The 43,775-nt window shown below is 67.4% G+C and carries 38 protein-coding genes and 1 pseudogene (1 of these 39 only partly in view); 22 read left to right on the top strand and 17 right to left on the bottom strand.

Annotation, left to right across the window (positions count from 1 at the left end):
* Positions 1 to 750 precede the first annotated feature (750 nt).
* From ACM26Y_RS26100 to ACM26Y_RS26085, 4 genes are all read left to right on the top strand, one after another.
* Entirely contained in the window at positions 751 to 1,467 is a 717-nt protein-coding gene (locus tag ACM26Y_RS26100; protein ID WP_003934798.1) for a ParA family protein, read from the top strand.
* On the top strand, positions 1,460 to 1,978 hold the full coding sequence (locus ACM26Y_RS26095) for a hypothetical protein (protein ID WP_416063820.1): 519 nt from the start codon (positions 1,460 to 1,462) through the stop codon (positions 1,976 to 1,978). Before ACM26Y_RS26100 ends, ACM26Y_RS26095 begins: the two co-directional genes overlap by 8 nt.
* A gap of 209 nt (positions 1,979 to 2,187) precedes the next feature.
* Complete coding sequence (locus ACM26Y_RS26090) at positions 2,188 to 3,183, top strand: DUF2637 domain-containing protein (RefSeq protein ID WP_416063819.1); 996 nt, start codon at positions 2,188 to 2,190, stop codon at positions 3,181 to 3,183.
* 574 nt (positions 3,184 to 3,757) lie between these two features.
* Positions 3,758 to 4,492: a hypothetical protein gene (locus tag ACM26Y_RS26085; RefSeq protein WP_416063818.1), complete on the top strand. Its 735-nt coding sequence runs from the start codon at positions 3,758 to 3,760 to the stop codon at positions 4,490 to 4,492.
* Between the two features lie 649 nt (positions 4,493 to 5,141).
* Here ACM26Y_RS26085 and ACM26Y_RS26080 read toward each other — a convergent pair.
* Positions 5,142 to 5,501, bottom strand: a complete 360-nt coding sequence (locus ACM26Y_RS26080; protein WP_416063817.1) for a hypothetical protein — start codon at positions 5,499 to 5,501, stop codon at positions 5,142 to 5,144.
* A 475-nt stretch (positions 5,502 to 5,976) separates the two neighbouring features.
* On the opposite strand from ACM26Y_RS26080, the gene ACM26Y_RS26075 reads away from it, so the two are divergent.
* Positions 5,977 to 6,159, top strand: a complete 183-nt coding sequence (locus tag ACM26Y_RS26075; protein WP_416063816.1) for a hypothetical protein — start codon at positions 5,977 to 5,979, stop codon at positions 6,157 to 6,159.
* A 953-nt stretch (positions 6,160 to 7,112) separates the two neighbouring features.
* A complete protein-coding gene (locus tag ACM26Y_RS26070; protein WP_416063815.1) occupies positions 7,113 to 7,238 on the top strand; it encodes a hypothetical protein in 126 nt (41 codons plus the stop codon).
* A gap of 38 nt (positions 7,239 to 7,276) precedes the next feature.
* Here ACM26Y_RS26070 and ACM26Y_RS26065 read toward each other — a convergent pair whose 3' ends face one another.
* A complete protein-coding gene (locus ACM26Y_RS26065) occupies positions 7,277 to 9,043 on the bottom strand; it encodes an ABC transporter ATP-binding protein (RefSeq protein ID WP_416063814.1) in 1,767 nt (588 codons plus the stop codon).
* Between the two features lie 259 nt (positions 9,044 to 9,302).
* Between ACM26Y_RS26065 and ACM26Y_RS26060 the strand changes: the two genes are divergently transcribed.
* Entirely contained in the window at positions 9,303 to 9,995 is a 693-nt protein-coding gene (locus ACM26Y_RS26060) for a hypothetical protein (protein WP_416063813.1), read from the top strand.
* A 20-nt stretch (positions 9,996 to 10,015) separates the two neighbouring features.
* Here the strand turns inward: ACM26Y_RS26060 and ACM26Y_RS26055 are convergent, their stop codons facing one another.
* The 3 genes and pseudogenes from ACM26Y_RS26055 to ACM26Y_RS26045 form a co-directional block, all read right to left on the bottom strand.
* On the bottom strand, positions 10,016 to 10,600 hold the full coding sequence (locus tag ACM26Y_RS26055) for a hypothetical protein (RefSeq protein ID WP_140189225.1): 585 nt from the start codon (positions 10,598 to 10,600) through the stop codon (positions 10,016 to 10,018).
* A gap of 118 nt (positions 10,601 to 10,718) precedes the next feature.
* Positions 10,719 to 11,066 carry a hypothetical protein gene (locus ACM26Y_RS26050; RefSeq protein ID WP_416063812.1) on the bottom strand — a complete coding sequence of 116 codons (348 nt, stop codon included), beginning with the start codon at positions 11,064 to 11,066 and terminating at the stop codon, positions 10,719 to 10,721.
* A 146-nt stretch (positions 11,067 to 11,212) separates the two neighbouring features.
* Positions 11,213 to 11,581: pseudogene (locus ACM26Y_RS26045) on the bottom strand (TnsA-like heteromeric transposase endonuclease subunit); the annotation flags it as partial.
* A gap of 424 nt (positions 11,582 to 12,005) precedes the next feature.
* On the opposite strand from ACM26Y_RS26045, the gene ACM26Y_RS26040 reads away from it, so the two are divergent.
* The 3 genes from ACM26Y_RS26040 (at position 12,006) to ACM26Y_RS26030 (ending at position 14,031) form a co-directional block, all read left to right on the top strand.
* Positions 12,006 to 12,527, top strand: a complete 522-nt coding sequence (locus ACM26Y_RS26040) for a hypothetical protein (RefSeq protein WP_416063811.1) — start codon at positions 12,006 to 12,008, stop codon at positions 12,525 to 12,527.
* Positions 12,528 to 12,668: 141 nt separating this feature from the next.
* A complete protein-coding gene (locus ACM26Y_RS26035) occupies positions 12,669 to 12,974 on the top strand; it encodes a hypothetical protein (protein WP_416063810.1) in 306 nt (101 codons plus the stop codon).
* A 196-nt stretch (positions 12,975 to 13,170) separates the two neighbouring features.
* Entirely contained in the window at positions 13,171 to 14,031 is an 861-nt protein-coding gene (locus ACM26Y_RS26030; RefSeq protein WP_416063809.1) for a hypothetical protein, read from the top strand.
* Positions 14,032 to 14,226: 195 nt separating this feature from the next.
* Here ACM26Y_RS26030 and ACM26Y_RS26025 read toward each other — a convergent pair whose 3' ends face one another.
* Positions 14,227 to 15,582 (bottom strand): MFS transporter, encoded by a 1,356-nt coding sequence (locus ACM26Y_RS26025; RefSeq protein ID WP_416063808.1) that lies wholly within the window; start codon positions 15,580 to 15,582, stop codon positions 14,227 to 14,229.
* Between the two features lie 126 nt (positions 15,583 to 15,708).
* Entirely contained in the window at positions 15,709 to 16,779 is a 1,071-nt protein-coding gene (locus ACM26Y_RS26020) for an AraC family transcriptional regulator (protein ID WP_416063807.1), read from the bottom strand.
* Between the two features lie 136 nt (positions 16,780 to 16,915).
* On the opposite strand from ACM26Y_RS26020, the gene ACM26Y_RS26015 reads away from it, so the two are divergent.
* On the top strand, positions 16,916 to 19,255 hold the full coding sequence (locus ACM26Y_RS26015) for an arylsulfatase (RefSeq protein WP_416063806.1): 2,340 nt from the start codon (positions 16,916 to 16,918) through the stop codon (positions 19,253 to 19,255).
* Positions 19,256 to 19,347: 92 nt separating this feature from the next.
* On the opposite strand, the gene ACM26Y_RS26010 is transcribed toward ACM26Y_RS26015, so the two are convergent.
* On the bottom strand, positions 19,348 to 20,316 hold the full coding sequence (locus tag ACM26Y_RS26010) for a formylglycine-generating enzyme family protein (protein WP_416063805.1): 969 nt from the start codon (positions 20,314 to 20,316) through the stop codon (positions 19,348 to 19,350).
* 515 nt (positions 20,317 to 20,831) lie between these two features.
* Here ACM26Y_RS26010 and ACM26Y_RS26005 point away from each other — a divergent pair.
* From ACM26Y_RS26005 to ACM26Y_RS25985, 5 genes are all read left to right on the top strand, one after another.
* Positions 20,832 to 21,875, top strand: a complete 1,044-nt coding sequence (locus ACM26Y_RS26005) for an AraC family transcriptional regulator (RefSeq protein WP_416063804.1) — start codon at positions 20,832 to 20,834, stop codon at positions 21,873 to 21,875.
* Between the two features lie 116 nt (positions 21,876 to 21,991).
* Positions 21,992 to 22,552: a 2,4'-dihydroxyacetophenone dioxygenase family protein gene (locus ACM26Y_RS26000; RefSeq protein WP_416063803.1), complete on the top strand. Its 561-nt coding sequence runs from the start codon at positions 21,992 to 21,994 to the stop codon at positions 22,550 to 22,552.
* Complete coding sequence (locus ACM26Y_RS25995) at positions 22,552 to 23,658, top strand: zinc-binding dehydrogenase (RefSeq protein WP_416063802.1); 1,107 nt, start codon at positions 22,552 to 22,554, stop codon at positions 23,656 to 23,658. Before ACM26Y_RS26000 ends, ACM26Y_RS25995 begins: the two co-directional genes overlap by 1 nt.
* Before the next feature lie 148 nt (positions 23,659 to 23,806).
* Positions 23,807 to 24,922: an NAD-dependent epimerase/dehydratase family protein gene (locus tag ACM26Y_RS25990; RefSeq protein WP_416063801.1), complete on the top strand. Its 1,116-nt coding sequence runs from the start codon at positions 23,807 to 23,809 to the stop codon at positions 24,920 to 24,922.
* Positions 24,923 to 24,989: 67 nt separating this feature from the next.
* Entirely contained in the window at positions 24,990 to 26,528 is a 1,539-nt protein-coding gene (locus ACM26Y_RS25985) for a long-chain-fatty-acid--CoA ligase (RefSeq protein ID WP_416063800.1), read from the top strand.
* Between the two features lie 406 nt (positions 26,529 to 26,934).
* Here the strand turns inward: ACM26Y_RS25985 and ACM26Y_RS25980 are convergent, their stop codons facing one another.
* Complete coding sequence (locus tag ACM26Y_RS25980) at positions 26,935 to 27,174, bottom strand: toxin (protein WP_416063799.1); 240 nt, start codon at positions 27,172 to 27,174, stop codon at positions 26,935 to 26,937.
* The gene (locus ACM26Y_RS25975; protein ID WP_416063798.1) at positions 27,171 to 27,431 is read right to left on the bottom strand and encodes a ribbon-helix-helix domain-containing protein; all 261 of its coding nucleotides are present in this window, start codon (positions 27,429 to 27,431) and stop codon (positions 27,171 to 27,173) included. The genes ACM26Y_RS25980 and ACM26Y_RS25975 overlap by 4 nt, the downstream gene beginning before the upstream one ends.
* Positions 27,432 to 28,304: 873 nt before the next feature.
* Here ACM26Y_RS25975 and ACM26Y_RS25970 point away from each other — a divergent pair.
* Entirely contained in the window at positions 28,305 to 28,787 is a 483-nt protein-coding gene (locus ACM26Y_RS25970; protein WP_416063797.1) for a zinc-ribbon domain-containing protein, read from the top strand.
* Here the strand turns inward: ACM26Y_RS25970 and ACM26Y_RS25965 are convergent.
* Genes ACM26Y_RS25965 through ACM26Y_RS25950 form a run of 4 tightly spaced genes read right to left on the bottom strand, consistent with a single transcriptional unit; the run spans position 28,672 to position 33,392 of the window.
* Positions 28,672 to 29,550 (bottom strand): hypothetical protein, encoded by an 879-nt coding sequence (locus ACM26Y_RS25965; RefSeq protein WP_416063796.1) that lies wholly within the window; start codon positions 29,548 to 29,550, stop codon positions 28,672 to 28,674. The two genes, ACM26Y_RS25970 and ACM26Y_RS25965, sit on opposite strands and share 116 nt — an antisense overlap.
* A 26-nt stretch (positions 29,551 to 29,576) precedes the next feature.
* Positions 29,577 to 30,605, bottom strand: a complete 1,029-nt coding sequence (locus ACM26Y_RS25960; RefSeq protein WP_416063795.1) for an AAA family ATPase — start codon at positions 30,603 to 30,605, stop codon at positions 29,577 to 29,579.
* The gene (locus tag ACM26Y_RS25955) at positions 30,595 to 32,598 is read right to left on the bottom strand and encodes a hypothetical protein (protein ID WP_416063794.1); all 2,004 of its coding nucleotides are present in this window, start codon (positions 32,596 to 32,598) and stop codon (positions 30,595 to 30,597) included. The genes ACM26Y_RS25960 and ACM26Y_RS25955 overlap by 11 nt, the downstream gene beginning before the upstream one ends.
* On the bottom strand, positions 32,586 to 33,392 hold the full coding sequence (locus ACM26Y_RS25950; RefSeq protein ID WP_416063793.1) for a TnsA-like heteromeric transposase endonuclease subunit: 807 nt from the start codon (positions 33,390 to 33,392) through the stop codon (positions 32,586 to 32,588). The genes ACM26Y_RS25955 and ACM26Y_RS25950 overlap by 13 nt, the downstream gene beginning before the upstream one ends.
* Before the next feature lie 334 nt (positions 33,393 to 33,726).
* Here ACM26Y_RS25950 and ACM26Y_RS25945 point away from each other — a divergent pair, with 334 nt between their 5' ends.
* The 4 genes from ACM26Y_RS25945 to ACM26Y_RS25930 all read left to right on the top strand — a co-directional run bounded on the left by ACM26Y_RS25945 (position 33,727) and on the right by ACM26Y_RS25930 (position 39,014).
* Entirely contained in the window at positions 33,727 to 34,893 is a 1,167-nt protein-coding gene (locus ACM26Y_RS25945) for a site-specific integrase (protein ID WP_416063792.1), read from the top strand.
* A 3-nt stretch (positions 34,894 to 34,896) separates the two neighbouring features.
* Positions 34,897 to 35,910 (top strand): hypothetical protein, encoded by a 1,014-nt coding sequence (locus ACM26Y_RS25940; protein WP_416063791.1) that lies wholly within the window; start codon positions 34,897 to 34,899, stop codon positions 35,908 to 35,910.
* A gap of 127 nt (positions 35,911 to 36,037) precedes the next feature.
* Positions 36,038 to 37,492, top strand: coding sequence for a plasmid pRiA4b ORF-3 family protein (locus ACM26Y_RS25935; RefSeq protein WP_416063790.1), 1,455 nt, complete (start codon positions 36,038 to 36,040; stop codon positions 37,490 to 37,492).
* Positions 37,493 to 37,997: 505 nt separating this feature from the next.
* Positions 37,998 to 39,014 (top strand): Abi family protein, encoded by a 1,017-nt coding sequence (locus ACM26Y_RS25930; protein WP_416063789.1) that lies wholly within the window; start codon positions 37,998 to 38,000, stop codon positions 39,012 to 39,014.
* 44 nt (positions 39,015 to 39,058) lie between these two features.
* On the opposite strand, the gene ACM26Y_RS25925 is transcribed toward ACM26Y_RS25930, so the two are convergent.
* Together ACM26Y_RS25925 and ACM26Y_RS25920 are read right to left on the bottom strand one after the other, a co-directional pair.
* Positions 39,059 to 39,205 (bottom strand): hypothetical protein, encoded by a 147-nt coding sequence (locus ACM26Y_RS25925; protein ID WP_416063788.1) that lies wholly within the window; start codon positions 39,203 to 39,205, stop codon positions 39,059 to 39,061.
* Positions 39,206 to 39,285: 80 nt separating this feature from the next.
* Complete coding sequence (locus tag ACM26Y_RS25920; RefSeq protein ID WP_416063787.1) at positions 39,286 to 40,119, bottom strand: hypothetical protein; 834 nt, start codon at positions 40,117 to 40,119, stop codon at positions 39,286 to 39,288.
* Between the two features lie 96 nt (positions 40,120 to 40,215).
* Between ACM26Y_RS25920 and ACM26Y_RS25915 the strand changes: the two genes are divergently transcribed.
* A complete protein-coding gene (locus ACM26Y_RS25915; protein WP_106201846.1) occupies positions 40,216 to 41,499 on the top strand; it encodes an IS256 family transposase in 1,284 nt (427 codons plus the stop codon).
* A gap of 61 nt (positions 41,500 to 41,560) precedes the next feature.
* Here the strand turns inward: ACM26Y_RS25915 and ACM26Y_RS25910 are convergent, their stop codons facing one another.
* A protein-coding gene (locus ACM26Y_RS25910) for a Swt1 family HEPN domain-containing protein (RefSeq protein ID WP_416063786.1) crosses the window boundary here: on the bottom strand, positions 41,561 to 43,775 show its 3' portion. It continues 1,205 nt past the right edge of the window; only the last 2,215 of its 3,420 coding nucleotides appear in the window; its start codon lies beyond the right edge, outside the window; its stop codon occupies positions 41,561 to 41,563.

Genomic DNA, 43,775 nt, shown 5'->3' with positions numbered 1-43,775 from the left:
ACTGGTTGGGCAGAGCCGCTATAGCGCTTGAACGTCGGAGCGTAACGCCGGCAATGCGCCTCGATGGGGCGGACGTCCTAGTTATAGCGCCATAACGGCTAAACGTTAGAACGTTGTCACGTCATGCCGTTACCATGTCTGAGCGTCAGAGCGCTACGATCTTGAAGCGTTGCAGAGCTACAACGCTCTAGCGACGGAACGTTGCAGCGACGGAACGTTGCAGCGACGGAACGTTGCAGGGCGTTGGAACGGTGCAGGAGCCCCCCGGGCAGTGGACTGCTGCGAGGGAGTTCTCGGCCGAGACTTGGAAAACTGCTGGTCATTCAATGCGTTAAGCAAGCTATGAGTTATAGCGCTACAACGTCGTTGCGCAAGGCACTGGTTGGGCAGAGCCGCTATAGCGCTTGAACGTCGGAGCGTAACGCCGGCAATGCGCCTCGATGGGGCGGACGTCCTAGTTATAGCGCCATAACGGCTAAACGTTAGAACGTTGTCACGTCATGCCGTTACCATGTCTGAGCGTCAGAGCGCTACGATCTTGAAGCGTTGCAGAGCTACAACGCTCTAGCGACGGAACGTTGCAGCGTTGGAACGTTGCTCCGCTAGAACGGTGCAACGCTGCAACGGCGTGGCGCTACGACGTTGCAGCGTTCCGACGCTTAGCGTTCAGGGCGTGGTAGCGGTGCACGCTGCCGCGCCTCAATGCACCGACTCATTGCACCCAGTGCAACCGACGAAAGGCTCCATGCAATGGCCAAAATCATCGTTTGCCACTCCCGGAAGGGAGGGGTGGGAAAGACCACGATGGCGTACGAGTTGGCTTACGAGCTGGACGCAGTCCTGGTGGACTTGGAGTACGACGGAGGCGGAGCCACCGGTAAGTGGGGGGATCGCCCTCTCGACCGCGCCCGCATTCCGATCCTCGATGCAATCCGCACCGGCAAGACTCCCAAGCCGTTGAACGGCTTCAAGAAGCCACGTCTGGTACCTGGACATCCTGATCTGTACGACCAAGCGCCCAGCGAAGATGCAATGGCGGATGCCCTGGTGCAGTGGGCGGGGGAGTGGGACACGGAATGGGTCGTCGTAGACACGCATCCAGGTGCAACGACCCAGGCTCATGGTGCACTCTCCGTTGCAAATGTCGTTCTTGCTCCGACTCCGTTGCGCAAGTTGGATCTGGATGCAACTGAGCAGCTCGTCGATGAACTCGCCGACTATCCCCTAGTCATTTCGCCGACAATGGTGCCGGCGGCACCTCCGGGAACGATGATCGACCGCCTTGCACGGATGGTTGAGGGCACGCCGGTGCAGGTTGCACCTCCGGTTCCCCATGCCGCACGGGTTGGCACTCGAACGAAGCGCATTGCAATCACCGCCGAGGAACCACCGGCCAAGCCGTTGCGGGCTTTCGCGGCTGCAATCACCGACACCGCAAAGTTCCTCCAGGAGTATGTCAATGACTAACGGACTCGATGCCTTGCGGCAAAAGAACAAGCGTGCCGGTGGGCGCACCATGCCGCCACCGCGGCACAAGCCCCGGTCGGTTCCGGTGGAGATTCCCACCGATTCCGAGGAGCCGACCAAGCCCATTGCGCCCGCCGTGCAAGCGGACCAACCGTCTACTTCGGCCACTGCGGCGCCCCACGTGGAGCAAGCGGCCGCGCAGATCGTGAACGGCCGCGACCCGTCATCAGCGATGCCTGCCTCCGAGTTGCCGAAGGCGGCGCCTCCAGCGCCTTCGACAGAAGTGGACGAACTGACAAAGTCGACGATCTATCTGGACGCCGAGACCGACCAGTTCCTAGAGGAAGCGATCTATCTCGGGCGGAAGCAAAAACCACGCATCGATTCGCGTAGTGCGATCGTTCGTTTTGCACTTCGAGAGTTGGCCGCTCGCATGTCCACCGACCAGGTGATCACCGCGATCCGGGCATCGGCGCCTGAAACTGGCAATCAAGGCAGGCCCCGCCTCTAGCTGCATAGCGTTTCAACGTTCTAGCGCCATAAAGAGGGGGAGTCCCGCTCGACCTGCAATCCAACGGGACTCCGTGACCGGCTACCTCAGCAAAGGAAATACCGATCATGCATGACCTTAACGTTCGCGCTGCGCAACGTCAGCCACAGTCCGCAGGTGCACGCCGACGATTGCACTCGAAGACCACGGCCCTCGGTGCTGTTGCAGCGATGACGCTGGTGCTTGCAGCGCTGGCGTTCACCCTGTCGTTCGACGCGTTGCGTCAGCTCACCCTGGAAATCGGTGTGCGTCCGGAACTGGCCTGGATGGCGCCGGTGGCACTCGACGTGGCACAGGCGGCCGCCGCCCTGGCTCTGGTTGCGTTGGGGACCGACGACGAGTTCCGCGGTGCCCGCCGGTACTGCAAGGCCCTGGCCACGGGCACGGTCCTGCTGAGTGTGGCCGGCAACGGCTACCACGCCTTCCGGCTGGCCGGGCAGCGGCACGCGCAGGCCGCGGCCGGTGTCGATGTCGGGTACCAGCCGCAACCGGCTGCCATTGCCGCCTGCATTGCGATGATCGTGCCGTTGTTGTTTTTGGCGCTGTTGCATCTGTTCACCACGATCGTGCGGGCGCTGGCCGTCGAACGCGGCCGCTACAACGAGGCGGTGCACGACGCGCACCTGATGACCCACGGGGAGCAGCCGGCGAGCACACCCGGGGCATCGGAGGTGCACGAGGCCGCGGTGGATACACTCGTCGGGCACGACGTGCAGTACCCCGGTGCACGCGTGCACACCGATGTCTCCGCCGTTGCCGCCGAGCCTGCAACGGTGCAGCCGCAAGGCACCGGGCGCCGCGGCGAGGATGCACCGGGGGAGGCCGTCGTGCAGGGCATGGCCCCGCTCGAGACATCGCCCGAGCCGAACCTGGCGCCGACGTCCGGTGGCTATTCGCAGACGGTCGACGGCCTGCGCGAGTTCCTGGCCGGGTGCACGCTGCGCAGTGAGGAGAAGGAGGTCGCGGCGATCCTGCTGGACCGCCCGCAGCTGACCTATGCGCAGGTGGCCGTCGAGCTGGAGGACACGCCGTCCCCGTCCACGGTGTGTCGGCGCTGGCAGCGTTTCAAGAACGCCGCCTACGCCGAAGGCTTCGAGATCCCGCCGGTGGTGCCGCTTCCGCTCGACGTGATCAACGCACGTGAGGAGCAGCTGGTGTCGGTGTGACCAGACCTCACCCGGGCCACGCGTTGTGCCGTGCGGGTAGGCGCTTGCCGCCGAACGAACCGGGGGCCGCAACACAGGAAGGGCAGGGCGCAGAAAACAGTGACGCCGGGACTGTGCTTCCCCCACAGTCCCGGCGTCGAGCCCCATCGTAACAGGCGCTTTCGAACAAGTGTGCGATCATGGGGGTGTGGCACGGTACGAGCGAGCGCCTAAAGCGTGCCCGGCGGGGCACCGGCTCACGCGGAACACGGTTCTGGTGGGATGGATCCCGTGCGACTGCACACCCGGCGCCGGGGGTCACCGTACCTGGACGTGCCGCGAGCGCGCAGTCGAGATCCTGGAGCCCTCGCACACCGGCCCGGTGCAGGTCGGGGTGCAATGGCCCGCGAAAGAGGATCCGGAGGGATCTGGATCCGCAAGCGTGTAAAAGAACTCGTCAACGTCCACCTGTGTTTCACGTTCGGCCAGTAGCTCCTCGCTCCCACCTCGGGGTTCCCGGCACAGGACCGTGACAGCAACAAGCGGGGTCAAGATTCGCCTGCGGTCCCGGCGAGATCTTGGCAGGCTACGGTTCGTGTGGACCGCGGACAGCTTCGAGCAGGATGTATCGGCCGGCGCCTGGGTGCACGAGGGGCTGTCGCGATTCGCAGACGGCCATCGCGGCACCTTGGTCGGCGATGTGGTGCCGCCGGTGTTCGAGGCATACGCCCGCGTCTTCCCTCCGGCTCATCGACGGACCGGTCCTGCAGCCGATGAGGTTGAGCCGATCACCTGGCACGAGGTGGCGGAGGCGAACGGACGTACCGCGCATCCACTGATGGAATGGGACTTCATCACTACCGCCACGAGCCTGGGCCGAGGGCAGCCGGGCCTATGGGACGAAAGCCCGGAGACCGGAAAGCTGGACGGCCCTACTGCCCGCGCCCTGATCGCCGTGCTCACCCCCCTCACCACGACCCCGGACCAGTGCTGGTTCGCGATATGGGAAGGAAACACCATCCTCGACGATGTCCGTGAACACGCCGGACGCATGCAGGCAGGGTGGATGGGAATGTTCTTGATCGCCGATGCGATCACCGCAGCAGAGAACTGGTTCCGCACTCTGCTCGCACCGAACCTGTGGTGGCCGCAGGACCGCGCGTGGTGCGTGGCGACGAATATCGACCTGATGGCCAGCTACGTGGGCGGGTCTAGACAGTGTGTCGAGGCGATCCTCGCATCTTCCGAGCTGGAAGCGTTCGAGGTCGGGCCCGAGATGAGCGTGCAGTGGGACAGCGACACCATCAACCCCCGCCCGAAACGTTCCTGACTCCGCACGCTCGTCGACCTGGCCGTCGCTGCAGGGGTGCGTACCGAGTGGCTCTGCCACTAGCCTTGACTCGACCGGAATCAGCGCACGCCAGGCTGTGTCCCTACCGCCAGCCACCTGCGAGATCACCATCGGCTCCCCGCCCCATGTCGGGCCGCCGCGGCCGGGGGTGCGGTGGCCCTGAGAGAAAGCGAACGCCCCGGTGCGTGGGGTGCCGGAGCGCTCACCGGGCCGCGTGCGGCGCCCGGTCCGACATCCCGCCGACAAGCATGAGGCGGCGGTGGTTCTGTGTAGTGTTGCCCTCGGTCGCGCACGGTCCCCTCGGACGTGCGGGGCCCGCGTGCCCCGGCGCTACACCCCCCGCCGCCGGGGCACCGGCCTACCTGGAGGCTGCAGCGCCCCCGGGGCGGATGGCGGCGACCGGGACGGTCGTGCTTCGCCGTGTCGAGCATCCCTGGGGTCCGTGTGGTGCGGAAGCCGGTGTCACGGTGACGGTCCGGTCCGGGATGTTGTGGTCGCAGTTGAAGGTGTGGTGCGGGGCGGCGAGGGGAGTGGCCCGCTATCGTCGAGGGTGTCCTGGCGAAGAGCCAAAGGAAAGTGAGGCCGGGAGCCCGCACATTGTGCGTGGTCGCCCGGCCTGTGCGCTTGTCTACCGCACCCGAGCCGCGGTGACCAGCGAGTCGATCGCGCGCCGCAGCTGCCCGCCCGCGGTGTCGGCGTAGGCGATCAGGTCCGCGGCCCACAGCACCTCGTGCGCGTGTCCGCGGTCCACCCTCGCCCGGACCGTCGTGGGCGCCCCGATGTGGGGGAGGGCGCCGGTGAGCGCCGCGAGATCCTGCGTGTCCGGGGCACAGGATTCGACCAGGATGCGGCGCGCTCCCAGCTCGGCGCTGTGCACCGCCACCGCGGCCAGCAACCGGTCGCGGACCTGCCGGTGCGGGCGACCGGCGATCGGCGCGGTGAACAGGTGGGCCTGCCGGATCGGTGGTGTGCGGGCGAAGGCGGCCACGATCCGCCGCCGGTTCTTTCGGGCGCTCGTCGCGGCGGTGCAACCGGCCTCGGCCGTTCGGCCTCGACGCCCGCATCGTCGTGCGGGCCGGGAGTCGGATCCTCGGAGGGCGCCACCACCGCGCAGATCAGGTAGTGCGTGGTCTTCGTCTCGTCGACGGAGATCTCCACGATTGCCCGTAGCACCTTCTCCTCCGGGTTCGGCCTACGGCATTGTCGCCGATCACCGCGGCCCTTCCGCCCCGAATCCGCCGGTGGTCCGCGGCCTGCCTGGTCTAGACCGGCTTTCCGTCGACGCTGTCGCGGGCTCGCTGCGCGCCGTGGCCGGTCCTGCCGGCACGGGCCACGCACGGCTCCCAACCTGGCCTGAGCCTGCTCGGCGCGCCTCCCGGGGAGCCCGTGCTGCCTCGGTTACGGTCGCGGCAGCTCACGAGTCAAGGGGCGAGAGGCCCCGGGTCATCGAGGGGGCGCCCGGCATGGAGATGGACGAACAGCTGCACCAGTGGGCGTGGCAGCTGCGCCACGACGGCCACGACTGGAGCGAGGTCGCCACCGAACTCGGCTGCACCGAAGACCTCGCCCGCGCCATGGCCGACCGGCACCGCCGCGACACCGAAACCGGCGCCCAGGCCGCCCAATTCTCCCTGTTCGACCTGTAACCCCGACCGGAGCAACACCCCCGGCACAGCCTCCAGTGCCGCCCACGACGTCGGTACGCGCACTGCCGGCGCGCGCCCGAAGGTCGGATTCACGTCGATCAGGAGAACGCACGCGTACCGCCATCCGCCGCGCCCACGGCGAACCTCACCCGCTGCGGGGGCGGTGGCAGTGGCGGTGTCCTCCCCAGGAACTACCTTTGCAATGGTGGCGCCCGGCGGGAACGGGGACGTCTCTCGGCACCAATTCGGGCGTTGTAGCGCTATAACGTGCGGAGCGGGTGCCTCCCAGGCTCCGTGCGCCGCGGTCCGTCCGGAAACACCCTCTCGCTGGGGCCTTTCCGGACGGCAACGGCCTGGCAGACCGGCCTCGGTCGGCTACAGCCTTCCCGTCCCGTGAGAGGCTCTGCCGTCGGGCCGTCACCCGGTCGACATGCCCCAGCGACACCGGCGCAGGGGAGAGGGACGAGCACGCTGCGCCGCCGGCACGACGGCTGCTGCCTCGCTCCAGAGGAAGGGGGGCTCCGCCCTGGTGGGTGTGCAGGAGCCTTCGCGGCCGTGATCTCATGGCGCGCACCGCCGGTCGCCGCGGACAGGGGCGTTGTCGACCCTGGTCCGTGGTCCGTGGTCCGTGGTCCGTGGTCCGTGGTCCGTGGTGCGCCTGCGGCGCACACCGAATCGATGTAGGGTCTCGGCCGCTGGCATTTTGAGTAGCTGAGACCGGCGCGTGTGTCGAGTGTCTCGCGGTGAGGCCCCGTGTTCTGTCTCAATTTCCCGGCACTTCTTCAGTTTGGCGCTACCGTTTCACGGGGCGAGCCGGTGCTGGGAACGGCGAGCCGGGCGCACTCTTCGGCAGCGGCCCGACACGACGTAGCCCGTAAAGATTGTTCCGAGATCGCGGGAGGTCGTGGTGTACGACCATCTATGACCGAATCCGGCCAGACTCCGGTGACTGCGTGGTCTCAGCCGCCGCCACTGCGGTCACCACCTGGCGCGTTCAGAACGGGTCGGCTGCGGCGGGGTTCGACCTGTGTGCGGTGGCACTGGAATTGGCGCGCCTGACCGTCAACCTCGGCCCGTGACCCCCGGTTCTGTATGGAGGTGGGATACCACGGATGGTTCAGTTGGGGGTACCGATCAGTTGGTGGTGCGCGAGTTCGCGGTAGAGCTCACTGGTGCCGAGCAGTTCGTTGTGGGTACCCACCGCCCGGACCTTCCCCTGGTCGAGGACGATGATCTGGTCGGCGTTCTTCACCGTCGCGAGCCGGTGCGCGACGATGACGACGGTCTGGTCGGGGGCGATGGCTTCGAGTGCGGTCTGGAAGATCTCCTCGTTGCGGCTGTCGAGACTGGAAGTCGGCTCGTCCAAGAGCAGCAGCGGTGGTCGGGCGAGCAGTGCGCGTGCGATCGCCAACCGTTGCCGTTCACCCCCGGACAGGCGGATGCCGTGCTCGCCGATCTGCGTGTTCAACCCTTCGGCCTCGGTGGCGACCCGGTCGCGCAGGTTGACTGTGGCCAGGGCTGTCCAGCACTGCTCGTCCGTCACCGCGGGTGCGGCGAGGGTGAGGTTGTCGCGGACGGTGCCCGAGACCGCGGGGGCGTTCTGTTCCACATACCCGAGATGCGAGCGCAGCACGGACCGCGGGAGGTCGGTGATGTCTGCCCCGGCAACGTCGATGCGGCCGTCATCGACCTCGTAGAACCGCTCGACCAGGGCCAGAATGGTGGATTTGCCGGCACCGGACAGCCCGACGATCGCGGTCCGGGAGCCGCGGACGACGGCGAAGCTGACCGAGTCGAGGACCAGCTGGTCCGGACGGTACTCGAACCGGACACGATCGAACCGCAGCATCGGTGCTTGCGACGGTGCCGGGAGTTGCCGGTGCCGGATGGTGTCGGTGGCGTCCTCGGCGGAGATCTGCTGAATGTCGGTGATGCGCTGCAGGGCGCCGAGGGCGGCGGCGACGGACTGCACCGCGGTGAAGGCGGTATTCACCGGGCCCATGAACAACAACATGAACAGGATGAACGTGACCAGTTCGGCGACAGTCAGATGACCGGTGGCCACCCGGTAACCACCGACGCCGAGGACGACGAGCAATGAGGCGTGCCCGGTGATCTGCCGGAGTGGTTGGATCGCTGCGCCGGATCGAGCTGCGCGGATGCCGGCATCGAACGCGGATCGGACCCGGTCGCCGAGCCGGGCCTGGGCGCGGTCGGTGGCACCCGTGGCGCGGACGACGCTGATCGCCGAGAGGGTTTGGTTCAGGTCGCCGGTCAGGTCCCCGAGCCGGGACTGGGTCTCGAACGTCAACGCTCTCAGTCGCCGGGTGACCTGAAGTGACGCGGCGACCACGATCGCCACGACGAGGACGGTGACCACGGCCAGGACCGGGTCGAGCAGCATCATCGCGATCAGGGATCCGACCAGGACGAGGATCCCGCCGAGGGGTTCGACCAGGCCATCGGTGAGTGCGGCGCGCAGCAGAGTGGTGTCCGAGGCAACCCGGGAGACCAAGTCGCCGACATGGCGGCTGCGGTACTCGCTCATCGGCAACCGCAGCAGGTGGCTGATCAGCTCGGTGCGGGCAGTGAGCACCACGCTTTCCGCGGTCCGTTGCAGCAGGTAGTACTCGACGGTGCCGAGGACAGCGCCGACGGCGAGCAGTCCGACCAGTGCCCACACCAGACCGTCGAGAGGGGCGCCGTCACCCACCGCGGTGATGATCCGGCCCACCAGCACCGGTTGCACCAGACTCAGTCCGCCGGCGGCCATGGACAACACCACCGCCGCTCCGAGCAACCGGCGATGCTCACGCACATACGGCCACAACACACGCACCCCGCCCCGCCCCTCGGTTCCGCGTCGTCCGCGCTGCAGATCCATACGTCCCCCAATCCCGGAAACCGGTCCCGCCATCCTATTTCGGCGCGGGCGGGGAAACGCCGCAAAGGAAAAGGCCACCCCCAGGCCGTCCTCGCCCCGGCCGGACGCAGATCGAACGTGTTGTGGGCGATGCTGCGCGGTCACCCGGTCTGCCGACCACCGTCATCGGCCGTTGCCGCCGCGTGACGTCGGCGCCCGGCGGGACCGAGGCCGTTCCGGGCGTGTCACATTTCGTGGCGATCGGCCGATACTGGAGATCATGAAGGGCGGACCACGCGGGCTGCTGCCGTTCGCGGCGGTCGCCTGTTTCCTCCTGGCTGCAGGCTGTCAGTCCACCGACGAACCGGGCGGTAGCCCCGACGCCGCCTCGATCCCCTGGGACCGGGTCCCGTCGGCCCAGTCCGGCGCCGGTGCCCTGTCTCCGCAGGTCCCACCCCCATTTCCGGCGCCTACCGCCGAACCCACCATCCCCGTGCCCACCGTCCCGACCACCACCCCGGGGCCGTCCGAGGTTCCTACCAGTGCGAACGGACCGACGACGGTGACGCCGACACTCGCCGGGGTGACGGCCAGCGGTGTGCACATCGAACGGCACGACGGCTTCGACCGCATCGTCTACGTCTTCGGCGGCACCTACGCACCGCTGTGGCGGGCCGAGTACGTGGCCGAGGCAACCGAACGGGGCAAACACACCTCGCGGCGCATCAACGGACGATCGATTCTGCAGGTTTCCTTCCTGGACACGGTCTCCTCGGCCGAGAGCGGGATCGCCGCGTACAGCGGACCGAATCCGTTGGCCGAGTCCACCGCCCACAGCGTGGTCGAGGTGTACCTGACACCGAACTACGAGCGAGCCACCCAATCCTTCGTCGGGCTGCGCACCGAGTACCCCCGGTTCCGCGTCACGCCCCTTCCGGACCCGGCAAGAATCGCCGTCGACATTTTCGACTAGCAGGGCCAGATGTCGTCGGATCACATGCACTCGGCGCGGTTGGCCACCTCGACGAACTGCGACCAGTACGGCACCCGCTGCCTGAACGTCCACTCCTGCCGTGGCATCGCCCCAACCTTCAGCTCGTTTCGCAGGTACTCGACAAGATCCGGGCCGTAGTAGATGACATCGGTCTGATACACCGAGAAGACCGGACACCCCGGTGGTGCCGGCGCCGCCGGTAGATATCGATGTCCGTAGATCGGCACCAGCGCCGGCCACTGGGCGAGATTCGTGCGAGCCGTCCGCTCGACCTCGACCGCATCTGTCGGACGTGGGCCCCACGACGCCGGCCAGAAGAGTACGGACTGATGGAGCACGTCCCACACGAAGCCGTCGACCGGCCAGTCCAGCATGCGCTTGAGCTCGGCGTCGTCGCCATCACGCCAATTCGGCCACCTTTTTCCGACGGGCATCGCCGTTGTCAGCAGATCCAGATGATCAGGGGCGAAACCCACCCCGAAACGAGCATGAACAGAATCGATCTCGGAATCGGTGAGCCCCGCCGTCAGTGTCACGCCCGCCGCTTGGAGCACCGATACTGCGACATCGCCGACCGCGCCCATGAGGTCAGTGTGTCACCGAGCCACAGCAGGGGCGAGCACGATTTCGCTGGCCTTGGGCGGTGCCGGGAGGACGCCCGCTGTCGTCGGTGATCGATCTCGCTGCGGGACAGCGGGACAGTCATGTCCGCCATACCGATACGAATTCGTACCAGGGCCCGCCGAGATGGGTCGCGGTGAAATCGTCGAAACCGGGAGGGACACCATGGGGGGAATACGCCCACCCGCTGCTCACGGTCAGTCCCAATCCGCCGTCCTCGATGAAGTAGACGACGCCGTCGTCGCCCGACATGGCGGTGCGGATGTCGAACCGGCCGATCTCGAGGTAGCTGTGGAGCGGCTCGGGATCGGCCAACAACTCGCGCGCCACCTGCTCGAACTCTGCACGTGTGTCGTCGAACGACGGTCGCGGCGCCAGCATCACCGCGGCGGCGGTGGCGAGTAGACCGCCGGTGCCGACAGGATCCACCACGACCACCGCCGGTCCGCGCCGATGACATACAAGGTCCGCACCGCCCACACCACCCCTACGACGGCGAGGATCAGCAATGCCGCGGCGCCGAACAACAACGGGTCGGCCCACCTCGAGTTTCCGTAGCGCGAGGGCCACCAGTCGTAGTCCGGAATGTGCCGGCGTTCCTTGCCGTCGACCGGGCACCTCAGCAGAAACGGCTGCGCGGCAATGCGCTGCACCCCCACATCGAAGTCCGCGAAAAGTAGCCGTGCCAGCTCCAGCCGTGATTCGTAGATCACATGATCGGACTCGGTCGCAGCCCAATAGGTGCCCGAATAATGCTGCTGACCTCCATACCAGCGAAAAGTCCGCCACGGCGCGGAGGTAACGACATCATCGACCGCGACCTCATCCAGCGGTCGGATTTCCTCGGCGCCGTCCCCTACGTGTTGGCGCGACAGCTGCGCCGCACCCAGATTCGATGACTCGGCACGCGTTCTCGCCGATCCAGCGACCGTAGCGTTCCCCATCGCGGTATCTCCCCGCATCGGAAGTACTCGGTTGGATCATCCACCCGCAATCCGCTCCCACCACGCAGCCACGCCGAGACAATCTCACCCAGATGGCCAGCTGGCCATCGAGTGGCCATCTTCCGTGAGATCTGGCCAAGGTTCTCGAGACCCTACAATCGAGCTCCGCTGCGCTCCGCCCTGCCCAAGAGCCTGATTTGCCCTTCTGGCCTCCGATTTTGACCGGCGGTCCGCTGCGCGCAACCCCTGGGCGCTGCGCGGCCTGACGGCCCGGAAAATTCTCTCCTCCGCTGCGCTCCGGCGAGATTTTTCCGTCCCAGAGGTTGCACTCCACGGCCCTCATGCCGGTCCAAATGCTCCCTGCCAGAAGGGCAAAAGAACAGGCGGACCCGCGCCGGTTCTCACCTCGAGCAGGAAGGTCGCCATGACCGCGCCGCAGACCCCGAGCTTTCCGAGTGTGACCACCCGCACCACAATCATGATCGCAGGAGCGTCGCAGCAGGTGCGGCTGGATGTGACCAGCGCACTGACCGCGAGCGCGGCGGTGTTCGCCACCGTCGGCGCGGTGCGGATGGTCTTCACCGACCTCGCCGTCGTCCGCGCTCTGGTGGCGGTGCTGCGCCGCCCGGTCGCCGACGGGGTGACGACGGTGCTGCCCGAGCAGTTCCTGCTGCGCCCGGAGCGCTTCGCCGCCGACGAGCACGTGGTGACGGTGCACTGGTCGACGGTGCCGCAGTCGAAGATCACCCCCGGCGGGGCGTTCGATCCGCAGCGTCGCCGCCACATCCACTGGGTCGACGTCGAGGCCGGACCGCTGACCTTCCGGTTCTTCGACCGCGCCGGGCACCGCGCCTTCACCGCCGAACTCGCCCGCACCGTCCAGGTGGCCCGGTCGGTGCTGCTCCCGGCCGACGACAAGGCCCTCGCCCTCGACGGACGGCGCTGACTCCCCGGTGAGTTGTCCACAGCGGGCCCGGTTCTCCACAGGACCGGGCCCGCTGCCCGTCTGCGCCCCGGTCGGGGCCGGGCGGCCGGACACACTGGCATCCACCGAAACGCTGCACCGACCAGAAGAAGGGAACCGCTCGTGCACACCTGGACCGTCACCTGTGATCCGGCCGTCGCGCAGGAATCCGGCACCGCCGCCACCGAAGTCGACGCCGTGCTCGCCGGCGCCGCCGCGTTGCGCCGCCTCACGGCCGCCACCCACCGGACCGGGCACCCGTCGCCGTACCTGCGGTTGCACATCGACACCCGCTTCCGGATCGGCCTCAGCGCCGGCCACGACAGCCCGGACGGAGTCCTCGAGTGGATCGACGACTACGAACACCAGGCCACCATCGCGGCCGCCGTCGACGACTGCCTCCTGGGCGGTCTTGACCCGGCGTGCTGACTGACCCATCCCCGCGAACCGCCCCACGGTGGCGGCCACCGCCGGGAGCCCCGCGAGAAGGAACAGGGCGGTCTCGCCCACCGGCCGCGTATCGGACTGTTCGGCGCGATCGTTTCGTACGTATCATGTTACGTACGAAACGATACGTACGGTAGCATCGATCGTGACTCAGGCGCGAGCGGGAAAGGGCGGGGCGATGACCGAGGGCAGTAGGGGAGGGCGGCGCCGCGAGTACGCCTCGGACGCGGATCGGGTCCGGGCCTGGCGGCAACGACAGAAGCAGGCGGCCCGCGCCGAGCGGCTCGCCGCGGCCACCCCCACCGATCCGGCGGCGGCCATAACCACACTGGCCGAGGCGGTGCCGCTGCTGCGGCAGGAAACCCAGGCCGCTCTCGAACGCCTGAGCGAGGTGGCCACTTCGATCGCCGCGGCCACCGCGCTGCTGTCCGACCCGGCTGCGCTCGACGCGCACCTGCGCCGGGTCCAGGCCGACGCCGACAAGGTCCGCGCCGACGCCGCCGCCGAGATCGCAGCGCTGCGCGAACAACTCGACACCGCCCTCGACGAGCGCGCCGACGCCGACGCGGCCGCCGCCGCCGCGCTCGCGCAGGCCGACGACGCCACCGCACAACTCGCCGCGGCCCGCCGCGAGCACCAGAGTGAACTCGAGCGCCTGCGCGCCGACCACACCGCAGCCCTGGACGCGTGGACGACCCGGTTCGAGGACTCGGACGCGGCGCACCGTCGGCGCACCGCCGACCTCGAGACCCTGGTCGAACAGCAGCGCGATCAGCTCGCCCGGCTCAGCGCCGCCGCCGAGCAGGCCACCGCCACCGTGGGCCGACTCGACGTCGACCTGGCCGCCGCCCGCGCCGAGGTCGCCGCCGAGCGCGAGCGCACCGAGGCCGTGCGCACCGATCTCGCGGCCGCCCGCGCCGAGACCGCCGCGGCCCGCGCTCAGGTCGACGCCGCCCGCGAACGTGCCGAGGAACTGCGCACCGAACTCCGCGAGCTGCGCGCCGCGGCCGTGACCTCGGGATCAACCGAGGTGAGCTGACCCCTGCCGGCGTAACGAGGCCAGAGCGGGGTGGGAACGCAGAGCCCCTGGGGCGGCACCTCGAATTCTGCAGAATACGGAGAGGTATGATTCTCCGAAATTTCCTGGCCCTGCACGCAAAGCCCAAAACGCCTCATCATTGACCAGCTCTGTGGTCCCGCGGCCTGTGCGGGTGGTCCGCTCGATATGGTTCGGTTATCTCGTCCGGGCACCCAGGCGGCCGGCGTCGGTCCGGGCGTAGCGGCGAATGAGGGGAAGCAGGATAAGAAGAAGGCACGCCGGGATCACGGAGAATCCGAGCAGGATGCCTTCGAGTGTGGTGCTCGACTGGGCGATCTTGTGGGTGGATGAGACATACCCCGCGGCAACGAGAACCAGTGTGTAGCACAGTGGTCCGACGGCATGGGAGCCGTTGTCTGCCGCGGTCCACAGTCCGGTGAACGCGCCGGCCTGGTCGCGTCCCGTCCGTGCGGTGTCGGCGGCGATGGTGTCCGGCAGCATGGAGAACAGCGAGATCTGCATTCCCATTGTTGCTACGCCGATCAGGGCTGCGACGACGATCGTGGCGAGCAGTCCCGATTTCACGGCGGGGTAGAACGCGGCTCCGGTGATCGACCACATCCAGACCATCACGGTGAGCATGCGGGGCTTTCCCAGCCGGCGGGTGTAGTGCCCCAGCAGCGGGGTCGATAAGGCGCTCGCCGCGGTGAGCGCGAAGAACAGCACGGCTGTCTTCGACTGACCGCCCAGGTAGTGGGCGGCGACGTAGGGCATGCCGGTGAGGGTCATCGTCTGAACGATCACCATGAGGATGTAGATGGTCAGCAACAGGAAGAACGCCTTGTTGCCCCGGGCGATTGCCAGGGAACCGCGCAGGCCGAGCACCTGGCTACCCGAACCCGAGCGCACCCAGCGTGTCGAGCGCACAGGGACGACGAGTGCGATCAGAAGACCGATCCCGACCGTCATCGCCATCGTGCGGTAGGACGCCATGCTTCCTTCTCCGACGAGTCTCGGCGCGAGGACGCCACCGATGAGCAGGCCGACGACAAAGAACAACGACCGCCAGGTCATGATCCGGGTTCGTTCGAGCGGGGAGTCGGTCATCTCGGCGGTGAGGGCCATCTGCGGCACCTGGAACAGCAAGTATCCAGTCGAAGCGAACAGGAACATCACCAGGACCCACACGGCGCCGGTGTTGCCGGTGAACGGTGAGGCGAAGGTGAGTACGAAAAACACCGGCAGGCTGACCGCGCCGAGCCGCATCATCCGTTGACGCCCTCCGGTGCGGGCGGCCTCGCGGTCGCTGGCCGCGCCCACCCAGAAACTGAGCACCGTGTCCCACAGCTTCGGCAACGCAACGACCAGTCCGGCCACGGCGGCGGCGACGCCGAGGGTGTTGGTCAGATAGATCACCAGGAGCAGTCCCGGCAGGACCAGGAACGTATTCGATGCCAGAAAGCCGATGGCCCACCCGAACAACCGCGTCCGGGGCAGTATCGGTCCTTCCCCTGCGGTCGATTGCTCGGAGTGAACGGGCGCATGAGACATGACAGTCCTTCCAGAATGCAGGAGGATTCGACGAGGATGCAGCGTGGCCGCGGCCGCCGCGGAACCCCCCTATTGTGTGACCTGCATCTCACGCATCACTTGACGTGGCGCGACTGTTCTTTGACTTCAGAGCCCAGACGGTCGTGGGTGCCCCGCGGAAGGCCACGGAAGGCCTCCGGTCGAGGAGTGGGCGTCGTCTCCGCGGAGTTGTCGGCGGTAGGCCCGGGGGCCGGCGCCGAACCAACGCTGGCAGGCCCGGGTGAAGACGCTCTGTTCGGAGTAGCCGAGTTCTCTGCTGATATGGGACAAACTCAGATCCGTGTCCCGCAGATAACGTTCGGCCACACCTCGTCGGGCGTCGTCGACGAGGTGGGTGAAGGTGAGGCCACACATCTCCAGTCGTCGTTGCAGGGTGCGGGGATGCATCGCGAACTGCGCGGCGATCATCTCCACCGTGACCCCCGTGGGCAGCAGTCGACGTATCAGTTCGGCGGCACGAGCAAGGGGGTCCGAGGCGCCGTCCGGGATCACGGTGTCGAGGTAGAGCTGGATCGCCTGGTGGGCCGTGGGATCGTGACTCAGGGGGCGGGCGAGATCGCCGGTCCGCAGGGTGAATCCCGCGCGGGATTGCTGAAAGTGGACAGCGCTGCCGAAGTAGGACAGGTACTCCTCGCAGCCGGTGAGCGGCCGGTGCGGGAAATGAACGGCCAGGGGCCGATACTGCGGTCCGAGCAGGAAACGGAACACCTTCAACGAGACTCCCAGCGCAAGCTCGAGTGTCTGCGGGTGTGGCGGCAACCGATCCATGAGAATCCGGAACTCGTAGAACGCTTGCCCCTCGCGGGTGTTCGGTTCTATCGACACAGCAATCGCCGGTCCGTAGACAGACAAATACTTGGCGGCGATGGCCAGGGCATCGGCGACCGTGGCGGCGGTGCGCAGCGCGACTCCCAAAGGTCCCAGAATCTCGATGCCCTGGCGGCGAGCGGCGAGTTGCCGACCGAAATCGGGCGTGCCGGTTGCCGTCGCCGCGGTCTCGACCGCGCGGATGTGGCTGCGGTAGGCAATGAACACCTCGTGGTTCCCGGCGTCGGCGGGGCGCAGACCCGCAGCGCACAGCAGGGTGTCCGGGTCCGCCCCCAGCTCGGCGACGAACTCTCGGTAGCCGGCCAGGACGGAACCACGGATAACCGACATGCACTCCATCCTCGAAGACCTCGTCGCCGGAAATCAACTATCTGTCGTGTGGAGTCAAGTACCTGGGGTGTCCGGGCCCGCACGATCGAGGCCTACGGCTTCTCGATCACTTCTCCTGCTTCCGAAAGGATGCCCGATGGCCGACACCCGCTATCGCACCAGCTTGCCGATCACCCTGCCGCGTCGCCCCCGGCCGGCACCCGTCGACGTCCGGCACGCGGCAGTCCCCGATCCCCTGGAGCCGCTGCGCCCACCCGCCTCCGCGCCGAATGTGTTGGTGATCCTGCTCGACGACATGGGCTTCGGTGCGTCGTCGGCCTTCGGGGGCCCGTGCCGGATGCCGGTGGCCGAGCGCCTGGCCGCCGGGGGGCTGCGATACACACGGTTCCACACCACTGCGATGTGCTCGCCGACTCGGGCGGCGTTGCTGACCGGACGCAACCACCACTCCGCCGGAATGGGAGGCATCACCGAGGTGGCCACCGCGCAGCCCGGATACACCTCCTCACGGCCCGACTCGTGTGCCCCCCTCACCGAGATGCTGCGTCTGAACGGCTACAGCACCGGCTGTTTCGGAAAGTGGCATCAGACACCGACCTGGGAACTCAGCCGATCCGGTCCTTTCGACCGGTGGCCGACCGGAGAAGGTTTCGAGAAGTTCTACGGCTTCATGGGTGGGGAGACCGACCAGTATTTCCCCACCCTCTTCGAAGGAACCACCCCGGTCGCGACACCCCACGGACAGGGCTACCACCTGAGCGAAGACATCGCCGACCGAGCCATCGCGGACATCCGCCACCAGCAGACCCTGACACCCGGTAAACCGTTCTTCACCTACGTGTCGTTCGGGGCCGTGCACGCACCGCACCAAGCTCCGGCGGCCTACCTCGAGTCCTACCGGGGTCGGTTCGATCACGGATGGGACGTCCAACGCGAACGCACCCTGGCACGGCAGAAGCAGCTGGGCATCCTGCCCGCGGACACCGAGCTGAGCGCCCGTCCGGAAGAGATCGGTGCGTGGGCCCACCAGCCGAGACCCGCCCGGCGGCTCTATGCCCGGATGATGGAAGCGTACGCGGCGATGGCCACCCACACCGACGAGCAGGTCGGCAGACTCGTCGACGCGCTCGAGGAGATGGGTCAGCTCGACAACACCCTGGTCCTGTACATCCTCGGCGACAACGGGGCCAGCGGCGAAGGCGGACCCCACGGCTGCATCAACGAGTTCGCCACCTACAACCTCGAGCCGGCCACAGTGGAGGAGATGCTCGAGCGGATCGACGAGATCGGCGGCCCGACCCTGTTCAACCATTACCCGGTCGGATGGGCGCACGCGATGAACACCCCCTATCAGTGGACCAAGCAGATCGCCTCCCACTGGGGCGGGACCCGCAACGGGTTGATCGTCCACTGGCCTGCCGGGATCGACAGCGCGGGGGAGAACCGCTACCAGTTCACCCACGTCAACGACGTCGCGGCCACCGTGCTCGAGGCGGCGGGCCTGCCCGAGCCGACCACGGTCAACGGGATCGCTCAAAAACCCCTCGAGGGTGTCTCCATGGTCTATTCCTTCGACGACGCAGACGCGCCCGAACAGCACACCACGCAGTACTTCGAGTTGTTCGGCAACCGCGGCATCTACCACGAAGGCTGGTCCGCCTGCACGATGCACGGCATCCCCTGGGTCTTCGACGGAGACACCCCCCGTTTCGCCGACGACGACTGGGAGCTCTACGCCCCCGACGACCACAGTCAGGCGCACAACATCGCCGCCGCGGAGCCGGAACGCCTGCAACAGCTCAAGGAGCTGTTCCTCCTCGAGGGCGCCAAATACGACGTCTTTCCCCTCGACGACCGGAAGGTGGCCCGGCTGAACGCGGACACGGTGGGCCGTCCTCATCTCATGCAGGGCAGGACCACGCTGACGCTGTACCCGGGGATGTCCCACATGAACGAGAACATCGTTCCCGACACGAAGAACTGCTCGTGGACCGTGTGTGTCGATCTCGAAGTCGGAGAGTGCGACCGCGGGGCCTTGGTGACCCAGGGCAGCCGGTTCGGCGGCTGGGCGCTCTACCTCCGCGACGGCGCCCCGGCGTTCCACTACAGCTGGATCGACAAGCAGCACTACGAAATCGTCGCCTCTGAGCGATTGGCCCCGGGCCGGCACACCGTCCGCTACGACTTCACCTACGACGGGGGCGGTGTCGGCAAGGGCGGCGTGGGGCGGCTCTACGTCGACCACGCGTGCGTCGGGGAGACGGTTCTCGCCCACACCGTCCCCTACCTGTACCACACCAGCGACGGGCTCGATGTCGGTGCCGACCACGGATCACCGGTCTCGCACCACTACGGCACCGCCGCAGGACGCTTCACCGGCACCATTCACGGTGTCGTACTCGAAACCGACCCCCTCAAAGGTGACGAGCCCGGCGCCGAGCGGGCCCGGCTGGCGGCGCAGCTTGCCACCCAGTGAACGAGAGCGGCCAGGGGCCCGGGGAGCGCACAGCGAGCACGCGCTGCCCGGTCTCCCGCCGCCGTGTGCTGTCCGAAAGCTCGCGGCGCCGGTCAGCGTGGGTCCGCGGCGCACCGAAACCCCGTGTTGCCCGTCGTGCTGTCCGCGGTGTTGGCGGTTCTGGCAGCGACCCGGTACCGGTTGCAGTACGAATCGTGGCAAAGGTAGGAGCCTCCCCGTATGACCCGTGCCGGGCCGACCGCGGGACCGCGGGGATTGACGCAGCCGTCGGCACCATGGTCGGTGCCCCACCAGTCCTGACACCATTCCCACACGTTCCCGGCCACGTTGTAGAGACCGAAACCGTTCGGCGCGAAGGCATCCACCGGGCAAGTGCCGCGGTATCCGTCCTCGGCGGTGTTCCTGGTCGGAAAGGTCCCCTGCCAGATGTTGCAGCGGTACCCGCCGCCCGGAGCGAGTTCGTCGCCCCAGGGGTATCGCTGCTGGACCAACCCGCCCCGCGCCGCATACTCCCACTCGGCCTCGGTGGGCAGCCGGGCTCCGGCCCAGGCACAGTACGCCTGTGCATCGTTCCAGGACACGTGCACGACAGGATGGTGGCCCCGGTTGCCGACCTCGCTGCCCGGCCCCTCCGGTGCGGCCCAGAATGCCCCCTCGACCCCGCACCACCAGGGCGTTTGGTCGGGACGGGGGGAGATTCGACGCAGCCGGGCGGGCAGGAAGCCGGCGAACACGTAGGACCACCCGTACCGCTGCGCATCTGTGACGTAGGCGGTGGCCGCGACGAAGGCCGCGAACTGGTCGTTGGTGACCGCGTACGCCCCGATTCGGAAGGCATCGACGTATACCGACCTGACCGGGCCTTCGCCGTCGTCTCGGAATCCGGTGGGGTCGACGGTACCCATGAGAAACTTCCCGCCGTCGAGGTGGACCCACGGCCCGCCCTCCCCTCCGGCCCCGGGAACGCCGCGGGTGCGGCGCCCCGGCTCGGCGATCGGGGCCCGCGCGCTGCGCGCGCGTGGCGGGGCGCAACATCCAGTTCGTTCGGGGGATTCTGGCATTCGTCTTCCTTACTCCGCTTTCTTCACTCGGATCGTCGTCCGCGAACTCCGAAGGGCGTCAAGAAATGCGGCAAAGATCCCCTCCCGCTCGATGAAGCCCAGGAACTCCGACACCCACACCGCGTCCAGGTCGTCCTACAGCAATCGCTGCTAGCCGCGCGCCTCGAACCAGTCGATCGGGAGCCGCCGTGGGCGCCGGGTCTCGGGAGCGAACTGCTGCGGATCGTAGCTGTTCGGGTGGAGCAAGAGTCCGACAGAGTGGGCCATGGGGGACACCCTTTCGTCGAGGTACGCGGGGCAACAGCAACATGTCGGGAGGGATGCCGCGGGTTGGCCCGGATGCGGGGGAGCTCGGATGACGCGTCCGTACCCCTGGCCGAGGTGTGTCGTCCCGCGGGCAAGGGTGGGCCCCGTGCGGCGGTAAACCGAGTTGCCGAGCGACGTGACCTACATCCTGCTCGACCGCACGCACTCGTGTATTGACTTCAGGAGACAGTTTCTTGACCATATGGGACATGTCGCTGATACGAGGCACGTCCCTGACCGGGTATCCCTCCCTGGTTGCGGAGCTGGGCGGGGACCCGGACGCGCTGCTGCACCGCGCCGCGATCCGCGCTTCCGACGTCGGCCGGTTCGATTCGTTCGTCACCTATCTGGCGTTGATCCACGCGGTGGAATCGGCCGCGGCGGTCACCGGCACGAGTGATTTCGGGCGGCGCCTCGCGCAGCGGCAAGGCATCGAGATTTTCGGACCGGTGGGCGTCGCGGCGCGCACCACCGGCACGGTCGCCGAGGCGCTCACGATCTTCGAGCACTACCTTGCCGCCTACAGCCCCGCGGTCTCGGCGCGGATCGTCCCCCTTCCCGCCACGGACTTCGCGTTCTTCGAGTTCAAGGTCCTGATCCCCCACCCGCCGGCGCATCCGCAGGTGATCGAACTCTCGCTCGGTATCGCGCTGCGTGTTCTGCGCTTCATGCTCGGTCCCGCCTACGCGCCGATCGCCGTGCATCTCCCTCACGAGCCATTGACTTCCCGCGACGACTACTTGCGCTACTTCTCCTGTACCCCCCGCTTCGGGGAGCCACGGGCGGGTTTCACTGTCCAGACCGGAGACCTGAACCGGCCCTTGGCCCGGGACCAGCTGGCACACCGGGCGATGCTGGACTATCTCGACACCGTCATCGACCGTCGCGAATCCGGGACGGTCACCCCGGTGCGGGAGTTGGTGCGTCAGCTCCTGCCGACCGGATCGGCCTCCCTTCCGGTGATCGCCCAACAGTTTCGTCTGCACCCCAAGACCCTGCAGCGGCGACTGGCGGCCGAAGGGACGACTTTCGCCGCGCTCGTCGACGACGTGCGCCGAGAGATGGCACAGCACTATCTGCGTGGCACCGATATGACGCTGTCCCACCTGGCCCGCGAACTCGGCTACGCCGAACAGAGCGTGTTCACCAGAGCGTGCCGGCGCTGGTTCGGGACGAGCCCCACACTGGTGCGGAACAGGCAGCGGTCCACCGGCGCCCTGGGAGGTGAACCGGCGTTTCGGCCACGGTCGTGAAGAGGCATCTCGGAAGCGTCTCCCAATGTCAAAAACATGTCCTACAGAGTCAATCAATAGGTGTCCCGGGCAGGAATGATGTGAGTCACATCCACCAACCGACGAAGGGGACTCCCATGACTTCGACGACCGTTCCGGGCCCTGCGACGACGACCAACGGGTCACAGTTGCCACTGGTGGCGTTGCCGCAAGGTGAGCTGCTGACGGTGAACGAGGAGAACATCCCGCTGATCAAGGACTCACTGGGTCCGGGCGTGCACTTCAAGCCGCTGCGGCTGGATCTGGAGAACGGTGAGTGGGTAGTGCTGGCCACCTTCGCGCCCGGTGCGCGGATCCCGCTGCACTATCACACCGGCGCGGTCGACGCGTGGACGATCAGCGGGTGCTGGTACTACGTGGAGTACCCGGAACAGAAGCAGACCGCGGGTTCGTACCTGTATGAGCCGGGGGCGTCGGTCCACACACTGGCGTGCCCAGAAACCAATACCGAAGACACGGTCGCCTTGTTCCGGGTCACCGGGGCGAACATCAACTTCAACGAGGACGGCACCTTCCACTCCATCCTCGACGCGGCCCTGATCCGGCACCTGACCGGCACCCTGTCGGCCGAGCAGAACCTCGGTCCGGTCAACTTCATCGGCGGCGGTGCCGCCGGCTTCTTGAACGGCAACGCCTGATGCGCGTTGAACGGCAACGCCTGATGCGCGCGGTGGTGATGCAGGACGGCAGGCTCCGGGTCGAGGAGATCGCCGAGCCGGTACCGGGCTCCGGTGAGGTCCTGGTCGAGGTCCTCGCGTGTGGCATCTGCGGGTCGGACAAGAGCTGCCTGGTCCACGGCGACGGCTTCAACCGCGCTGCCCTCGGCGCGTTCGGTACTCCTATGCTGGACCTGTCGAAGCCGATTGTGTTCGGGCACGAGTTCGTCGCCGAGATCGTTTCGTACGGTCCGGACACCGAGCGGAAACTCCCGCCGGGCACCCGGGTAGTGTCGATGCCGATCCTGATGCGCGAGCAGCCGGTGCTGCTCGGATTCGGCGGGACCGACACCCCCGGCGCCTACGCACAGCGCATGGTGCTCTCCGAGGCGTTACTGATCCCGGTGCCGGACCAGATGTCGACCGACGTCGCGGCGCTCACCGAGCCCCTCGCGGTCGCGCTCCGGTCGCTCAACCGGGCCGAGACCGCCGTCGGCGATGTGCCGCTGGTGCTCGGGTGCGGTCCAATCGGGCTCGCCGTCATCGTGCTGCTCAAGGCTCGGGGTGTCGGTCCGATCGTGGCGGCCGATCTGTCCCCGGAGCGGCGTGCCTTCGCCCTGAAGCTCGGTGCCGACGTCGCCGTCGACCCGACCGTCGACTCGCCGTACCAGGCGTGGATGCAGGCCGCGGCCACCGACGACCCCGCGCTGATGTCACCCCCGACCGCCGTGGCCGGCCGGCTACCCCTGCGACCGACCGTCGGCTTCGAGTGCACCGGGGCACCGGGACTTCTGCAGCAGATGATCTCCGGCGCGCCTCCCGGGTCGCGGATCGCGGTGGCCGGCATCAACTTCGGATCCGACACCGTCGAGCCGGCGCAGGCGATCGTGAAGGAACTGGACCTGCGGTTCTGCCTGTACTACTCACCCGAGGAGTTCGCCCGGACACTCGAACTGCTGGCCTCCGGTGACATCGACCCGACGCCGCTGATCACCGGTCGAGTCGGCCTCGACGATGTCGCCGACGCGTTCGAACGCCTCGACACCTCACCCACCGACGCGAAGATCCTCATCGACGCGTCACTGTGACGCCGCCGGGCTGTCACATGGACATCCGCCCGGCGACTGTGAGCTCGTGAACGACGACACCCTCAGCACACCAACCGGACTCGACTGAACAACCCGTCGGGTCGACCCTACGCACCCCAGGAATCACCATGATCTCGACGACTACCCCGTGCCCAGCAACCCCGCCCAGCGGCGCCACGCCCCCACCACCGGTGGTGCCACCGCAGGGCGAACTGGTTACCGGGAACGCGAACAACCTTCCGTGGGTGTGTGCCTGATGCGCGCCGAATCGACCGACCGGCCGGCCCCGTCGCTCGAGGGCCGGAAGATCTTCGTCACCGGCGCCAACGGGTTCATCGGCCGCGCCCTGGCCGGGCGGCTGCGTGCACTCGGCGCCCGGGTCAGCGGCATCGACCTGATCCCCGACCCTGAACACGGCGTGGTCGCCGGCGACATCACCGAGCCGGACCCATGGAAGGGCGAACTCGACGGCGTCGACACGGTGATCCACACTGCAGCCCTGCTCGGCGCTGCATACCCGCTCGAACAATCGTGGAAGGTCAACGTTCTCGGCACCAGCCGCGTCCTTCAGGCGTCGGTGGACGCCGGGGTGCGCCGATTCGTGCACTTCTCCTCGGTGGCCGCGTACGGCTTCGTCTTCCCCGACGACGTCGACGAGTTCCACCCGATCCAGGTCAACGGCGACGTCTATACCGACACCAAGGTCAACTCCGAGGCGGTCGTCCTCGCCGCTCACGGTGCCGGCCAGATCGATGTGACCGTGGTCCGCCCCGGCGACGTGTGGGGCCCGGGCTCGGTGTGGGTGCGCTCCCCGATCGCGGAGATGCGCAAACCCACCGGCTTCCCGCTGCCCGACGGCGGCAACGGCATCTTCTCACCGGTCTACATCGACAACTTCGTCGACGGCATGGTGCTGGTCGTGGCCTCCGACGACGCCGCCGGCCAGGTGTTCAACATCACCGACGGGATCGGCGTCCGCTGCGCCGACTTCTTCGGCCGGATGGCCGAGATGTGCCACGGCACCATCCACACCCTGCCGATGAAGGTCGCCGCCCCGCTCGCCGACGTGGTCGGCACCCTGCTGCGCCGCCTCGGCCACCGAAGCGACCTGTGTGCCGGCACCATGTGGCTGCTCAACCGCCCTGCCACCTACTCGATCGAAAAGATCCAGAAGGCCCTCGGCTACCAGCCGCTGGTCTCGATCGACGAGGGCATGTCCCGGGTCGCCGACTGGGTCCGTAGTGAGGGACTCGCCGGCACCTGACCCTCTTCGTCACCCGTACCCGTACCCGGACCCAGCCCCCAGTCCACGCCACCATGGAGGAACAGCCGTGACCACACCCGAGCGCAACACAGATCGCGGCCCGACGGCCAATCTCAGCGAGAACCTCGTCTCGGCAGGGCACACCCGAGCGGACACCGTCGCGCTGCGCTGCGACGACCACACCCTCACCTTCGCCGAGTTCGACGCGGCCGCGGCCCGAGTGGCCACCCTGCTCGAACGCGAAGGCATCGAACCCGGAGACCGGGTCGGGATGATGCTGCCGAACACCCCCGCGTTCGCGATCACCTTTTACGGGATCCTGCGGGCCGGCGCCGTCGCCGTCCCGATCAACCCGCTGCTGAAGGCACGCGAGATCGAGTTCTACCTGACCAACACCGGCGCCGCGGCGCTGATCGCCACCCCTGCGTTCGCCGACGAGGCCACTGCGGCGGCGGACGCCGCGGGCGGCGTGAGGTCGTGGCTGGTGGACGACACGATCCTCGCGCAGCTGACCGCAGACCTGCCGGAACAGGCCGCCCCGGTGCCCCGCGCCGGGACCGACACCGCCGTTATCCTGCACACCTCGGGCACCACCGGCAAGCCCAAGGGCGCCGAACTGACCCACGCCGGTCTCCGACGCAACGCCGAGATCTGCGCGCGCACCCTGTTCGACCTCCAACCGGACGACGTGCTGATGGGATGCCTGCCGCTGTTCCACGTCTTCGGTCTGACCTGCGGACTGAATACCGCCGTGCACGTCGGGGCCACCCTGACCCTGATCCCACGGTTCGACCCGCACAAGGCGCTCGAGGTGATCGAACGCGACCGTGTCACCGTATTCCTGGGCGTCCCGACGATGTACTCCGCCGTGCTCGCCGCCGCCCAGAACGGACCCGCACCCGCCACCGACAGTCTGCGGCTGTGCGCCTCCGGCGGTGCCTCCCTACCGGTCCAGGTCATCACCGACTTCGAGAAGCAATTCGGCTGCATGATCCTCGAGGGCTACGGACTGTCGGAAACCTCCCCCGTCGCCTCGTTCAACCACCCCGACCGGGAACGCAAACCCGGCTCGATCGGCACCCCGATCGAAGGCGTCCGGATGCGGGTGGTCGACACCGACGGAAACGAGCTCCCCGCCGGCGAACGCGGCGAGATCCAGATCGCCGGCCACAACGTCATGAAGGGCTACTGGAACCTGCCCGAGGCGACCGAGGCCGCGATCACCCCCGCAGGATGGTTCGCCACCGGCGACATCGGCACCGTCGACGACGACGGCTACTACTACATCGTCGACCGCAAGAAGGACATGATCATCCGCGGCGGACTCAACGTCTACCCGCGTGAGATCGAAGAAGTCCTCTACGAACACCCCGCCGTCGCCGAAGCCGCCGTCATCGCCATCCCACACCCCACTCTCGGCGACGAAGTCGGCGCTGCGGTCGCCCTCAAACCCGGAACCCGTACCGAGCCCGACGAACTCCTCGAATACGTCAAACAACGTGTCGCCGCCTACAAATACCCCCGGCACCTGTGGATCCTGAACGAACTGCCCAAGGGCGCCACGGGGAAGGTCCAGAAACGCGAAATACCAGTGCCCATAATCTAAGAGCAAGTCTCATTGGCGAGTTTCTTCCAGCACGGGGACTGTCGGAATAAAGGTCCCCCTCGTCCCCGCCGGGGCAGGTGGGGCGCCGAGGCTTTCAGGTCCGGGGTGGGAGCGGGTACGAGCGGCCGGTGCCGGCCAGCAGTGCCACTGCGGCGAGTTGGACGGTCACGACCGCGATGATCAGGGCGGGTGGTGACACCGCCCGGCACGCTCGGTCCCCGGTACGGTCCGGGGGCGACGGGGACCGCGCACAGGAAACCGTGACCGACTCGTCTCGCCAGCCAGGCACGGTCGGAATGGTGACATTGGTCGATCCACCAGTTTTTCTGGGACGGCGCTTTCGGATCCGGTCAGGGTGAAGCCTCGACGAGCGCCTCCAGGGTGAGCGTCGACCGGCGGTCAGCACTCAAGGGAGCAGCTCGAAGTACTGCGGGCGGGCCTTCATTGCGTGGATGAGAAGTTCGTTCCCGCTGTCGAAGCGCAGCACGACCAATTCCAGGAGGCGACCTTTCGGGTCGAAACCGAGCCGGAACTCTCGCGCGGGGTTGTCGTCGTCAAGGTCGGCTGCATAGACGTAGTGCTGGGCCGCGTAGATACTGTCGGTTTCGTCGATTCCGTGTCTGAGGGCGGATTTGTGCGCTTTCACGCGACCCGGGTCCAGGCACGGATCGCTTCCCGAATCGCTTCCGACCTGGATACATGCTCTTGTTCTGCACGAGCGTTCAAAGCCTTCAGCAAGGCTTCGTCCATGCGGACCGGGATCACGGTTGCAGGGCCCTCCCCGATCGTGGGACGCCCACGCTTACGCAGGGCAGCGGCGTCGTAGCCGGCCTCGGCTTCGTCCGCCCATCCCTCGATCATCTCGTCGGTGACGGGGATTCCGTTGATCGTCTCGTCAGCCATAGAATTAGTGTAATACGAAAATTGGGTGCGGGTCAGGACCCGATGCGGGAAGCGGGCACCGACCGCTTCCGCTATCACGTTCGGGGGCCGCTCCTCCTGGGTGAGTACTGGACCGATGCGGGGCCCGGATCCACCGGAAGACCTGAGACACCCGTGCTCGTCGGAATGGCGATGATCGGATGACCCCTGACGCCGTGCCTCGACCACGCCCGTTCGGGTCCGCTCGGACAGCAGCCGGAGCCCTACTGCTCGGCCGCGACGAGGTGCATCCTGCTCGCTCACAAAGCCCAGGTCCGCCTACCGTGCGGATCCAACCGGACCTCGCTGACATCGAGTGGGAACACCTACTGACATGGATGGGAAAACCTCAGCTCACGGCCACTGACTGAGACTATGCAAGAAAATGTCAGTGGGTTCTCGTCACGAAGAATGTCAGGAACGCCGACAGCGTCCTCGGTCATTCTGCCCACGTCAGCGCCCATACTCGGCTGCTGCATTCGCTGACATTCTGGCGACGAGAGCCACTGACATGCACTGACGAATCCCCAGGTCGCACCACTGAAATTCTCGTGCAGAGTCTCACCCGCTGTGAAGTGACACTGAAGTTGGCCAATCGGACCAGGTAGTTGTCCACCGCGTTGCTGCGGGAATGCCGGGTCGGTGTGCCAATTATCTTGTCCAATGATCGAGAATCGTCGGTCTCAGCGTCCGTTGTGCCATTGAAGTTGTCCAATGCGCAGGACTGGCCGATAGTCCCTCGCGTGCCGGACCGGGCCGGCGGTACCGACCGATCCTTGAGGCCGTCGCTCAGGCAGGCCACGATGTAGTCATGACCGGTCCTGCGCGTCCTGTCGCCACGAGGAGGAATCACCGATGACCGAATCCGACACCGGCAGCGTCGAAGCGGAAGCACCGGACCTCGCGCAGCAGTGGCATCCGACGCTCAACCGTGGCCTGCTGCCGTCCCAGGTGCGGGTCTCACATAGCCGGCTTGTGTGGTGGCTCGGGCCGTGCGAACACTCGTGGCAGGAATCGCCCTCGAGGAGGGCGCGCAGGGGTGCGGGCTGCCCGGTGTGCACGGGCGAGCGAACACGGCCCGGAGTCAACGACCTGGCAACCACGCACCCGCAGGAGGCGGCGAGGTGGCCGCGGGATAGCACGCGATACCCGCTCTCTGCCCGCGACATCAACGCCCGATCCCGGTGGGGCGAGCAGCTGCTCGCGACCTCGAGGACTCGGATCAGAGTGTCGCGGAGGGGAAGTGACGGCGGCGTAGTTGCTCGTCCCGGTGCGGACGGAGCAGCACTCCGAGTTGCTGTAGCCGCGCACTTCGCGAACGGATCACCTCGACGGTGAGGGCTTCGACCAACACCCACTGTGCACCGGTGACCCAGTCGAGTTCGCGGCGCAGGTGCGCGCGGAGATGCTCGGGACTGCGAAACAGAGCATCGATGGCCTCCCAGGTACGGGGTCCCGACAGCAGGTGCAGCACCCGAGCAGTCTGCGGGTAGAGCGCACACCGGTCGTCCACCCCCTCCACGAACCCGGGCCGGGTTTGCGCGGCGCGCAGACGTTCGGTCCACGAGGACGGCCCGAGGACCGTGGCCTGATCGCGGACGATCCGCCAGGTGGCGTCCACGAGGTGCCGGGTGAGCAGACCGGCGGTGACGGCACGCCGGTATCGGCGCTCCGCCCGCACCCACTCGCCCGGGTCTCGGACCTGCCGCTGGTGTTCGTGACCGTGTTCGGGGGCGAGCCAGCGTCCGTGCTTGAGGCAGATCGTGAACTGGTGGTGGTCGAACGTGGGCACCGAATGTCCTGCGGTGCAGTGGGTGCAGGCGTGGCGGACGCCGGTGAGGCGCGTGCGGTAGGTCTCGGTGAGGAGGGTGTCGACATCGTCCGGTCGGGTGCCGGTGGCCCGGAGATAGGAGCGGGCGAAGTGGGTGGCGTGCGGTCCGCCGAGTTCGTGGATCACCAGCGCCAGGTGGTGCGGTCGCCCGGTCTTGCTGCGGCGCTTGCGGATCAGCGAGTCCACCAGCCGGCGGTCGATCACGTTCACTGCGCACAGCCGGTCGAGGTAGGAGTGCGGCGTCTCGAAGCGGTGTGGCCGCACAGCCACCGGCTGAGGCTTGAGGACGAGGGGATTCACGCGACCGCGCTGCCGCCCTTCTTTGCGGCGGGCCGACGGCGCACCGCGGCAGCGCCTGCCGCCCCGAAGATGTGCTCCTCGACGATCACCTCGCGTGCATCGGGGGTGGGTTTCTCGTCGATCGCTACCGACAGGGCGCGGGAGAGCACCCGACGAAGGTTTCCGATGCGGCCCTCGGTCAGCGCGTGCAGGGGGTCGGCGAACTCCAGCAGCCGCTCCGGCTCGCCGTCCACGAGGTGCATCTCCTCGCTGAACCGCAGCAGCAGCGCGGCCCAGCGGTCCCGGTCGGCATCCGAGGCGTAGGAGAACGGCCGCAGGGGCCGGATTTCGCCGCGGCCCATGATCTGCTCGGCGGCGCGGGAGGCGAGTTTGCTGGTGAGGTCGATGCCGGATAGGACGGTGACGACGCCGGCGTTGTTGATGATCGACTTGAGCGTGTCCATCGCGTCGTCCCCGTGCGGTCCGTGCAGGCGAAGCATCTGCAACTCGTCGACGATCAGTAGCCGGGTTCGGCGGGCGAGCATGAGGTCGGTGGCGTTGCCCACGAGTTCCCGCTGGGTGCGGCGTTCCCCGACCGGGGTGCCGAAGAAGTCGAGGATCGCGGCGGCGATCATCTTCGGTGTCGACCGCGGGGCGACCTCGATGTAGACCACCGGGACGTGGCCGTGTCGCCGGTAGTCGGGGTTCATCCGGGCCTGTGCCATTTCCACCTCCCGCGCCAGCCGCAGCAGCATGGTGGTCTTCCCGACGTTCGCGGGACCGTCCAGCACGATGTTGCGTTCTCCGATGGCGTACTCGTGGGTGGTGCGCAGATAGCCCTTGACCGACCGGAGCAGGTCCATCGTGTCGGCAGTCTTCAACCAGAACCCGGCACCGAACCACTGCAGGCGCAGGCTGTCGTAGCTCCACCGCCCGTCCGGGTCGAGCGCCTGGTAGTCGTCGCGGCCGAGGGGGTCGGGCCGGGTGAACCGGTGGTCGAGTCGCTGGCGCAGACCCGACAGGGTGCTCTTGGGGTCAGGTCGCATTCCACAACTCCTCGTCCGGGGACACCACCCGGAATTCGTCGGCCACCGCTGCCGTCCGGGCGGGCTGGGGCGGTGCCGGGTCGGCGATCGGCGCCGGGCGCGGGTCGCCATCGCGGGTGCGTTGCTCGGCCACGGCTTTTCGCCTCGCTGCGCGTTTGGCCGACATGCCGGTCGGCCGGGTCGCCAGCATCTGCTCGGCCCACTCGTCCTGCACGTCCCCCTCGGCCGGCGCGGCGGCGCGCAGGTGGCGCAACGCAGAGGCGAACGGGTACACCTCGAGCCGGTAGGAGTCCGAGACGCACTCGATCCAGTCTCCGGTGTCGGGGTGGGCCACCCAGGCGCGGTCGGGGTCGTAGGGGTCGCAGTGGACCTCCCACTTCCCGTCCTTCGTGTCGGGCCGCCTCGTCATCAGGGGCTGGAGGTCGTCGGACCGGTAGACGAGGTTGTTGATTTTGAATCCGGTGCCGGGCTGCAACACCCGGCGCTGCACGGGCATCAGGGCGATGTAGGTGTGCTCGTCGATCGGCACCGGGATGCCCGCGCCGGCGTCGAACATGACCGCATACATCTGGTTCGGCGTGAACTTCCGCGACGGTATGTCCCTGTCCCGCAGCCCGTCGTGGGGGCGGTTCTGCCACACCCGGATCCACCACTGCTCGAACGAGTCCGCCAGCTCCCGCAGCGTCAGCAGTCCGTTGTGGGAGATCTCGCCCCGATGGGTCGAGTTGTTGCCGACGTAGCCGGGCTGCTTCTGCATCCACAGCGTGTCCACGCTGCCCAGCAGTCTTTCGATGTGGGTCTTGTAGGTCGGGGACTGCGGTGGGGCCTGCCGGACGCTGATCCCGAAGTGCCGGCAGGCCGAGATGAACGTCGGTCCCAGATAGTCGTTGCCGCGGTCCGTGGTGATCGACTCCGGCACGATATACGGCACCGCCAGCGCGCCCCGCTGCCGCTGGTCGAACGCGGTCATCTGCTCGTGCGGCAGCACCTCGGACGCGTCCAGGCGCATCCACTCCGGCGCGTCGGGGCGGCACTGCCGGGGCCGCAGGATGCGGGCCAACAGGTCGGCGTGTTCCACCCCGGAAGCACCGGTGGGCACCATCGAGAACCCCAGGATGCTGCGGGTCGCCACATCCACCGCCACCGTCAACACGGGCCTGCCGACCTTGCCGTCCGGCATCAGGCTCAGCACGTTCACCGGGGTCGAGTCGATCTCCACCACCTGGCCGGGAGCCGTCGCCGAGATCGGTGCCGGATTCCGGTCCGGGCGGTTACCCGCAGACCGGCGGGTGGTGGCCTTCCCACGGACGAGGCCACGAGTGTCATAGGCGTCGATGAGCCTGCGCAGTGTCCGGTCCGAGGGCATGTCGATGTCCTCGTCCGGGTGCCGTACCCGAAGCAGCGCTCCGACGCGGTTGATGAGGGTGGCGACCGAGACGGTGCTGTCGGTCATGGCGTCTTCCAGAACGGCGATCACCACCTCGGACACCCTGTGGTCGACGTTCGGGGCGGCCGACTTCCGGGCGGTGGTACGGCGGTCGATGAGCCCGCCGATGCCGTGGGCGAGGTATTGCTTCTCCTTGCGGCCGAGGGTGCGGACGGTGACATTGATGCCCGCCGCCGCCAGTTCCTGGACCTTCAACTCGCGGCGCTTCACCTTGCTCGGATCGTCGTAGCCCGGCCGGGGCGTCAGGGTGTCGTCGTGAGGGTTAGAGACCCCGTACACGACTTCGTTCAGATGCGGCTCCCACCAGCGGGCGCGCTCCACCTCCTCGGCAGTGACCGCGGTGAACTCGGCGGGCTTGTTGCCGTCGGCGGGTCGCTGCTTCCCGGTGACCTTGATTTCCCCGCGGGCCGACAGGGTGGGCACGTCGATCCAGACCCGTTCGCCGTCCACCAGCCGCTGCAACAGAGTCCCGGCGGGTGCGGCTGCCGCCACGACGTACTCCACACCGTCCCACTCGATCAGCTCTCCCAGGTTCAGCCGCAGCACGGTTCGCCCTCCGAGATCGTGGTGGCAGTGGTATCGAAGTCGAGAGGCCGGTCGAGATGGACGAGCAGGCGACGATGCCAGATCAGGTGCTTGATATACGGCATCACCAGTGCCGGGTGACGCCGGTTCAGCATCGCCGCGCCCTCCCCGAGAAATCGTCCGTCCTCGAAGAGGTCGAGCAACCGCACGAACACCTCCGAAAGCGGGTGGCACCGCGGCAGTCGGGTCGCCCGAAGAAACGCCAGGTTGGCTGTCCTCGTCGGACCGGTCTCCGACAACACCTGGTGACGCCAACCCACCTGCTCGCAGACGCGGGCGGTCTCGGCGAACTGGGACTGCGCATCGGCCACCCGACGCGCCGGCTTCACGTCGTAGACCACCTGGTCACCGTTCGCGTGGACGGCGAAGAAGTCCGGGTCGTGGTAGATCGCCTGGGCTCCGCGCCGGAACAGCAGCCGGAACGGCTGAGCCGCGACCTGGACCGCTTCGCCCTGGTGGTCGAGTTCGACCAGGCAGGCCAGCTCGAGGGCGGACTCGTACCAGACGTGCCGCCCGGTCCGCGGCCAGTAGTAGAGGCCGTGCTGGTTGAGCCGGTTCTGGTACTGCGCACCCCGGCGGATCGGCTCGGTCTCCCACAGCTGCTCGTGCAGCAGCTCAGGGGAAACACGCGCCGTGCGGACAGCGCCGTCGGGGCGACGCCACTGCACGGTATCGAAGCCGTCTTCTGTGCGGGTGGCGAGAGATCGGACCGGCGGCGAGGGCATCCCAGCAAGCGTGGTCAGGGTCTCGGCCATCGGGGCGGTCCTCCGTACACATGTGTGCGGCGGCACCGACTCTCCGCGCTGGTCATGGCCTACAAACTCCTGCCAGCTGAGCAGGCGTTGGACAGACTCTAGGCACGATTGGACAGAAAGGTTGGCAATTGGACAACCGGCGTGTCACTTCACACCGAGAACCTACAAAAACGGTCGAATCGGGCATATTCGTGACCTGGGGGTATGTCACTCCTGGTTTGTGCGGTGTCGCCGCTGAAAATTCCCATTTACGCAGCTATCTTCGCGAACCCAGTGGTGAGCGTGTTTTCGGTCGGCGGGACCCTGTCGGGGCCGTCCGGTAGCGTCCCCACCCGTGAAGGATGAGACGGAAACACCGGGGGAGGGGCAGATCGTGGTGCCCGGGACCCCGACGGGGCTCGCGGTGCCGGACATCACGGCGACGACCGCCGCCCGGATCGCGGAGTCGGTGGCGTCGGCGCGGGCCGCCGGCACCCGCCGCACCTACGCCTCCGGGTGGCGGGCCTTCACCACCTGGTGCGCCGCCGAAGGCCACACCGCGGTGCCGGCGCATCCGGTCACCGTCGCCGCCTACCTCGTTGCGTGCGCCGACACCGTCACCGAGACGGGGGAGCGGGCCTTTGCCCCCGCCACCCTCGCCCATCGCCTCGCCGCGATCGCCCATCACCACCGCCAGAGCGGACACCCGAGCCCGACCGGCAACGACCTGGTCAAAGCGACCATGTCCGGCATCCGCCGCGACTACGCCACCGCCGGGCAGCGGCCTCGCAGCCCGCGGGCCCCGCTGCTCACCGCCGACGTCCTCACCATCGTCGACAAGGCCCGCGCCGACTGCCAGGGGTGGGCCGACGAAGTGGCCGAACGCCGCGACACCGCGCTCCTGCTGCTCGGCTTCGCCGGGGCGTTCCGCCGCAGCGAACTCGTCGCATTGACCTGCGGGGACGTCAGCCTGCACCGGCTCGACGGCCTGCACATCAAACTCCGTCGCTCGAAGACCGATCAGGAGGGCCGCGGCACGATCCGGGCCCTGCCCTTCACCCACAGCCACACCAGCTGCCCGCCGTGCGCGTGGATGCGGTGGGCCCAGATCGTCGCCGCCCACGACACCGGCGGTCGGCCCGCGGTGATCCGGCTCCTCCGGGGCGCCGAGCCGTTCGCGGCGCACGTGTGCCGCGGCCCCCGCCCCCGCACCGTCCCTGTCTCTCCGTTGTTGCGGGCGATCCGCAAGAACGGCAACCTCTCCGAGACGGCGTTGTCGGGGGCGGCGGTCCATGCGGCGATCCGCCGCCGCGCCGAATCGGCCGGCTACGACCCCGAACTCGTCGCGCAGCTCGGTGGGCACTCGCTGCGCGCCGGGTTCGTCACCCAGGCCTTCCGCAACGGCGCCTCCGCGCACGCGATCATGCGCCAGACCGGGCACACCACCCCGGCCATGCTCGAGGTCTACGCCCGCGAACACGCACCTCTCTTGGGCAACGCTGTCACCAATCTGGGCCTGTGAGCGATGACCAGCACCGACACCTCCCCGCGGCGACCCGACGACATCCACGACACGGGGCGTGGGCTGCGGGTTCCGGCGCGGTACCGGCACGACTGGGCCCTGTTCACCGACTGGTGCGCTGCCGCCGACCGGTCGCCGATTCCGGCCGGTCCTGACACGCTCGCGCTGTTCCTGCACGAACATCCCGCCGCGGTCGCGACGCAGCGGCGCCGCCTGTCGGCGATCAACACCGTCCACACCCGGCACGGCTATCCCGCCCCGGGGCGCACCGAGACCGTGCGCCGGCACCTCGATGTCGCTCGTGCTCAGCGCCTCGACCGGCTCGCCCGAGTGCTGCTGCAACGAGCCGCTGAGCTGCCCACCACCGGGTGGCCGAGCGGACTGTTCGGTTGCCGCGACGCCCTCCTGCTGGTCCTCGCCGCCACCGGCATGAGCTTCACCGACATCACCCGACTACGCCGCCGCGACCTCCGCCTCAACGGCGACACCCTCCAGGTCACCACCCCGGCCGGTGAACGCGTCCAACTCCCACCGCATCCCGAGACAGGGGACAACCCTGCCGCCACGTTCTACCAGAGCTGGGCGGCGATCCAGACGTTCCTCGACCAGCACCCGGGCACGCACCTACTGCGCCATCACCTCACCGACCCAGTCGAGATCATCGCTGGCCCGCTCGATGCGGAGCAGGCTCGGCAACCGTTGTTATGTCCGATCGACCGCTGGGGACACCTCCCGTACGCGCAGTCGATGACCCCGCAGTCGGTGTCGGCGCTGGTGCGGGCGCACCTGTCCGGCCGCGCCCCGGTGCGCAGGGCGCTGCCCGTCCCGCCACAGGGCGCCACCGACGCCTGCGTCGAGCCGGAGATCGACCTCGATCCCGGCTACTACGACCGTGGTGTCGCCGCCCGGCGCCGTGACCATGAGAGCCTCGACGATCTGTCCGATCTGTTCGACGACATCGAGGCACGGGCCGAGGCACTGCTCGAGGACCTCATCGGGGTGCTGGAAACCAGGTAAACGCCCCGGCCGCGCCGCCGTGCCGCCGGATCGGGGCCCGGCACCGGGAGCGGCGGTGGCGCCGGTCGTGACGGCGTCGTCGGGCCGAGGCGTGAAGATGTGCCCGGCCGGTGGTTCACTGGCGATCGTGACGGCTTCGGATGATGCACGCCGGCGCGCCGACGAGCTGATCGCCGCGCTGAGCCCGCAGGACCAACAGGCGATGGTGGAGGCGCTGCGCGCAGGCAGCGTCCGGGACTGGCTCGACGAGCTGCTGCGCACACCGGAACCGGTGCTCGGTCAGGTCCCGGACCGGGTCCGGGGTGTGCGGGTGCGGGTGGATCTGCTCGGCGCCAAGCCGCCGGTGTGGCGGCGGCTCGAGCTGCCCGGGGATCTGACCCTCGACCGGTTGCACACGGTGCTGCAGGCCGCGATGGGGTGGCTCGACTGTCATCTGCATCGCTTCCGCACCGGCAACGACCCCCGCGCCCCCTACTTCGTGACCGCCTTCGACGTCGAGGAAGGCGACGACGGGATCCTCGAGGACACCGTGCGACTCGATCAGCTGCTCACCGAACCCGGTGATCGCCTCTGGTACGACTACGACTTCGGTGACGGCTGGGCTCACGTGGTGCAGGTCGAAGCGGTCCTCGACGAACCACCCACCACGATGCGGTGTATCACCGGCCGCAATGCCTGCCCACCAGAGGATTGCGGCGGCATCTGGGGCTATTCGGACCTGGCGGCCTGGGTGCGCGGCGGTTGCGATCCGGCGGCGGTTCCGACGCCGTTCGACACCGCCGACGAGGCCCGCGACTGGCTGCCGCTGCACTGGCATCCGGACCGGTTCGATCCGGACGAGGCCACCGCCGCGATCGCCGCGGCGATGACCCCACCGGTTGCGGTGCCCGACGAGCTCGCTGCCTTGCGCACCCGACTCGAACTCCACGGCGATCCGGCGCTGACGCTCCTGCTCGAACACGCCACCACCGCCGAGGTGGTCGAGGTCGACGAGGCGGAGGCCGCGCAGCTGCTCGAGCCGTATCTGCTGTTGCTCGCCGCGATCGGTGATGGGGTGGCGCTGACCGCCGCCGGCTATCTGCCCCCGACGATGGTCGAGCACCTCGCCGACCGGACCGGCGTGACCGAATGGTGGATCGGCGCCGCCAATCGTGAGGACCTGACCGTCCCGGTGGCCCGGTTGCGGGCCAGCGCGCGCACCCTCGGCCTGATCAGTGTGCGGAAAGGACGTCTGGCCCCGACGGCCGTGGCCCGCCGATACCGTGACCGGCCGCTGGTGTTGTGGCGACATCTTATCTCCCGGCTGCCGGTGGGCAGGACCGACTTCGACCGGCAGGCCGGCTGGATCACTACCGCGGTGATCGCCGGCGGGGCGCCTGCCGAGCACTGGAACACCGAGATCGCCGCCCTGCTGCAGGCACTGGGCTGGCGCAGCCAGGGCAGGAGCTCTCTTGCTCTCGCCGCGGTCGGCAATCCCACCCTCGAGGTGTTCGACATCCTCGCCGGTTCCACCCGCGGCGGCCGGCCCACCGGCCGGCACCCCGCCGTGGCCGCGACCGCCCGCGCCGTCCTCACCCCCTGACCCCCAGAACGGCGACACCCCACCGGTCTGGGTAGTGGGCAGCCACACCGGACCGGCATGCAGCACAGGTAGCCAGGACCGGAGGCCAAGCATCACCGCAGGTGACAGCCCTCTGCGGCGTGCTCCCGGGCCTCCTGCTCAGGGGAGGGGGCGTCAAACAGCACACCCGTCAGGGCTCGTTGCGGACCCCGGGTGTCGCTGATGCCTGCCCGTGCTGACGCGATCGATAACACCGGTGCTGTGAAAGCCGACTCGAATGCGGAGATCCTCTGAGGCAGACGCACCAGCACCCGAAGCGAACCGGCAGTCCATGAGACAGATTGTGAGATGGATTTTTGAGACGAACGCCGCGAGCATCATCCGGATCAGCCGATGGATACGACCTTTCCGGGGACGAGCGGTCTACCGTGTCGATCGCGCAGCGTGTCGCCCTTCTCCGCTATACTGAGCAACAACACGGCCAGCCTTCCGCTCTTTCGAGGGGGAGGCTGGTTTTCTGTTTTTCGTGAGTCGCTCCACCTACGGCAAACCGTTCAAGACCATCACCGAACAGCGTCAACTGCTCGAATCACGCGGGATGACGATATCGGACCCCACCGGAGCGGAACGGTGGTTGAGTTCGGTCGGCTACTACCGCCTGAGCGGCTATTGGTACCCCTATCGCGTCCGCACTCAGGCTGCCGGTGCACCGCCGGTCATCGGTGACGCCTTTCGGCCGGGCACCTCGTTCGAGCAGATCATCGAGCTCTACGACTTCGATCGCAAGCTCAAGCTTCTCGTTCTCGACGCCATCGAACGCGTCGAGGTCGCGATGCGACTGCGTGTCGGCCACACCCTCGGTCGCCGGGGCGCCTTCGCCCACGCCGACCCGAACATGCTCAGCACCGAGTTCGTCGGGGTGTCCAGCCCCGCCCAACCGCCGGCGCACGCCGAATGGCTCGACAGCGCGCACGCGAAATGGCTCCGCAAAGTCGCCCAGGAACAGTCCCGGTCGAAGGAAGAATTCGTCAAACATTTCACCCGTAAATACGGTGGGCCACTCCCGGTGTGGGTGGTCACCGAGATCCTCGACTTCGGGGGCCTGTCCCGACTGTACGAGGGACTCCACCAAAAAGACCGCGACGACATCGCCGCCGACTTCGGCCTGACGGACAACTCCGGAGCCGGCCACGGCGCCGCCTTGGTGAGCTGGATGAAGAACCTCAACTACATCCGAAACACCTGCGCACATCATTCGCGACTGTGGAACCGCAACATCGACGTCCAACTGTCCTACCGGCACCTGCTGGTGGTCCCCGAGCTGCACCACGCGGCGTCACCGACCGTGACCAAGCGGGCCTACGCATCGTTGGCGGTGCTGGCCTACCTGCTCGAACGCATCAGCCCGGGATCGACGTGGGCAGCGAACATCGTCGGCCACATCAGGACCGGACTCGCGGCGATGAATCGATCCGAGACCGAGATGGGTTGCCCCTCAGGCTGGACGACCGAAGCTCTCTGGGTGCAGCAGCCCGATCCGTGATGAACGGACCTTGCTTCCCACTCCGTCCCCGTCGACCGATCAGGTCAGATGTGGTCGCCGCACACCGGATTCGTGCCGGTGCTCCAACCCCGATCCTCGAGCCACCGCACAATCGCAGCAGGCAGCGCTTCGTCGGCGTCGATGCCGCTGATCAGCGACCCCACCCCGCAGCGCATGCAACTGACCGCCACGATCTGTTCGTGCGGCTGACAGCGGCGCACAGGGACACGACCTGTCCGCATACGGGGATGTCTCGCTGTCCCTTAACCCGCTATTCCGCCGGCAGAACTGTGTAGTAGAACAGGGCCATTCCGTCGACCCCCTCTTGCCACCTGTGGCTGGGGCTGTCCGAAGTCATTCGGATATGGACGGAGCTCTGCGAGCTAACATGGTGAGGCTGCACTTCCCACTTCAGCCGCACGTCGTCGCCCTCGACCGCTTCGGGCTCGCGGTCCGACGCGGCTGAGGGCAGGAAAGCCATCTTCCAGGTGATCTTCCGGCCCTTTGGATCCGACGCTCGGCAGTCGAACGTCACCACTTCGCCCACCCGGAGGGTTTGCCCAGTGAGGCAGCCGGGGTTGGAGGAGCGCGTCGTGGCGAGTCCATCGACCGAGTTCCCGTAGCTGTCGGTGATGGACTCGATTCGCGCCCAGTATTCGTTCGTCTCGGTGGTCTTGCTCATGTAGAAAGTCACCCTGTTTCTAATCTCGCCTGCGATCCCGGAAAGCAGGTCTTCCTCGAAAGGAAGTAGTTCTCTGCTGTGCGCGACTGTGTTCCGAAGCTGCTCGAATCGTCGGATCAACGCGAGCGTGTCCTTCTTCTCGCCGAGTGCTGGCGCAAGGTGGTGCCAGTTCTTATCGGCAATGGATACGAGCTGGAAGAACTCGGTGTACTCGACGAGTGACGTCGGGGTCTCCGCGACTCCGCGTTCCTCGCGTCGCTTCGCCTCGACGTCGCGCTTCTCGACGAGACGTTTGACCTGATCTTCACCAAGGAGATCCGTCAGCCACCCCGATCCGTGTAGTTCGCCGAATACCTGTGTGTAGAGCTGCCGCAGCGCCCGCTCAGTCGTAGTGAGCGCGAGCGTCGGAATCAACGTGGGCATCAACTCTCCTCAAAACGACTGGCGACACTAGTCGCTCCACTTTCTCCGACGGGACTGTAAGAACAACGGTGTAACTCTGAAAGGAGATGCACCACCATGACCGATGTGATTGATCGTGAGGACGAATCGAACTCGGCACCTGTGGGTGTCAGCGATGCCCGGCTGCAGGAACTGGTGGATCAGGCGCGGGCCGAAGGCCTCCAGCTCACCGGCGAGGGCGGGTTGCTGGCGAAGTTGACCAAGCTGGTGGTGGAGTCCGCCCTCGAGGGCGAGATGGACGACCACCTCGGCTACGGCAAGAATGACCCGGCCGGCAGGGGCAGCGGCAACTCCCGCAACGGCAGACGCGCCAAGACCGTGCTGACCGAGGCCGGCCCGGTCGAGCTCGACGTACCCCGGGACCGGGAGTCCTCGTTCGAGCCGAAGATCGTGGCCAAGCGGCAGCGGCGGCTGACCGGGGTGGAGGACATGGTGATCTCGCTGTCGGCCAAGGGACTGACCACCGGTGAGATCTCTGCGCACCTGGCCGAGGTCTACGGCGCCGAGGTGTCCAAGCAGACGATCTCGACGATCACCGAACGGGTGATGGACGGCATGGCCGAGTGGCAGAACCGGCCGCTGGACCCGGTGTATCCGGTGCTGTTCATCGACTGCATCCACGTCAAGATCCGCGACGGCAACGTGGCCAACCGGCCGATCTACGTCGTGATGGGGGTGACTGTGGACGGCACCCGCGACATCCTCGGATTATGGGCCGGCGAGCACGGCGACGGGGAGGGGGCGAAGTATTGGCTTCGGGTGTTGTCGGAGCTGAAGAATCGTGGTGTGCAGGATGTGCTGATCGTCGTGTGCGACGGTCTGAAGCATCTGCCCGACTCGATCGGGCAGGTGTGGCCGCAGACCATCGTGCAAACCTGCGTGGTCCACCTCCTCCGCAATACCTACGCCTACGCCTCCCGCAAGGACTGGGCCGAGATCGCCAAGGACCTCAAACCGGTGTACACCGCGCCGTCGGAGCAGGCCGCGCTGGACCGGTTCGCCGAGTTCAGCGACAAATGGGAGAAACGCTATCCCGCGATCATCCGGCTCTGGACCAACACCTGGGCCGAGTTCGTGCCGTTCCTGCAGTTCGACAACGCCATCAGACAGGTCATCTACACGACCAACGCCATCGAGAGTGTCAACGCCCGAATCCGCAGGGCCGTCAAGGCCCGCGGTCATTTCCCGACCGAGGCCGCGGCCCTGAAATGCGTGTACCTGGCCATCATGAGCCTCGATCCCAAAGGCACCGCCCGCCAACGCTGGTCCAACCGCTGGAAGGCAGCACTGAACGCCTTCGAGATCACCTTCGACGGACGCCTGTCCGCTGGACGAAAGTAGCTACAGTTCAACCAGTTACACCGTTAACTTGACAGACCCTCTCCGACCTAAATGCGATTGATCAGTCCGTTTCGAACCCGGCCTGATCGAATTTGAGGACGGTGGCATTCTCGCTGACCGTGCGGATTTTGTTCTCGTCGAACCCGTTCGGTGTGGTGGCGGTGATCTCGATCCGCACTTCGAGGTGTACGCCGTCGGCTGCGGCGAGGTGTTGGATGATCTCGTTGGTGATCTTGTTGAAGTCGCGGGCGTAGAAGTCCGGGTGCAGGGCGGTGGACCCGAAGAATCGGGTTTTCGCCGCCGGAGCGGTACCTCCGGTTTCATTGCGGCTACCCGTGGGTGTGGTCGTGGTGGTCTGGACCGTCGCACCGGTCGTAGGTGCGGTCTCTTCGTCGCCCGGGGTGTGGCCACCCTCGTGCTGCGATGCGGTCTCGGCCCGGGCGGCCTGATACTCGGCGAGTTCGCGTTCGCGTTGCGCCTCGGCCCGGGCAGGTTGGACCAGCAGCAGCGCATCGGTGATCTGCGGCATGCTCACCTGATCGGACGGCAGAACCAGTCCGAGATAGTTCTGTCCGTCCCAGTCGACGGCCAAGGCAAATCCGGTCTGCTGCCAGAACATCTCGTCGGACACCGACTGCACCCCGTGTTCGAGGACGGTGCGATCGCGCAACCTCGCCAGGTACGGGTAGGTGGTGTAGTAGTCCCACAATTGGCCGAAGCTGAGGTGGCCCTCACGGTCCCAAGCGGCCTTGAGGGTGCCGGACAGGTCGTGGCGGATCAAACCAGCGCTGCGCTGCAGGGTCAGCAGTGATTCGTTGCGCAACTTCGCGGCGGCGCGGGCAGCCAGGTCGGTGGTGGTGCCGTCAGCCTTGAACGCTTCCATCTCGAGGGGCCTGGTCGCCTCGCGCTGGGTGGGAGCGAGCACCCAGTGATAGGTCTGCAGCAACCGGTCGGCGACGGCCTGATTGTGGGTGGCGACCCGGTCGACGGCCTGCTGGCGTTGCGCGGCGGTGAGGTTCAGGTCCTTGTCGGCGTTATCGCGGATGTAGGACCAGGCCAGAAAGTCCCGGACCGCGCTGTCGAGTTCGGCCCAGCGGGCGTCGTCGGCGGCCAGGAAGGCGATCATGTTGCGGTGGGTGCGGGCAGCGCTGCCGCGGTGTTCGGTGACGTCTTTCGCCCAGATCGCCGCCGGGGAGTCGGCCTTGGCTTTGCGGTTGTGTAGATGCGCGGGCGGCACGATCACCAGCCGCACCTCCGGCACGTCCGGCACGTCCGCTGACGAGTCGGGGGCGACATGCACGCCAGTGAACCCGTCCGCCGCCGTCTTGCGGTGGTCTTGCAGCCGGCGCACCACTTCAGCCCACACGTCCTCTTTGTGGAGGCGTTCGGCGTGGTCGCGGGCGGTGCGGGTGGTGTTGGCCTGGGTGTCGTACCAGTACAGCGACCCGGAGTTGTAGAAGTAGGTAGCGGTATTGGCCAGGTGGTTCAGCGCCGAATGGAAGTTGCCCGGCACATCCCCCGGCAGGGCGGTGCCGAGGAAGATCCGCTGCTTGTCCAGGCCCTTGTGCGCTGAGGTGAGCGTCGGGGTGGCGCCCATGAACACGGTGCGGGCCAGGCGTTGGGTGGTCAGGCGCTGGCCGAGCAGTTGGTTGGTGTTGTCGACCTGGGCGGGAGCGGAGTTCGGTCCGTCGACGTCGGTGTCGATCAGGGCCTTCCATTGATCGTCGAGGTACTGGGTCAGTTCGGTGACGACCTTGTCCGCGCGCAGCGGGATCGATCCGGGCATGATCAACGGGGCGGTGTCGTTCTCGCGCCAGAGCTGACCGACGATGACGTTCATCAACCGCAGGACACCGCGGGTGCGCTGGAAGCGTTCGAGTGTGGACCAGTCCTGGTAGAGGCGGTCGAACAGCTCCGGGTGGATCGGATAGGAGCGGCGGATGCGTTCTTCGTAGTCGAGTTCGCGGGCCTCGCGGGGAAAGTCGCTGCTGTTCTTGACGTAGAACGCCACCATGGCCTTGGCGGTGGCGTTGATCTTCGCCAGGGCGGTGCTGTCCGGGGTTTCGAACAACCGGCGCCGGACGATATGGAAGCTCTCCTCGGCGTTGGCGGCGCGCCACTGCTCAGCGACACGGCCGACGGCCTTGCGCAGCATCTTCAATGCTTCGCGGCCGTTCTGCCCCCCGACCTCTTCCTCGTCACCGACGTACTCGCCGTCCTTCATCTCCGCCGAGGCCGGGATGGAAATCAGCACCAATGTGCCGGGTACAGCCTTG

The sequence above is a fragment of the Rhodococcus indonesiensis genome (genome assembly GCF_047782815.1).
Taxonomy (GTDB): domain Bacteria; phylum Actinomycetota; class Actinomycetes; order Mycobacteriales; family Mycobacteriaceae; genus Rhodococcus; species Rhodococcus indonesiensis.
This window is presented reverse-complemented; position numbering and strand designations above follow the sequence as displayed.

What these genes read in the sequence shown, in the direction of transcription:
- ACM26Y_RS26065 (WP_416063814.1), bottom strand. Translation starts at nt 9,043, where the DNA reads ATGGATCTGCAGCGCGGACGACGCGGAACCGAGGGGCGGGGCGGGGTG.
- ACM26Y_RS26060 (WP_416063813.1), top strand. Translation starts at nt 9,303, where the DNA reads ATGAAGGGCGGACCACGCGGGCTGCTGCCGTTCGCGGCGGTCGCCTGT.
- ACM26Y_RS26090 (WP_416063819.1), top strand. Translation starts at nt 2,188, where the DNA reads ATGACGCTGGTGCTTGCAGCGCTGGCGTTCACCCTGTCGTTCGACGCG.
- ACM26Y_RS25970 (WP_416063797.1), top strand. Translation starts at nt 28,305, where the DNA reads ATGACCGAATCCGACACCGGCAGCGTCGAAGCGGAAGCACCGGACCTC.
- ACM26Y_RS26000 (WP_416063803.1), top strand. Translation starts at nt 21,992, where the DNA reads ATGACTTCGACGACCGTTCCGGGCCCTGCGACGACGACCAACGGGTCA.
- ACM26Y_RS26005 (WP_416063804.1), top strand. Translation starts at nt 20,832, where the DNA reads ATGTCGCTGATACGAGGCACGTCCCTGACCGGGTATCCCTCCCTGGTT.
- ACM26Y_RS25995 (WP_416063802.1), top strand. Translation starts at nt 22,552, where the DNA reads ATGCGCGTTGAACGGCAACGCCTGATGCGCGCGGTGGTGATGCAGGAC.
- ACM26Y_RS25915 (WP_106201846.1), top strand. Translation starts at nt 40,216, where the DNA reads ATGACCGATGTGATTGATCGTGAGGACGAATCGAACTCGGCACCTGTG.
- ACM26Y_RS26015 (WP_416063806.1), top strand. Translation starts at nt 16,916, where the DNA reads ATGGCCGACACCCGCTATCGCACCAGCTTGCCGATCACCCTGCCGCGT.
- ACM26Y_RS26030 (WP_416063809.1), top strand. Translation starts at nt 13,171, where the DNA reads ATGACCGAGGGCAGTAGGGGAGGGCGGCGCCGCGAGTACGCCTCGGAC.
- ACM26Y_RS25920 (WP_416063787.1), bottom strand. Translation starts at nt 40,119, where the DNA reads ATGCCCACGTTGATTCCGACGCTCGCGCTCACTACGACTGAGCGGGCG.
- ACM26Y_RS26025 (WP_416063808.1), bottom strand. Translation starts at nt 15,582, where the DNA reads ATGTCTCATGCGCCCGTTCACTCCGAGCAATCGACCGCAGGGGAAGGA.
- ACM26Y_RS26095 (WP_416063820.1), top strand. Translation starts at nt 1,460, where the DNA reads ATGACTAACGGACTCGATGCCTTGCGGCAAAAGAACAAGCGTGCCGGT.
- ACM26Y_RS26010 (WP_416063805.1), bottom strand. Translation starts at nt 20,316, where the DNA reads ATGCCAGAATCCCCCGAACGAACTGGATGTTGCGCCCCGCCACGCGCG.
- ACM26Y_RS26020 (WP_416063807.1), bottom strand. Translation starts at nt 16,779, where the DNA reads ATGTCGGTTATCCGTGGTTCCGTCCTGGCCGGCTACCGAGAGTTCGTC.
- ACM26Y_RS25940 (WP_416063791.1), top strand. Translation starts at nt 34,897, where the DNA reads ATGACCAGCACCGACACCTCCCCGCGGCGACCCGACGACATCCACGAC.
- ACM26Y_RS25960 (WP_416063795.1), bottom strand. Translation starts at nt 30,605, where the DNA reads ATGCGACCTGACCCCAAGAGCACCCTGTCGGGTCTGCGCCAGCGACTC.
- ACM26Y_RS26040 (WP_416063811.1), top strand. Translation starts at nt 12,006, where the DNA reads ATGACCGCGCCGCAGACCCCGAGCTTTCCGAGTGTGACCACCCGCACC.
- ACM26Y_RS25975 (WP_416063798.1), bottom strand. Translation starts at nt 27,431, where the DNA reads ATGGCTGACGAGACGATCAACGGAATCCCCGTCACCGACGAGATGATC.
- ACM26Y_RS26100 (WP_003934798.1), top strand. Translation starts at nt 751, where the DNA reads ATGGCCAAAATCATCGTTTGCCACTCCCGGAAGGGAGGGGTGGGAAAG.
- ACM26Y_RS25950 (WP_416063793.1), bottom strand. Translation starts at nt 33,392, where the DNA reads ATGGCCGAGACCCTGACCACGCTTGCTGGGATGCCCTCGCCGCCGGTC.
- ACM26Y_RS26075 (WP_416063816.1), top strand. Translation starts at nt 5,977, where the DNA reads ATGGAGATGGACGAACAGCTGCACCAGTGGGCGTGGCAGCTGCGCCAC.
- ACM26Y_RS26055 (WP_140189225.1), bottom strand. Translation starts at nt 10,600, where the DNA reads ATGGGCGCGGTCGGCGATGTCGCAGTATCGGTGCTCCAAGCGGCGGGC.